We start from the raw sequence: 57671 nt of genomic DNA, 5'->3' as shown, positions 1-57671 counted from the left end.
AATTTTAACTTTATTTCCTCAAGCTTTCAATGACTTTAGTAACACTTCAATTATTAAACGAGCAATTCAAGATCAAAAGATTGCTGTTGAAGTAGTGAACATCAGAGATTTTTGTGAAGATAAGAACAAGCAAGTTGATGATTATCCATATGGTGGTGGAGCTGGGATGGTTTTAAAAGCCCTACCAGTGATTAAAGCAATTGAACATGCTAAGATAGATAATGCCAATGCTAAAGTTATTTTGCTAAGTCCTCAAGGAAAGTTATGAACGCAAGAACAAGCTTTTAGTTTTGCAAAAGCAGACACAAATTATATTTTGGTTTGTGGTCATTATGAAGGTATTGATGAAAGAATTATCAAATTTGTTGATCAAGAAATTTCAATTGGCGATTATGTTGTTACTGGAGGAGAAATTCCAGCAATGATTTTAGTTGATAGTATTACAAGATTAGTTGAAGGTGTGATCAATAGCGATTCTATTGCTAACGAATCGCACACTGATAACTTATTAGACTATCCAACTTATACAAGACCAGAAGTTATTTATGATATGAAAGTTCCTGAAGTATTGCTTAGTGGCAATCATAAAGAAATTGAATTATATCGTAAGACTCAATCACTAATAAACACTTATAAAAAAAGAATTGATCTTTTCAATAAGCATCAATTAACAAAAGAAGAAGAAAAAATTATCAAGAACTATCAAGATAGTCTTGAGAATAAAAATTTAACGCAAGAAAGGAGCAAAGAAGATGGAAAATCAAATTATGGCGAAAGTAAACAAAAGCCAAATAAATCCTAGTTTACCAACATTCACTACGGGTGATACTGTAAAAGTTACTTGAGTTATTAGTAACGAAAAAGAAAAAGAAAGACTACAAGTTTTTCAAGGAATTCTTATCAGTATTAAAGGTTCATCAATTAATAAAAATATTATTGTTCGTAAGGGTGTTAAAGGTAAGGGAGTAGAAAAAACATTTCCTTTGCATTCACCATTAATAAAGAAAATTGAAATAGTTGCTACTGGAGAAATTAGACAGGCAAAACCTTTTTATTTACGTAATTTAGGAACTAAGGCATTAAAGAAAAAAGTTAAAGCTAAAATTAATGCTAAAGTAAATTAAAAACAAAGAATGTTCTGCCATCATTAAAAATGATGGCTTTAGCATTTTAAAGGACAAAATAATGGAACAAGAAAAGCAGTTACAATGATTCCCTGGTCATATGGCTAAGGCTAAAAAGGCAATTGAATCAAAGTTACCAGTGATTGATGTTGTGGTTGAGATATTAGATGCTAGAGCACCAATTGCTAGTCATAGTGAAGACTTAGAAAATTTAATTAAGCATAAGAAGCGTATTGTTGTGTTGAACAAAGCTGACTTAGCAGATAGCAAAGTTACAAAACTATGAAGTGACTATTTTCATCATGCAGATATTAATGTTCTAGTAGCAAAATCTTTATCTCAAAAAATTAAACCTGAATTAATTAAGCAAATTAAATTAATTTATCATGAGAAGTTACAACAACAACTTGCTAAAGGGATTCGAAATCCACAAATTAGAGTTTTGATTCTTGGTTTGCCTAATGTTGGTAAGTCAACTTTCATCAATAATTTACTGCAAAAGAAGGTAACTAAAACTGCTGATCGTCCTGGTGTGACTCGTGGTCAACAATGACTTAAATTAGATCAAATGATTGATTTATTAGATACTCCAGGAATTTTATCGCCTAAACTTGATAGCGATGAAACAAAATTAATTTTAGTTTTACTTAAAGCATTACCAGCAAAACATTTATTTGTTGAAGAGATTGCTCAGTTTGCTCTAAAATTTTTAATAACAAATTATCCAGATAATTTATTGAATTACTATCAAATTCCATTTGATACTCAAGATATTTCTAATGAAAGTTTAGCAAATTATTTTGCTGAGTTAGCAAAAAAATATCATTTTAAATTGACAGATAATCACTATAATGTTGATCGAGCAATGAATTTATTAATTCATGATTTGCAAGCTGGTAAGTTAGGATTAGTTTCATTTGAAAAGCCAAATCAAAAAATAATCAACTTTTAAGTTGATTATTTTTTATTAAGCATTGAGTTCATTAAGTATTTATTTTATAATACACTTATAAAAGTAATTTATAGAATGGATGGAACTATATTAGTGAAAAAAATGTTAAGTGTACTAACAGCTCTAACATTAGGGTCAACAACAGCAGTATCTGTTGTTGGATGTGGAGTAGATCAAGAAAAACAATTAATTGATATTCAAGATTTTTTCAAAGATTTTAATACTGAATTTTTTGTGGATGATTTTAATGGTATTGAAAATCAAATTTTAGAATATATTAAAGAAAATATGGATAAAAAATTTGATTCAATGAAAGAATATGGATTAAGTTCTAGTGTTGAAGCTCTTGAAGAAGATACTTATTTAATTGAATTAAAGACAAATTTTAAAAATAGTGATGGAGAAATTAAATCAGAATATTTTAAAGGATCTCTTTCATTAACTGTAACAGCACATCTTGGACCACATTGAGATTTAAATTTATATAATGAAGATGGTAAGGAACATCGTATCTTTATTGAAAGAAATAAAGAGAAAATACTTAATGGTGAAATAAGTTTAGTTAAATTAATTTGAACTGGATTTATTGATAGTGAAGATGCAACTGCGATGGAAAGATTTGAAGATCAAGAAGTTGAAAAACATTTAACAGTTCTTAATGAAAATGAAGTTGCTAAGGATATTTTAGAAAATATTGATAATTCTGAAGTAAAAGAGTTTAAATTAGCAAGTCTTCAATTAAAACTTGATAAATTTTTAAAATCTAAAACTGGTACAGAAAATCCAAAAGATTGTTATTTACAAGTAAGTGAAGCAGATTTAAAAAATATTGTTGTTAAATTTATATAATAATCATAGTAAAATAAAATCATTCTAAACATAGAATGATTTTTTTATAGAAGAAGGAAGATATGGGTGAAGGAATAGTTTATAACTATGATTATGAACAGATTAATTATCCAAATATTGAATACATTGCTGGGTTTGATGAAGCAGGACGAGGAGCAATTGCTGGACCAATTGTTGTTGGAGCAGTAATTTTGCCAGTAGGATTTAAATCAGAGTTGATTAAGGATTCAAAAAAATTAAGTTTCAAGCAAAGAGAAGAAGCTTATAAATTAATTATTGATCAAGCTGTAGATTACGCCATCACTATTGTTGATTTACCAGTTATTGAAAATAGTAATCCTAAAGCAGCATCTGTTAGAGGGATGGAGATTGCTTTTAAAAGTCTTAGCTTTATGCCAAATGTTTGTTTAATTGATTTTGAAAAGCCAGATTTTACTGATTTTCAAGGAATTAGTGAGTCACTTGTTAGAGGTGATCAAAAATCAATTAACATTGCTGCAGCATCAATTCTTGCCAAGGTTTTAAGAGATAGAATCATGATTAGTTTCCATCAAGACTATCCTGACTATCAGTTTGCAACTCATAAAGGATACTATACTAAGTTGCATGCAGATAATTTAGAAAAACATGGAATTTCAGTTATTCATCGCAAAACTTATCTACCAGTGAAAAAATTAATCAATAAATAAAAAGCATAGCATAGCTATGCTTTTTTATTAGCGAACGCAAACAAAAAAGTTAAATTAATTTGCAATTGTAATTTTTAGTATTATACTTTATAAATGATTAAATATAAAAATTTATTAAATTAAAACGAGGTTGATTAAATGAGTTCAAAATTAGTAATTATGGAGTCACCAACAAAATCTAAAACAGTTGCTAGTTATCTTGGTAGCGATTATGTGGTTTTATCTTCTGATGGACATATCAGAGATTTAGCAGCAAAAGGACCCTTTGGGTTGGGGATTAATTTTGATGACTATACTCCAATATATCGAACACCAAGAGCTAAAATGCCAAAAATTAAAGAATTAAAAGCAGCAGCTAAAAAAGCAGATCACATCTATTTAGCAACTGACCATGACCGTGAAGGAGAAGCAATTGCTTTTCATTTAGATAGTGTGCTAGAAACAAAAGGTAAATCTTCAAGAGTGACTTTTAATGAAATCACTAAAGATGCTATCCTAACAGCAATGGAAAATGATCACAACTTGGATATGAATTTAGTGCATAGTCAACAAGCAAGACAAATGTTAGATCGTATGATTGGATTTCGTTTGAGTAATTTGTTACAAAAGAAAATTGGATCAAGAAGTGCAGGAAGAGTGCAATCTGTTGCTTTAAAATTAATTGCAATGCGAGAACGTGAGATTGCTAATTTTGTTCCTGAAGAATTTTGAACGATTACTAGTGCCTATCAAGATTTTATTCTAACACTAGAAAAGTATCAGAATGAAGCGATTAAGATTACCAATGAAAAAGAAGCACTAGCAATTAAGGCAGCATTAAGTACTAGTTATAAGGTAACTAGCATTACTAAGCAAAGTCGTAAAAGAAATTCTTTAAATCCACTAACAACTAGTACAATGCTTCAAGCAGCAACGCAATTAAATTTCACTACTTTAAAAACAACTTTTATTGCTCAGCAATTATATGAAGGAATTGAGATTAAGGGTAAGTTACAAGGATTTATTAGTTATCCAAGAACTGACTCAATTCGTTTGAATAGCAGTTTTATTGAAACGGCAAAAGAATTAATTGTTCAGACTTATGGTCAAGAATATCTTGGTGCAGAAAAAAGTCAAACTAATAAAAAGAATGTCCAAGATGCCCATGAAGCAATTCGTCCAACTGATTTAGCAATCACACCAAAAATTGCTAGTCAATTTTTAAATAAAGATCAAATGAAACTCTATCAATTGATTTACAATCGTACTTTATCTTCACTAATGGCGCCAGCTAAATTACTAACAACAACAATTTGATTTGACAACAATAACTATCAATTTAAATTATCTGGTCAAGAAATTGAATTTAAAGGATTTTTAATTATTGATGATAGTAGTATTGAAAAAGAAGAAGTTCTAAATTTACCTAACTTGAAGCAAGATGAAGTGATCAGCACTGACAAAGTTAACTTACAGCAAAACTTTACTAAACCAAAACCAAGATATAGTGAAGCAAGATTAATTAAGACTTTAGAAGATTTAGGGATTGGAAGACCTTCAACATATAGTCCAATTTTGAACACAATCAAAGTTCGTGGTTATGTGATTCTTGAAAATAAAGCTTTTAAAGCAACTGAAAAGGGTTTGTTAACTAATGACAAACTTCAAGAGTTTTTTTATGATATTATTAACGAGAACTATACATCGCAAGTTGAAGCAGAATTGGATAGTATTGCACAAGGGCAATTAGTGATGAATCAAGTGGTTGAGGATTTCTGACTGAAATTTGAGCCAAGAGTTGAAAATGCTTTTGAAAATATGAAAGAAGAAAAGATCAAACCAAAACTATTAGATGAAATTTGTCCTTTATGTCACGAACATCAATTAGTTGAAAGAGTTGGTCGTTATGGCAAGTTCATTGGTTGTTCAGGCTTTCCTAAATGTCGATACATTAAAAAAGAAGTTAAAATTATCAAACCTTGTCCAACTTGCAAAACTGGAAACTTAGTTGTTAAGTCAGGTAAGGGCAATCGAAAGTTTTTAGGATGTACTAATTATCCTGATTGTAAACATATTGAAAAATATGAGGATGATGAAAATAAAAAATAGGTGGGTAACAGAGTTTGTTGAAGGATTATATTTTATTAATTGATAAGCCAGCTTATATGACATCGCAAGATTGTCTAACAATTTTGAAGCAAAGACTAAGAGTTAAAAAAATTGGTCATACAGGAACATTAGATCCAATTGCTACGGGCTTAATGGTTGTTTTGGTGAATGAAGCAACTAAATTAAGTAATTTTATTTTGGCTTTAGATAAGACATATATCGCAACAATGCAACTATTTATTAGAACTGATACTGGAGATATTAGTGGTAATGTGGTAGAAAATAATTCTGCTTTTAAGATTTCAGAAGAAAGTTTAAGAAGAGTTTTTAATGCTTTTGATAATATTCAATATGAACAAGTTGTGCCACTTTATTCAGCAGTGAAAAAAGAAGGACAAAAATTGTATCAGTATGCTTATAAGAATCAACCAGTTGAATTACCAAAAAGAATGGTGAGTATCAAAAGAATTAAATTCCTAACCTATAATAACAACTTCATTCAGTTTCAAGTTACTTGTTCAAAAGGAACCTACATTCGTGCTTTAATTGGTGATATCGCTGCATCTTTAAAAACTGTGGCTACTATGACTAGTTTAAGAAGAATCCAACAATCTGAATTTAGTATTCAAGATGCGCTAACATTAGAAGAAATTACTGATGAAAAAAGTGTTAAATCGCATATGATTTCGATTGTTGAAGGATTGAAACATTCGTTAAAAGTTGTTACTATTACTAATAGAGATACTCTTAGTAAAATTAAACATGGTAAGCAAATTAGTTTACCAGATATTGAAGTTAAAAAAGAAGTTTTATTGGTTAACAACCAAAAGCAACCTTTAGCAATTTATGCTAATGAAAAGGGTACTACTTACATTAGTAAAAGAGGATTTAACTTAGATGAAAGTAACAAAGATTAATAATTTAAAGACAAACTTTAATCAAGAAAAGAAACCTTTAATTGCAATTTGAGGTTTTTTTGATGGTTGACACTTAGGTCATCAAATGCTACTTAAGCAAATGCAAGACTTAGCAAAGCAACAGCACTATCAAACATTAGTGGTTAGTTTTGATGTCAAACCACAAAATGTTTTGTTAAATAAAAATGAACCAATTTTATTGAGTAATCAAGACAAGCAGCAATTTTTAAGTAATCAACAAGTTGACTATTATTGTGAGTTAAAATTTAGTCATGAGTTGGCCAGTAGCAGTGCTGAAGAATTTATTAATTGATTAGTAGCAAATAATGTTCAAGCTGTTGTCAGCGCGAAAGATATTCATTTTGGTGCAAAAGGACAAGGTAACTTAGCAACTTTACAAAATTCACCATTAAAAGTCTTCATCAGTCAAGATGTATTTGATGAGAACAATAAAAAAGTTTCTTCAAGTTACATTAAAGAACTAATTGTTAGTAAAAATATCACTCATGCTAATAAGTTACTGAATAGGGATGGTTACACAGTTACTGGAACAGTAGTTCATGGTATCAAAGAAGGTAGAGCATTAGGTTTTCCAACCGCTAATTTAGCTTTGAGTGATAATTATGTTGTTCCTGGGGTTGCAGTTTATATTAGCCAAACAGAAGTTGATGGTAAGTGACATCAATCAATGACAGTGGTTGTTTTGCGTGATGGCAAATTGTTAGTTGAAAGTTATTTATTAAATTTTGATCAAGATATTTATGATAAGGTGATTAAAGTTAGATTTTTATCTTACTTACGTGATAGTGTTGCGTTTGATAGTAAAAAAGCTTTGATTGAACAAATTAATCAAGATTTAGTGCAGACAATTACTTACTTTAAAAATGCTACTTAAGCAAGTAGCATTTTTAGTTTCTCATCAGCAATTGTTTCATAAGTTTTATTTTTAGTTTTTTGATACAAAAACATTGCTCAATGATATCAAATTAGATTTTGATATTTAACTCATGTTTGAACATTTACTAGTTCTGTTTCACTTAGATTAAATAAACTGTATCAATACTCAACATCTGCTTTTGCTTTTAAAGTTTCAGAAGCAAAAGAAGCAACATCAAATAAAGGATCATTTAAAGTAGTGAAATCTCAATCAATTAAATATCATTTGTTTTCATGATAAACAAAATTGTTGGGTACTAAATCATTATGACAGAGAACAATTTTTTTTGGTTGATAGGATTTAACTCACGTTTCTAAATCAGTTCTGATGTCGTTGATAGCAGTATTGTTAGTTTCAATTAGATTGCAATATAAATTTAGTTGTTTGATTGGTTCTCATTTGATGATGTTGTCAGTAGCTTTAATTTCAACTTCATGCAGTTGTTGCACTAATTGTGATAGTTCTTGTAAGATTTCTTTAGTGATTTGCTGATCAGATAGGGTAGTGAGATTGTGATAGTAAGGCATTAAAACTCATAGTTTATCTTCTGTTATTTGTGCTTCTAAAATTGGTAAACTAAAAGGTTGATTCCTTAATATTTGAATGACATTTAATTGATTAGTTAAATTAAGGAAGGCTTTAGTGATTTCTTTTGAACGCTTAACAAAAAAAGTATCATTTAAAATAAATAAATCGTTTGTTAGTTCGTGGTCTTTAAGATTTTGAAAATTATAAGGTAGTTCTACTGCAGTAAATTTCATTCATTTATCTCCTGTTGCTTGTTTCTTAACTAATAAAATTATACAATTTATTTGTTTAGATTAAAGAGGAGAATATTTTAATGTTACAAAAAGGTTATATTCATATTTATAAAGGCGAAGGTAAAGGTAAGACCTCAATTTTAAATGGGATGGTAATTCGTGCTTTAGGGAATAATTTGCGTGTCTACTATTTACGTTTTTTAAAAAATCGTCCTTCAGGAGAAATTGATTTTTTAAATAAAGTTGGTGAGATTACAATTAAAAGTTTCTATAATTCTTCAACTAAGTTTTTTTGAGAAATGGATGAACAAGAAAAAGAACTTTTAAAAGATGAAACTAATCAAGGTTTACAATATTTAAAAGAACTTAGTCAAAGTGATAATGTTGATTTGATTGTTGTTGATGAAATTTTAGGTTGTATTCAAAATAATCTAATTAAAGAACAAGAATTAATTAGTATTTTAAAAAATAAAAAACCTAACATTGAAATTGCTCTTTCTGGAAGATATGCTTCTTTTGCATTGGAACAGATTGCTGATTTGATTAGTGAAGTTAGTGCCAAAAAACACTACTTTGAAGATGGCCAAAGTGCTAGAAAAGGAATTGACTATTAAAATGAATAAAATTATTTGATTTGCTTCTAGTAACTCAAACAAGGTGCTGGAATTAGAAAACTTTTTTCAACCTTATGGTTACAAAATTAAAAGTTTATTAGATTTAGATCAACCTTTAAATATTATTGAGAATGGTAGTTCTTATGAAGAAAATGCTTTGATTAAGGCTAAAGCTTTATCAAATTATCTTATTAATCAAAAAAATGATAGTGATACGATTGTCATTGGTGATGATACAGGATTAGAAATAGTAGCTTTAGAAAATTTTCCAGGGATTTTTTCTGAAAGATGAAAAGGTGACATGAGTTTCTATCAAGCAATGGAAGTAATTTTAAAGAAATTGGAAAATAAAAAAAATCGTAAGGCAAAAATGGTTACTGCGATTGTTTGTATAGATAATAAGAATAAGATTACTAAAACTTTTATTGGTCAATTAAATGGTAAGATTGCTGCTGCAATTAGTGCAACACAAGGGTTTGGTTATGATTCTTTTTTCTATTTACCTAATAAAAAAGTAACTTTAAGTGAAATCAGTAAAGCAGAAAAAAATGAGATTTCTCATCGTGGTCTGGCTTTAAAGCAATTGTTAGTTTATTTAAACGAAACTCAAATAAATTAAGAAAATGTAACGAGGGATTTAAATGATCGCAAATAAAACAGAAAAACAAAAGAAAAGTTTGCCACCAAAATATATTGCTTTCTTAGCAATAGGGGTAACACTTACTTTATTATTAGTTAGTTTATTAGTAAATTATTTATTTTATTTTGCTAAGGCAAATAATGGAGAACATTTTAATTTTCAAAATAGTAACCACCTAACAGCATTTATTTTTATGATTTTTGCAGTGTTGCTGATTTTGGTTTTTTTAGTTTTTATTGTTCTTAAAGTTAGCAAAAAAGCTGCTTTAGAAACAGAAGAAAATTTATTTAAAGCTTCAACTGTTGGGTATGTTAGTTCGTTTACTGATACAATCGGGATTGGTTCTTTTGCTGTTAGCGTTGCTGGGCTAAATCTTATTAAGTCAGTAAGAAATGTTAAGAAGTTACCTGGAACTTTAAATTTAGGTCTAGCAATACCTAATTTGGTTACTGGTGTATTGTTTGTTAGTGCAATTCAAGTTGAACTAGCAACTTTAATTAGTTTGGTTTTTGCAGCTGTGCTGGGAGCATTTTGTTCAGCAAGAATTGTTGGAAAAGTGAATAAAAAGTTTGTTGCTTTATTTGTTTCAATTTGTTTGCTTGTTGCTGGGATTTTTATGATTTTAGGACAAGTAGAATTGTTTGGTACTTCTGGAACAAAAGGTTTACATAATTGAAAGTTAGCAGTTGGGATTATTGCTTTCTTCATCATTGGTGGGTTACAAAGTTTTGGGATTGGGTTGTATGCGCCTGCGCTAGCAGTTGTATCATTGCTAGGAATGGAAACAATTATTGCCTTTCCCATCATGACATGTGCTTCTGGGTTTGCTATGCCAGCAACTGCGTTAAGTTTCTATAAAGATCAAAACTATAGTCCTAAAGTTGTTTGTGGCCTTTTAATTGGTGGAGTTTGTGGAACAGTGAGCGCCTTTTTTATTATCTTTGTTGGCATTCAAGGTGGTCTAGGAATTGAGATGAGCACCTTCACTTACTACATAAAATGAATTGCAATTGCTGTGATGTTTTATGCATCAATGATGCTGTTGAGAAACTATTTTGTCCTTAAAAAAGAGTCGCAAAATGTTGTTGGTCAGTCAGTTGAAAAAGAGCTAAAGAAAAAATCGCTTTAAAAAGCGATTTTTTTAATTAACTAACAGTAAGTTATCAAGAACAAATTGTGCAATGGCATCAAATTGTTCAGTGACAGAACTAGTAGCAGGAAGTCAATTTTCACCAGCAGTGATTAGTTTTCCCTTAGAAACAATGAAGACAATTGGTAGTTTTGTAAACATATCGTTGTCACTACCATCTTTTTTTGGATTAATTTCAGTAACTCCAGGAACACCTTTCGGAATTTTATATTGATCATTATTTGTAGTACGGTTGTAAACTCAATTGAAAATATTTTTTTGTCAACTAATGTTCTTATCATTTCAGAATGAATCAATTGGATCACTAGGTTTATCTTGATGATAAGGACCTTGATAGTAACGAAGATAAATATTATTTAAATTTAATTTTTCATTCGCTAGCATTTTTTCATGTTCATCAACTCAATTTTGTCATTGACTTTTTCCATCAGGTTGAGGTTGATTAAATAAATCCAAACTAGCTTGTAAAGCAGAAGCAATTTCATCATCAGCAGTACCTAAAAAACCAAAGAAGGCAGTGTTATTGTTGGCACTACTACTAACGTCATTCATAAATGATTCAAATTGTGAATCATCTTTACAAGCTGTTACTTGTAAAGCAGTAGTTGCTGCTAGTGTGGTAATTGTCATTAATTTTACTAATTTACGCATTCTGTTTTCATCTCCATTAGGATAGGATTTTAGTTTTTTCTACAATAAAATATTTACTAACACTATTAATTGTATAATATTTTTTCTACTTTTGACTATTTTTTTGTTGTTTTTCTTTTTAATAAATTTAGCAATTAATTATTGCTGTTGCAGAGTATGTTATAATTATTTAAATAAATATTTTAAAAAATAAAAGTGAGATTTATGCAATCTAATTGATACATATATACAATCGCAATAGTGCTTTTAATTATGCTGAGTGGTTTTTATTCTTCGGCAGAAACTGCGCTAACATCATTAAATGTTATTAGAATTAAATCAATTGCCAAATTAAGAAGTGGTAAAAAAAGAACAAGAGCAAGAATAGTTTTTAATTTAGTTAAGAACTATAATTTAACTTTGACAACAATTTTAGTTGGCAACACAATTGTTAACTTAGTGATTGGGACTTTAAGCACGATATTATTTGTTGATAGTTTGAAGTTAGGAAATATTGCTCCTGTAGTTTCAACAATTGTTTCAGCAGTTTTAGTTTTAATTTTAGGAGAAATTTTTCCTAAAAGTATTGCAAAAATGTATCCAGAAAAAATTGCTTTAGCTTATGCTTATCCGCTTTATGTTCTGAATTTTTTATTCTATCCACTAACAATGATTTTTAAATTGTTTCAATTGAAAAATGAAAGTCCAACTAGTTCAGAACAAGAATTAATTGAGTTAGTTTCTATTATTGAAAGAGAAGGAGTCCTAGAAAAAGGAGAACGTGACTTGATTGAGTCAGCGATTACTTTTGATGAAAAATCAATTCATCGAGCAATGCAACCTAAAGCACGAGTAAGATATATTTTTAGTGACACACCAGCTAAGGTAATTAGAGAAATTTATTTAAAAGAAACTTATAGTAGAATTCCTGTTGTCGACAGTAAGACACAAGAAGTACTTGGAATTTTAAATATTAAAGATTACATCACTGAAATGTTGCAAAATAAAAATCCACTTTTAAAAGACTTAATCACTGAACCATTATATATTTCAAAACGAACAAAATTAAATCAAGCTTTAGAATTATTGCAAAGTGAAAGAACTCATATTGCGATTGTTTGCAATAATAAAGAGAAGAAAGACTTTAGCGGAATTGTTACCTTAGAAGATATTTTAGAAGAATTAGTTGGTGAAATTTATGATGAGACTGACAAGATTGGTTTGGTTCAAGAAGTTGGAACTTATAAATTTTTAGTTGATGGTAGAACTAATTTAGATGTGCTATTTCGCTTTTATTTAAAATCTAAATCGCCAATTCTGAAACGTAGTATTAGTGTTGAAGAATGATATCGTTTTAAAACTAAGAATCATAACAAAGCAATTAAAAAAACTAGCCCTGGATTTAAATATCGTAACTATCGTTTTGAAGTAGCTCAGGTTAAGAAAAAAGGACAAGTTATTTTTAAGGTTGAAGTGCTAACAAAAGTATCATTAAAAAATGAATGAGACTAGTCTCATTCATTTTTTTAGTTTACTTTAAATTTAGTAATTCTGTTAGATGGTGACCAACGCCACCTTCGTCATTGGTTAATTTGGTGATGTCGTTGGCGATACTTTTAATTACTGTGTGACCATTTTTCATTGCCACGCCATATCCTACAGCCATCAGCATTTCTTTATCATTAATCTCATCACCATAAGCGATGACATCTCTAATGTCAACATTATAGTACTGAGCAAGAATTCGAGCAGTCATGCCTTTATCAATGAACTTACTTGAGATTTCAAAGATTAGTTTTTCTTTATTGTTAGCATAAGGTTTTCAAGTGTTGACTTTGATTGAGTTAGAATATTTTTCTAAATCACGTCAAACTTGATCTAAATTGGTTTCTTCTTTGAACTGGATTAATATCGCATTGGCGTTCCCTTTTCATTCACGAATTAGTTTGCTAATTGTAAAAGTGTCGTTGGCAATTGTGTTTAGATGAAAATAAGTTTCGAAGAATTCATCCTGTTTTCAACAAACAGCTTTGTTGTAATATTCAATAATAGCATTGTCGATGTTGTTGAAGATGTAGTCTTCATGAAGAATTGCTTTGATGATCGCTTCTGAAACTGGGAAGATTAGGCGTTTAAAATGCTTAATATCAGGATCATGAATGTGGCCACCATTAAAGTTGCATAGTAAAGTTTTCAATCCTAATTGATTGTAGAACTTAATTGAACCACGATGTGGTCGGCCAGTAACAATGCAAACAATATGTCCTTGTTCAGTTGCTTTCTTTAAGGCGTTAATTGTGTCAGGATGGATTTCTTTACCATTATTTTTTAAGGCTGTTCCATCTAAGTCAACTAAGATTAAACGCTTTTGATTAGTGTTTTGAAAATAAAGTTTAGTCATTTATTTTGTCCTTTCTGATAGGTTCAGAAACTATTGATAGTTGATGCCAATTGCTTTTTGTACTTCTTGGAGTTTGCTAGCAGCAATTTTTTTAGCATTTTCTGCACCTTGTTGCAATAATTTTATTAGGGATGCTTGATCAGATAAATATTTTTGTTGCTTTTCTTGAATTGGTGCTAGTAGATTGTGAATTGTTGTGATGATTTCAGTTTTTAAAAAACTGTAATCTTTGCTAGCAAAATAACTTTCTGCTTCAGCAATTGTCTTATTAGTGATGCTAGCATAAATTGCTAGTAAGTTACTAACTCCTGGTTTCTTTTCTATATCGTATTTAATAATATTTTCTGAATCAGTAACAGCTTTTTTAATTTTTTCTGTTATTGTGTTTAGATCATCAGATAGAAAAATAACATTTTTTGGATTATCATCAGACTTTGACATTTTTTTAGTTGGATCTTGTAAACTCATAATTCTGTGTGAATGTTGTGCTTGATATTGTTGAGGAATTTTAAATAGATTCGCTTGATACTTAGCATTGAGTCTTTCTGCTAGAGTTTTTGTTAGTTCTAAGTGTTGAGTTTGATCGCTACCAACAGGAACAAGATCAGGTTCGTATAATAAGATATCTGCTGCCATTAAGGTTGGATAAACTAATAATCCAGTTGGAATACTGATAGTTTTGTTTTGTTGTTTTGTTTTTTGCATTTTATCTTTAAATTGAGTCATGCGTTCTAATTCACCTAAATAGCTGTTGCATAATAAGATATAGCTTAATTGTGTATGTTCTAAAACATCTGATTGAACAAAAACATTAGCAACGTTAGGATCAATTCCGCAAGCAAAGTATCAAGCAGCAATTTCTAATGTGTTTGTTGCTAATTCTTTTTTAGCAATGGGAATTGTAATGGCATGAAGGTTGGCAATAAAAATGAATAATTCATTTTCTGTTTGCAACTTAACAAAATTGCTAATTGCACCTAAATAATTGCCTAGTGTTAGTTTTCCAGTACTGGTCACGCCAGAAAGGACACGTTTTTTCATTAATTTTCACTCCTATAATGATTTATATACTTTATTTTAACTTATTTATTAGTAAATATTCTAATATTATCTTTAAAACTTGAAGATTTGACAAGTTTAGTTGCACTAATCATAAATCAAGTATCAAATGGAAAATATTATATAATTTTATCTAAATAATAGAAATTAATTATTGTTTAGGAGGGGTAAGATAAAAATTAATTATTAAAATGAATCGGGTTTATTAAACAAATAATAATAAGTTAAAAATTTAAAAAAAGACTAAACTTTTAGGAAAATTTAGATAAAGGGTATGGGTAAAGAAAATGATAAAAGTTTATGTTTCTCCTAGTTGCTTATCTTCTAAGAAAGTGATTCAGTTTTTTGATAAACATAAAATTCCTTATATAAAACGTAATATTATTCAAAATCCGCTGACTGAGAGTGAAATTAAAGTATTGTTACAATTTGTTCCTAATGGTGTTCATGATATTGTTTCTAGTCGAGCTAAATTTATTAAAATGCATGCTGTGAACATTGAAAATTTAAGAATGAAAGAAGTTTATGAATTGATTAAAACTTCACCAACAGTGTTAAAGAGACCAATTATTTTACAAGAAGATAAAAAGAGAATTCAAATCGGATACAACGAAGATGAAATTGAATTATTTTTAAGAGACAATTTAGAAAAGGAATTTGATGACTATTACAAAATATTTTAATATAATTTAATATAGTTAGAATTAGAAAAAGAATGGATATTAAAAATGAGTGCTAGTTATCAATTTGCAGTTTTAACAAATGACTATCAAGATTCAAAAAAAGTTGCTTTATCTTTAAAGCAAAAATTAAAGAAAATCAAAGCAAAAGAAAATAATGTATCTCCTGATCTTGTTTTTATTATTGGTGGCGATGGTACTTTTTTAAAGGGCGTTAATAAGTACAATCAACACTTAGATAGAGTTAAATTTATTACTTTCAAGCAAGGAAAAATTGGTTTCTATCATAATTTTGCCATTACTGATGTTGATAGAGTTGTTGAAGCTTTAGCAAATGATGCTGATAAATTAGTTGTTAACGAACTTGATTTATTAGAAGTTGAAATGAATAGTAAAATTCTTTATGCAATTAATGAAGTTCGCTTAGTTAATTTTAGTCAAACATTAAGATGTGATGTTTTGCTTAATAATGAATTGTTACAAGTTTTTTCTGGTAGCGGTCTGATTTTTTCAACTAAAACAGGTTCAACAGGATTGATGAAAACTGCGGGTGGAGCAGTTATCTTATCATCAGCAAGATTGATGGAGTATCAAGAATTATTTCCAGTTAACAACAATATGCATCGTAGTCTTAGAGCACCATTAATTCTTGATTACAATCAAGTTGTGACTTTAAAACTACAAGCAACAGAAAAAGAAAAATTAAGTAATAATCATTTAGTAGTTGATACTTTTGATTTTTATGATAAACTAGTCAGTGAGATAAAAGTTAAAATTTCTAATCAAACATTGAAAATTTTTGCTTTTAAAACTAATAATATTTCTTTAATTAAGAAATTGAATAATTCTTTTATTCAATTTTAATTTTTAAAATCAGGTGATGAATGTGCCAGTATGACAGATTATTTTATTAGCATCAGCTTTGCTTTTTGCAGCATTTAGTGTTTTTCTTTGAGTGTGAAATGTTGTACGTGCCAAGAAGTTGCGTCAACAAGGATTTGTGACAACTAAAAAGACCAAGAAAGTAAGAATGCCAATTAAACTAGATAAGTTTGTTGATATTTTTGGTGGGATTGATAACGTTGTTAGTGCATCAGCTTCAAATACTAAGATTAAAGTTTATATTGCTGATCATAAAAAAGTTGACTTTAATGAATTAAAAAAAATAAGAAATCGTGGAATTTTTGATCAAAGTGATAGCGTTAGCGTTATCTTAGGTGGTTATGCAAGTGATCTTAGTGGCATGATTAACGATTTAGTTACTTTAAATACAGAAAATAAAAAAGCATCGCTATAGATGCTTTTTTATTTGTAGTAACCATAGATTCCGAGCATGAGAACATAGCTATTAGCATAGCCTTGTTCTCTTAGCGATTGTGCTGCTGCAGTTGATCGATGTCCAGCGTTACAAATTGTAACAACAATTGCTTCTTTATCAGGAATGAATTTAGTTGGGTCAGCGATTAGCTTGCGATAGGGAATATTAATTGAATTAGGTATTTTTTTGAGTATTTGAAATTCTTCAGGATCTCGAACATCAATTAGTAAAGCTTGGTCTTTAATTTCTTCAAATTCTTTTTTTGTGATCTCATAATTATCTTTTTTCTTTTTCTGGAACATTTTTTCCTCCATTTTGCTTTTTTATAATTTTACCAGTTTTTATTTATGTTATAATGCACTATAGAAGATTTCTACATTTTTAAGGAGCGTAAATAATTTAATGACAGAAAAAAATTTTAAATTCTCTTTTGCTGAGCAAGATTTAGTAATTGAGTTAGGACAGATGGCTAATTTATCTGCACAAGCAGTTACTTTGCGATATGGTGACACTGTTGTGTTGACAACTGTGAATTATAATGATAATAGTATCAATCAAGACTTTTTCCCATTAACAGTAGTTTTTCAAGAAAAACTATATTCAATTGGCAGAATTCCTGGGGGATTTTTAAAGCGTGAAGGGTTTCCAGGTGAGTATGCAACTTTATGTGCCAGATTAATTGATCGTTCAATTAGACCATTGTTTCCAGAAGGTTTTAATTATGAAGTACAAGTAGTGAACAATGTTTTAGCTTTAAGTGAAGATTGTGATGTTCGTTTTGTTTCAGCTTTTGCAACAAGTTTGGCATTAGCATTAAGTGGGTTACCATTTCAAGGACCAACAGCAACTGTTGTTGTTGGTAGAATTAATAATCAATGAATTATCAATCCTTCTAAACAACAATTAATTGATTCAGAATTAGAATTAATTGTTGGAGGAACAGTTGATGCAATTAATATGATTGAAGCATCAGCAGCAGAGATTGCTGAAGCAGACTTGCTAGAAGCAATTGAATTAGCACACACAAAGATTAAAAGTTTAATTGGTTTTCAAACAGAAGTTATCAAAGCAATTAATAATCCAAAAGTTGAATTACCATTACTTTTAATTCCTGATGAAATTGCTAGTTTTTTAAAGAACTATCAACCGCAAGTTGATGAACTTAGTAAAATTACTGATAAAAAAGGCCGAAGCAATAAATTTAAAACAATTTTTGAATTAGCAAAAACAGCATTTTTCAGTGCTAATCCAACTTGAATAACTGATGGAGCTAAAGAAGCAGAAACACTTAAGTTTATTCATAATGGTCTAGAAGACTTATTAAAAGTTACAATGAGAGAGATGATTCTTTCAACTAATCACCGTATTGATGGTCGTAAGATTAATCAAATTAGACCACTATCAAGTAAGATAGATATCTTGCCAATTGTCCATGGTAGTGCGATTTTTAATCGTGGTGAAACTCAAGTACTATCAATTGTTACTTTAGGTGCACTAGCAGAGCATCAGATCATTGATGACTTAGGAAAAGATGACTCTAAGCGTTTTATGCATCATTACAATTTTCCACCATTTTCAGTGGGTGAAACAGGAAGAATGGGTAAACCATCAAGAAGAGAAGTGGGACATGGAGCATTAGGAGAAAAAGCTTTATTACAAATGATTCCTAATGAACAAGATTTCCCATACACAATTCGTATTGTTTCAGAAGTTCTATCATCTAATGGTTCAACTTCTCAAGCAGCAATTTGTGCGTCAAGTTTAGCTTTAATGGCAGCAGGTGTACCAACTAAAGCACCAATAGCAGGAATTGCTATGGGCTTAATTAAAGCAAAAGATCAGTATGTTGTACTAACAGATATTCAAGGTTTAGAAGATCATTTAGGAGACATGGATTTTAAAGTTGCTGGAACAACTAAAGGAATTTGTGCCTTACAAATGGATATCAAAATTTCTGGACTTGATTTTAAGATTCTTTCAGAAGCATTGCAACAAGCACAAGTGGGACGTTTAGCAATTTTGGATAGTATGAATCAAGTAATCGATAAGCCAAGAACACAACTAGCAGCGAATGCGCCAAAGATTCTCCAAAAGCAAGTGCCTGTTGATAAGATTAGAGAAATTATTGGTACAGGTGGTAAAGTAATCAATAAAATTATTAGTCAAGCAAATAATGTTAAGATTGATATTGAAGAAGATGGACGAATTTTAATTTATCATCAAGATCAAGCAGCCGTTGAAGCAGCTTGAAAATTAATTGATGAAATTATTAATGTCAAACCAATTCAAGTTGGTGATGAATTTGCTGGTAGTGTGATTAAGATTTTAAACTTTGGTGCTTTTATAAATTTAAAAAATAACACAGATGGTTTAATTCATATTTCACAATTTTCAAAGTTTTTTGAAAAGAAGATTGAAAACTTAAATGATGTTGTTAAGGTTAGTGATAACTTTAATGTTAAGGTAGCAAAAATTAATGATAAAGGTAAAATTGATTTAGAAATTATTAAATAAATAAAAAAGTAATTTTATGATTGATTTAATGATAAAATTTAATTATTAGTAACTTTTACACATATAGGTGTGTATGTGTAGGGTGGATTTTCAAAATAATTAATAATGATACAATAATTTAATTATTAAATTTTTATTATGAATAGGTGAGAAAGAAATGGCAAAAATTAAATTTGTAGCTTTAGGCGGACTAGATGAACGTGGCAAAAATTTATATTTAATTGAGATTAATAATAATATTTTTGTTTTTGATGTTGGCTTAAAGTTTCCAGAACGAGAAATGTTAGGGATTGATGTGATTATTCCTGACTTCTCTTATTTAAAAGAAAATAGACATCGCATTAAGGGGATTTTTATTAGTAAACCTTCAGATGATAATTTTGGTGCTCTACCTTATCTTTTAAGAGATTTGACAAAAGATGGTAAGTATAAAATTGATATTTATAGTAGTGAACTAACAAAATTTATGATTGAACAAAAACTAAAGTATTTTCGTTTCATCAATAGTAGTAATATTAAACTTAATATTGTTAAGACAAATGACAGAATTTATTTTGATGATATTAATGTTTTCATTGATACATTCAACACAACAAGTTCAATTCCAGGTAGTTTAGGTTTTGCAATTCATAGCAGAAATAAACCTTTAAGAGAAAATGAAAAAAATTATGCTGATGAAACAATTTTCTATCTGGCAGATTATATTTTTGATGGTAAGGAAAATAATGACTTTACTATGAATCTTAATCGTATTGCTAAAATTCGTAGTGTCAACAAAACTAATCAAATTTTATTGTTGATTTCAGAAGCAATTACTGCTGCAAGAAAAGACTTTACTGCCCCACATCATAAAATTCAAAGTTTAATTGAGCCAATTATCAAAGAAGCTCCAGGAAGAATTATCTTAGCTTGTTACGATCAAGACTTGTTTAGAATTAATGAAATTTTTCAAGCAATGTATGAAACAGGTTCAGAAAGAAAAGTGGCAATTCATGGTCGTACTTTGAGTGAAATTTTACATGCGATTGCTAACAATAGCGATAGTAAGAGTCAAGAAAAACTAAATATCAAAGGATTTAATTTTACTTTTAATCCTGGTGAGAAATCAAAAAGTAAGATTAAGATTATTTCCTTACAAGAAGCAGCTAAAAGTAAAGATAATGTGATCATTGTTACTGGTAGTGGTGAAAGATTGTTTGCTAAGATGACTAAAATTGCGACAAACAATGATGATGAACTAACTTTAACAGCTGATGATACAGTTATCTTGGCAACTCCACCAATTCCAGGAAATGAGTTAGCACATGCAGCAACATTAGATGAATTAGCCAGAACAGATGTTAAGGTGATTAGTATTTCTGAAAAGCAAGCATTAGATTTGCATGCTTCATATGAAGATATTAAATTGCTAACTAATATGTTGGAACCGAAATATTTTGTGCCAATTAAAGGATTGTACAAACATTTTAATGCTGCTAGAAATGCTGCCATTGAAGCAGGAGTTCTACACAATAATGCTTTAATTCAAGACAACGGCGAAATTCTTAATTTTAATAATGGTGCTTTAAGTGATGCTTCTTACAATACTAATTTACGTCAAAAGACTAATCCTAATTTAATTACAACAGGAGATGTTTATGTTGATGGGATTGGTGTTGGTGACATTGGTGCTATTGTGATTGAAGAGAGAAGAAAATTGATGAGTGATGGTGTTTTGATTACAGGACTAACCATTGATCGTAAAACAAAAGAAATAGTTTCTTTAGTTGATGCACAAATGCGAGGGGTTGTTTATTTAACAAATAATGATACAATGTTAAAAAACATCCAAAATATCATCATTAAAATTGTTGAGAAAGCGCAACAAAGTAATAGCTTTAATACTTTAGAAATAAAAAACCGTATCAAATTAGAATTACAAGATTTTTTAAAAAAAGAAACTGGAAAAGTTCCGATGATTCTACCAGTGATTAATGAAATTTAAAATTGTAAAGGGGTAAATGATGGCAGAAAAGCAGTTAGAAAAAAGAACTAGAATTAAGGTTAAGAGAATTGGAATTCGTGGCGATGAAGTAGCAATATTATTTTTTAGTTTAGTTTTTTTAGCTTTTCTATTTATTAGTTTTTTTCGCTTATCAGCAGTTGGAAAATTATTTGATGATTTTCTTTTTACTTTTCTTTTTGGTTGAAGTAAGTATTTAGTTTACGGATTCTTATTTGTGGTCTTACTACCAATCTTTTTTAATTTTTATTTTCGGATTAAAGCATCATTTATTATTGGAATGCTTTTTACATTCTTTATTATTTCTTGATTTGTTCAAAATATCAGTATCATAATCAATAATAAGAATATGCTTCTCTGAAAAGATTTATATTTTTATCAGTTTGAAGATTTATCGGCTTATTTTTTTAAATGATGAAATACAACAATAATTAATAATTACTATGGCTTTTTTGCTCAACCAATCTCTTTTACTGATTGAAATAGTGTTGAAAGTTTCTTTCCTAGTTTTGCAACTGGAGGGATTGTTGCTAACTTTTTAATTTATATTACTGCTTTTGGTGGTTTTATCAATGTGTTGGCTATTAGTTCAATTTTACTTTTTATTGGTCTTTCATGAATCTTAGTCGGCAAACCTCATTTACTATTAATGATTATTTTCTTCTTCTTAATGCCACTAATTAACTATATTAAAAAGCGAAGAATTAATCGTATTAGTGAAAAATCATTGCAACATAAAACTCAAATAGATACAGAAGACACAATAATTAAGCAAACAGTTCGAACACCTAGAGCACCAAGAAAAGAAACTTTGCAGCAACAGCAACCTAAACCTAAACCAGTAAAAACAACAGTGCCAAAGGAACGTAATAAAGAAAAAATTCTACAAGATGTCATACAAGAAAGTGGAACTCTTTCTCCTTTTGGTCAAATTACTAGAAGTAAGACAAAAGTTCAAGATAAAGAAAATTCAGAAGATATTTAAAAAAGCAAGTTCGCTTGCTTTTTTAAGTTTTTGCATCAGTAAGCGATAAAGTTATATAATATCAATATATTGATAAGTATTGGTGAATAAATGAAAAAAAATCAAGTGTTGATGCAAGAGATTAAGAATCTACCAAACGTTCCAGGTTGTTACATTTTTAAAAATAGCAACGATGAGATTATTTATGTTGGTAAAGCGAAGGCATTAAAAAAACGTGTCAACAGTTATGTAAATAAAGTTAATAATTACAAAACAATGCAGTTAGTAAACGATATCAGAAGTCTAGACTTCATCACTACTACAAATGAAAAAGAAGCATTGATTTTAGAGCAGACTTTAATCAAACAATATCATCCAAAATACAACATCTTACTAGCAGATGATAAGCGCTATCCTTATATCCAAGTTACCAATGAAAAAGACCCACAATATCGCTATGTTCGTAAAGCTTCAAGAGATCAAGGTAGATACTATGGTCCTTTTCCTGATGGTACTGGAGCAAGAGAAATTTTGAAACTATTAGAACGAATTATTCCATTAAGAAAGTGTGCTGGAAATTTAGGTAAGGCATGTTTGTACTATCATTTAGGACAGTGTTCAGGAGCATGTTTTAAAGAAGTTCCTTGATCGTACTATCAAGAGCAAATTAGTAAAATTGATCAATTTTTTAAAGGGAATGTTAGCGAGATTAAAAAGCAATTGCAAAATAGTATGATGGTTAGTTCAGACAACTTACAGTTTGAAGCAGCTAATCGTATCAAGACACTCTTAGAAAAAATTGATATCTTTTTATCGCAACAATTAGTTGAATTCCAAGATTTTTCTAATCGTGACTTCATCAACTTTATCCAAGAAGATAATTTAATTAGTGTGGTGACTTTATTTTATCGTAATGGTAAGTTGCAAGCTAAAGATGAGCAAGTAGCTAAGAACAACTATTTAGATATGCAAGATTTTATCCGTAACTATTGTAGCCAACTTTATAGCAAAAATACGCTACCGCAAGAAATTTATTTACCGCATGAGATTGAGTTAGAAGAATTAAAATTACTTTTTGAAAATGTTAAATTTATTCATCCTGTTAAGGGGAAGAAAGAACAAATTCTTGCTATTGCTAAGACAAATGCTGTGTACGCTTGAAAGAACTATTTAGAAAAAGCAAAAAGAGAAGAAGTAAACATGATGAAAGTTTTAGCTCAATGACTGAAAATGAAAACATTGAATCATTTAGAAGTTTTTGATGTTTCAAATTTGTATCAAAATGCCAGTGTTGGAGCAATGATTGTCTATAAAGAAGGTAAGCCAAGTTTCAATGACTATCGTAGATTCTTATTGAATCCAGAGTCTAAAGGAGACTATCAGCGTTTTGGTGAGATGATTTATCGTCGCTATCATAGCTTATTAGTCAACAAACAACCGCTACCAGATTTAATTATTGTTGATGGTGGTAAGCCACAGATTAGTGCAACTTTAGAACAATTAAAGCTATTGAACTTAGAAATTCCAATTATTGGCTTGGTGAAGAATCGTAAGCATCAAACAGATCGCGTGCTAACAGATAAGTTTCAAGTTGTCCACATTCCTAAGAATGATATCTGTTTCTTGTTCTTAGCTAACTTACAAGATCAAGTGCACAACTATGCGATTAAGTATCATAAGATGAAACGTAGTCAATCGATGATCAATAGTTTCCTAGCAACAGTGCCAGGGATTGGTCCAAAGTTACAGAAAGATATTTTAGCTAAGTTTCCTGACTTTAAAAGTCTACAAGCAGCAAGCTATGATGAATTGAAACAAGTAGTGAAGAGTACAGTAGTACTAAAGAAACTGTGAACAGAGTTACATAGTTTTGTTAAATAAAAAAGATGAACTAATTAGTTCATCTTTTTTTATCTTTTTAAACCTAATGCTTTGATTAAGTCTTCGTAAGAATATTTATCTAAGCTTTGTGTTTTTAAATATTTTAGATAAGTTTTTCTTGTTGCAACAAGTTTTAGTAAAGTTCTTTTTGCTGGAACATCTTTCTTTTGAACCTTAACATGTTCTGTTAGTTCTAAGATTCTTCTTGTTAGATTGATAATTTGCACAGCAGTTGAACCTGTGTCTTTATCATTTAGGCGAAATTCTTTAATTAAAGATTCGTAAGTTTTTTCATCCATGGTTTTTTTCTCTCCTTATATATAATTCGGCTTATTAAAGACTATTACTCGAGAGTCAAATAATAACAATAATAAGTCACAACTAGTTAATAATACTAAAAAATAAAGAAAAAAGCAATGAAAATTTATTAAAAGTATTTTTTATATGGATATTTTTGTTAAAATAAAAATATTAAATTAAATAAGGTGAAAAGTATGGATGAAAGATTTATAAAATCTAGATTATTGCCTATTAATCCTAGATATACAACATTTGAAGATATTAATTTTAAAGAATTAGATTTTCCTAATTATTCTTTAATAAATGTTAGTAAAGAATTATTAAAGTATGAAGGAGACTTAAAAGATTTATTAGAGTTAATTAATGCAATTGTTAAAAATAGTTTTTTACATTTAAATGATAAAATTTTAATTCATTTAGATATTAAGCAAAGAAATTATTATATTTTGGAAGGAAATAGAAGAATTTTAGCTGTAAAATTGATTAATAAAGAAATTAATTTTGAAGATATTTGTCCTAAAAGTCCTTATTATAATAATATTGATGAAAAAGAATGATTAAAAAATAAAAGAATGATTATTACTGCTTTAAAAACTGCTAAAGAAATTCCAGTTAAAAAAGATTGATTTACAGATGTTAGTACGTATGATAATGAACTTATATGACAAACTATTTATTCTAAACATGTAGGAGAACAAATTGGTAAACGTGATTGATCACGTGCAAAGTATTTTGATGATTTGTTAAAAGCTTATAAAAATTCTTTAAATTTAATTGGTAAGATAAAAACAATAGAAAAGTTATCAAGACTTTTCGGAAAAAAAACCGATATTATTAAAAGAGATGTACAAAGTGCAATATGAATAATTAATACTATTGATATGTATAACAAATCTCATCCAGATTCTTTAGTTGATTTAAGAGCAATGGAAATCTCAGGGTATGAATTAGTACTTAGTCAAAAATTATTTGTTAATGGACAAGAAAAAACTTTAAGAAAAATTCTAGACTTAAAAATAGATGATGAAAAGTTAGAAATAAATTGAACTGATTCTATTTCATATCAACAATTAAATAAAATTATTTCATTTTTGATAGAAAATGCTTTAGTAAAAAAAATTACAACTAGAGGTATTGATGAAGAAATTTATGATGATATGGAAGAAGCTATAGGTTATGCTTTATCAAAAAAACGAAGTTTAAATTTTGTATATAAAACCTTACTTGAAAAACAAAAAAAACATACAATAAAAGAAAATATTGAAGAAAAACAACTGGAAGCTTTGATTAATTTAAAAGCAGAGGATATTAATAGTATTAATGAGTTTTCATATAAAAAGTATGATAGTAAATTCATTAAATCTATAAAATATACTATTAAAAATGATTTAAAAACATTATCTAATTTAAAAAATTTTGATGAAGATGAGTATCCGTTTACTAATGTAGCTCTTACTATTAGAAATATTATTGATTTATTTATATTAGAATTTTTTTATCGTATTAAAAAAAATTTAGTTCTTTTTAAAAAAAAATTTGATGTAGATTTAAATAGTATGAACGAATTAAAAAGTTTTATACAGAATTATGAGAATTCTAAAACTCATGATGTAAATAAAATAACTCATATATTAAAAAATATTGTTTGTGCACATAGTGCTACTGTTGTTAGTAGTTTTATTGTTTTTCTTTTAAAGGAAAAATATACGAATCGTTTAAAAGAATTACATATAGATATAAATCAATGTGAAAGATTAATTTTAAATATATTAAATTTTAAAAAAGATGATATAAATAATATGAATAACTTTGCTTTATTAAACAATTTAGTTCATAAACCATATTATGGTTATGAAAATTTTAAAAATATAAATTTAATTGATAATTTAAATATAATGTTCAATACAATAAAAGAATTTTTAGAATTATCAAAAATTTGAGAAAAAGGAAATTTGAAAAAAATAAAAATAAATGAAGATAAGATAAATAAAAAGTCAAATTTGACTATGTAGAAAATAGTCTAAGTTAAAAGATAATTGTTAAAAAATGTTAAAGTGTAAAAAATGATTTATAATTACACTAGTTTAATTAAGAATAAATTTTAAAAATATTGAAAATTATTTTTTTGGAGTGAAAGATGGAAACAAATATGGATATAGTTATTCATCAAGATTTTCGTACTAATATAATTGAAAGTTTACCTAAAGAAACGACATGAAAAAATTATAGTCGTCTTTGGGGAGATCATATGCATCGTATTTGTTCTTATGTAGCTATGTTTCCTCCAAGTTTGGCAAATTTTTTTATAAAAGAATATAGTGAAGAAAATGATATTGTATTAGATACTTTTTCTGGACGAGGAACTACTCTTTTGCAATCAAGATTATTAAATCGTAAAACTTATGCAATAGACTTAAATCCATTTGCTTATGTTCTTTCTCGTGCTAAATCTCAAAGTTTTAAAATAGAAGAAGTATTGAAAAGAATAAGATATTGAGAAAAGAAATATTTTTTAAGTAATTTTGAAATTAATATTTTTGATACTATATATGATGATTTAAGAGTTTATTATAGTGATAAAAATTTACATCAATTAATATTTATTAAGGAAAATTTAGGAAAAAGATACAACAAAATTTCAGCAATTGATAATTTTATTTTAGCTATAACTTTAGGAATAATGCATGGTCCAATGAGAAAAAATGGGGATTCTATATATTTTTCTTTAAGTATGAGTAATCATACTTCAATGTCTGTTAATTATGTTAAAAAGTATTCGTTAAATCATAATTTAATAAAACCCGAAGATAATATTTTTGAAAAAATAAATAATCGTGTAATTTATATATTGAAAAAATCAAAATATTGTGAAAATATTGCTCAAATTAAATTGGGTAATGCATTAGAAATAAAAAAATATTTTGATATTAAACCAAAATTAATTTTTACATCTCCCCCTTATTTAAATTTAATTAATTATACAAAACAAAACTGAATAAAAATGTGAATGTTAGGATTTAATAATAATGAAGATAATAATAATATAAAATTAGATGATAGACATGGATTTGATGATTATAAAAAGTTTATGACAAATTATTTATTAGAAATTGCCAAAATGTGTGATCAAAATACTAGGGTTATTTTAGTAATTGGAGATGCACGTAATAGAAAAATGTATAATTATTTTGATATTATGTGAGATCAAATAAATAAAGATGTACCATTTCTTTTACAAGAATATTATTCTGATGATATTACACAAGCAAAAAAAGCTACTAATTCTTTAGGTAAGAAAGCAGGCAAAGCTACTCGAGTAGATAAAATGTATGTTTTTAAATTAAAAAAATAATAAATTTTTTAGTAAAAGCACGAGATTAAATCGTGTTTTTTATTTTCCAACTCATAGCATGTTCACTTTTGAAGTGTTAACTGTTAAGATAAGCGAAAAGGAGGAGTAAATATGAAGTTTAATTTTAGACAAAGTTTATTATTACTTACAAGTACATTTGGAGTGCTAACAGTAGCAAATAGTGTTAGTATAATTAATATTAATCGTGATATTACTAGTACTAGTGGTACTACTCTAATTAAAGATATAGGAAAAATTAGTAAAACTGTAGTAGCAGAAGCACAAGGTGATGTTAATTTTAATAAGGTAACTAGTAATTTAGGATACAAACATTCAGAATTTAGTCCAACAGGAATCTTTGTTACAAAAGATTCTGTGATTGATATTTATTGTCCTGAAGTGAATAATGTTTATGCTGTGGTTGGTCAATGAGGAAAGTATAAAGATTTAAATGAAGGTAGAGAATTGAGACCAGAAAAAATTGCTTTAGCTCCAGGTAACTTGACAGTTTTTCAGCCAAAACAAGATGGGATGCTTTATATTAGCAATCAAAGTACTGACATTGATATTAAAGTAATGATTAATGTAATCAATGGAATTACAGTTCCAACATTTACACTTGATGAAACAACAAGTGAAGAATTTAATCAACTAATAAATACAACTACTTCACCTTTTGTTGAGTTAGTTGGAAAAAACTTTTTTGGAACTTTTCAAATTGCTTTAGCTAATGAATTATGAAAAAATAATTTAGCAGCTATTAATAAACTTAATGACATAATTAAAAATTGAGATGAGGTTTATGAACTATCAAATTATGTTAGTGGGTTGAGTTTAGATTTTGATGGAGTAGCAAAGAAGCATCATAATTTAATTCATATCACTAATCCTGATACTGGTGGTGGAAGTGCTTCAGCTGGTGATTATTTTCTTAGATTTCATCAAGGTGGAGACATAAAGGGTTTATTTAAAAATAAAAATTCTCAATGAGGATTGTGACATGAAACTGGTCACACTTATCAAAATCCAAACTATACTTTTGATGGATTTGGTGAAGTTTCAGTAAACATCAACTCTTTTTGAATTCAAGAAGAGCAAGGTTTTAGAAATCGTATGTTTACTGATAAAAATGCAATTGCAGCCATCAAAAATCATATTAACTCAACTAATCCTAATAAAGGGATTAAGGATTTAAATGTTTGAGGACGTTTAGGAGTTTTCTTACAGTTACATATGGCTTATGGTAAGGAATTCTTTCCAAGATTGAATCAAGAGTATCGTTTGCTAACACAATCTGAAAAACCAAAAAGTGATGCTGAAAAATATCAAAGTTTTATTAAAGTAACTTCAAAAACAGTAAATCGTAATTTAATTCCTTTCTTTGAAAAATGGGGAATTCATGCTAATGCAGAAACAATTAAAGCTGTTCAAAGTTATCCATTGCTGAAAACAGAGATTTGAAATAACATCTTTGATGGTAATATTGAAGATAAAGCAATTATTGATTACAAGTTAGAAAAATATAATCCACTTACTGGTGTAAAAATTAAGCAAGATAAGATACTTAACTTGAATGTTGGTGATAAAGTTGATCAAACTGCAGTCAAAAATGCTTTAGAAAATGTTTCATCTGATATGGAATTTAGTGAAATAGCAGAACCTGATTGAAATGCAGTTAATTGAAATAATAAAGAAAATATCAATTATTCTTCTGTTAGCCTTAGTCAACCAAATAAAAGTGGCAATAAATATTTAGTTCCAACAAAAGTTACTGCAAATAATTCAATAAGAGTTTTTGGATTAGGAGATATCTATCAAGGGATTTTTGGTTTGAATACTACAGAAAAGAAATTCTTTATTAGTCCTAAAACTTCTAGGATGCATTCATACTTTAAAGGCAAACCATATGTATCAGTTTCAATTAGTGATGAAAATGGCAATGTAATTTATGATGTTACTGCAAATGGTGATGATTCAACAATGAAATTTAATGGACTAAATAATATTAGTTTTAAAAATAATTATAAAATTAAATTCTGATTTGCTGAAGCAAATCGTGGGATGTATTATGAACAAGGTCGATGAAATAAAGTTCGAAATAATGGAAATAGTGAGATTACCTTCGAAATTATAGACAATAGTTGAGTAAGAGAAAACTGAGTATAAATTTGTAAATTAAAAAAGCAGCATTATGCTGCTTTTTTGCTATGAAATAAAATTTTAAATTAGATGATAGTTTTTGGTAGTTCTTTTTTGAACATAAGGTAGTACATACCAGGTAGTAAAATACCACCACCAAGAAAGTTTCCAAAAAGAGTTGGGAGTTGAATTTGGTAGCCAAATTTTAAAAAGTTACCAAAACTAGTTGGATGGTCAAATAAATTAAATATTGGAATGATTCCTCAAACATAAGAATTTGCAACAACATGAGAAAATCCTGATAGTGCAAAGACAAAAATCACTAAGAAAATTAATAAAAATTTAGCAGTTGAAGAACGAGTTGCAAATGAAATATAAACTGATCCAGCAACTAAGAAGTTACATAAAATTCCACTGAAAAATGCTTGTCATCAAGGCATTTCTAACTTATGTTCAACAAGACTATATGCATTTTCTAAGAAAGCTTGATTATTAAAGAATCCTGCTCATCATGTGAATAAAGATAAAATGAAACAACCAAGGAAGTTACCTAATAAAACAATTAATAAGTTAAGTAGGAATTTTGTAACTTTGATTTGTTTTTTTGCTACACCTAGGAACATCAATGAGTTAGAAGTGAACATTTCTCCACCCATGAAAACAATCATTGTGATGGCAATTGTGAAAACTCCTCCAAAGATTAAATTTTTAATCCCATTATCTGGTAGACCTCGATTAGCATATAAAGCTCCAATATAGGCAATACCAATAAAAAGTCCTGAAGCAAGTCCCATTAAAAATGTTTTTAAAAGAGGACTTTCTGCTTTTTTTAAAGCATACTGATAGACAGCAACAAACGTTTCTTTGTTAGAACGTGTTTCTTCTGGAATTGTTATATTGTTCATTAAAGAGTGTTACCTTTCATTATAGTTTCATTATTTGGAAGATTCATATTAATTGCTTGATAGGCAGTATCAAGTGTTTCTTTGATAATTTGACAAGATTTAGCAAATTTTTCTTGTTCTTCTTCTGTTAGAGGTAGTTGGATTACTTTTTTTCATCCTTTTAGATTTAAAATCATTGGAACTCCAACATAAAATCCTGAATTTTCATATTGTCCTTCAAGATATCCACCAGCAATTGAAATTGTATTTTGATCTTCATAAATTATTTTTACTAGAGAAGCTAATGCTGCTGCAATGCCATAAAAAGTTGCTTTTTTTAGATTGATGATTTCATAAGCACGATTTCTTACTTGTTGTTCAATCTCATTTAAATCTTCTTTAGTAATTAATTTTTCTGCAATCAATTGATTAATAGTTTTATTTGCAACAGTAGTGCAACTTCAAGGAATGAAAGAAGAATCACCATGTTCTGCAATAACATAAGCAGAAATTGATTTTGGACTAACATTTAATTTTTGACTAAGTAAGAATCTTAATCTTGCAGTATCAAGAATTGTTCCTGATCCTATAACTTTATGAATATCAAACCCAGTAACTTTTTGATAAACAGTAGTCATAATATCAACAGGATTTGAAGCAATTAGTGTAATTCCATTAAATCCTGAAGATTTTATTTTTAAAGCAATATCTTGCATTATTTTAGCGTTGTCTGCAACCATATTTAAACGAGTTTCACCAGGTTTTTGTGGTCTTCCTGCTGTAATAACAACGATATCTGCATCTTTACAATCTGGATAGTCTCCTGCTTTAATAGAAGCAAATGAATTTGGGAGTGATGCTTGAGTGTCGCTGAAATCGATAGCATTTCCTTCGGCAAATTCTTTAAACATATCAATTAGAACATATTCTTCTGCAAGTCCTTGATTAATGCAACTGTAAATAAAACTATTACCAACCGATCCACATCCAATTAGGACAATTTTCTTTCTTTTCATAATTTCTCCTTATTTGTTTAAATTTTTAAATACGCTATTATAATAGCATATTTTTATCTGCTAACATTGATAAATAGAGAATTTTAATACAATATTGTGCTTAAAAATTTCATAATGCTTTAGTTAATTTTTTAAGCAGAATCGAGAAAATTACTTTTTCTTTGTTTAATGATAATAAATAGTATAATAAACCTATGAAAATTACGGAGGTAAAATATGAAAAAACTATTATCTTTAATTAGTGTAACAAGTTTAGTATTAAATTCTGGGGTAACTGGGGTAGTCTTATTAGAAAATAATGTACTGAATGATAGCAATAAACCAAATCTTCCTATTTTTGATGAATTAGATTCAGATAAAATTCCAGATGAGATTTTTACAAATGATGATGATATTGTCGAAGATGAAGATATGAAGTTACTGAAAGAGTTAATTGCACTTGCTTCTAAATCTTATAGTTCACCAATTGATATAATTGAACAGATTTTACCTTATATTAATAATAAAATGCTATCAAATGATTTTATTGTTAGCCTAATTGAATCGGTATTAAAAGGTTTAGATACATCCGAAATTGAGAAATATTTAACTTATCTTGATTTTGGTCCAGGTGTTTCAATGGTAGCAACAGAGTTAGCTAATGATTGAGATAAACAATCAGATTATGCATCAACTCCACTAGGAGCAATGAGAAGTTTTATTAACACAACTAGAGGTGATATTGCTCAAGCAAAGAGAGCAGGTAGTAAAGGTCAGTGACATTATGTTGATGTGCGAGCGGGAAGTTGAAATTGAAATGACTTCTATCAATATATGGCTGGAGCTAATATGAACTATATGATTAAGATTTTATCTAATGGAAGTTACATTGGTAACTTAGTTGATGATCACTTACATTTAGGGCCATTTAGCTGAGGATTTGATAAAGATGACTTTTTAAATGACATTTCTTCAGCAATGCAAAAGTTGCCAACAACAAAAGCAGCTTGACCTTATTTAATTAAAACAATTGTCCCATTATTGAAAACTAACATTTTAAATTCAGATAATCCTACGCTTGGATTTAAAAATTTAACTTGAGAACAAAATGGGAAGCAAGATTTATCATTAAAAACTTTATTATCACAAGTAAAGCATTTACTATCTCCAGCAGGACATAATGATTTAGTTAGAATCTTTACTTCACTATTATCTGGACCTTTTGGTGAAGATATTATCATTGATTGTGGAACATTAGGTTACTACACTTTTACAGAAGTACTTGAAGTAGTAAATAAATGACCAATTAGTTGAATTGTTGGTGATGGATTGAAACCTGAAGTGCTAGCAGAGGGTATTGTTACTGAATTAACTAAAGTTACTAATGATTTAGGATTAGATTCAATCTTTGATGAGATTTTTGCTACAGTTGAAGCAGGACTAGATAGTGATCCAGTAATTGATTTAAAAGATTTATCTACTGATTTAAATAAATTATATGAAACAAATGATTTTCAAATGGGATTAGATCAATTGATTGATTTAATTAGTAATGAAAACTCAACATATTCATTACAAGAAATTTTTGCAATTTGAGGAACTCAAAAGGATCAAGAAAACTTTAAGGTTGATTCACCTTTAGCTATTATTGAAAAATGAATTGATGATCCAAATAGTATTTTGAATCAAATTTTAATTATTCTCCGTAATATGGAAAAAATAACAATTTAATTTAGTTTATTAGGGAGGTTTTCATATAGTAAGTGTTTAGGTAATTTAATCCGCTGTAATTAATAAAAAGGAAAAATATTTCGTTTTGAATCATAAAATGAGCAAATTCTTTGCATTTTATAATCAAAAATTATATAATAGGGGTGATAGTGGGAAAGTCTGGGTGAAACTATGATACTAGGTCAAGCTGTTACAACTTTAGATGATAAGAAACGAATGAATATTCCATCAAAATTTCGTGGATATTTTCAAGTTAACGAGAATATTGTTATTTCTCGTGGTTTTGAAGGTTGTTTGGTAATCCGTAGTATTGATGAGTTTACTAAATGACAAAATAAGATTTTACAACAATCTGAAGGATTGAAAGAAAGTCGGATTTTATCAAGACAGATTTTTGCTAATTCTGAGGTAGTGTTGATTGATGCTAAAGGTCGGATTATGATTCCCTCATCGCTGTTAGAAATAAGTCAAATTAAAGGTAAAGTTATTGTTATTGGAATGTCAAACAAGTTAGAAGTTTGAGCAGAAGAAAAGTGAAAAGCTTTTGATGATGAAACAAAAGATAAGTTAGAAGAAGTTGCTTCGGTGATGTCAAATAAAGTCGTAGTTTTATCACAGAAGCCAGAAAAATCTTTTGATAGTGAAACAAAAGATAAATTAGAAGAAGTTGCTTCGTTGTTAACAGAGTTCTAGAAAATATGAAAGAAAGTTTAGTTCACGTTCCAGTAATGTTAAAAGAGACAATTGATTTCTTACAGGTTAAACCTGATGGAATCTATGTTGATTGTACTCTTGGCAGAGCTGGTCATAGTAAAGCAATTTTAGAAAATTTAACAACTGGAAAATTATATGCTTTTGATTTAGATCAAACAGCACTTAATGAAAGTAAGACATTATTAAAACAGTATCATGATAAATATCAGTTGATTCAAGGTAACTTTATTAATTTGCAACAAGAATTGTTGAAACGAAATATCACTAAGGTTGATGGCATTATATATGATTTAGGAATCTCATCACCACAGGTGGATGAAGAAAGTAGAGGGTTTAGTTATAAAAAAAATGCAAAATTAGATATGAGGATGGATCAAAGTCAGGAGTTGACTGCTTGAGATATTGTTAATACTTATAGCTATCAAGACTTAAAATATATTATTAAGACTTATGGTGAAGAGCAGTTTGCTAGTAGCATTGCAAAACGAATTGTTAGTTCTCGTAGTAAACAAGAGATTGAAACTACTGAACAACTAACAGATATTATCAAGAAAGCATTGCCAGCAAAGCAATTAAATAAACAGCATCATCCAGCAAAGAAAACTTTTCAAGCGATTAGAATTGCCGTTAATAATGAGTTAAATAGCTTAAAGCTTTCATTATTGCAAGCATTAAATCTCTTGAATCCTCAAGGAAGAATTGCAGTTATTAGTTTTCATTCTTTAGAAGATCGAATTGTTAAGAGCATCTTTGTTCAAGCAATTCAAGATCCACAGGGTGAAGTGTATGCTAAATTACCTTATACTAGTAATTGAAAAAGTAATTACCAAATCATTACTAAAAAACCAATTGTTCCATCAACAGAAGAAATTAATAAAAATCCACGTGCTAGAAGCGCAAAATTACGAGTTATAGAAAAAATTAATTAGAAGGTTTAGAAGGGAGGAAACCAATGAATTATCAAGAATTATATGTTGTTTGTCAAATTGATGATTTTAATTTAAAGGTTATGGTTAACCGATATGTTAATAATCAGGTTCAAGTACTTTATAAAGAAGTAGTTGATAGCGAACAATTTGCTGACAATGGCGTTATTATCAATCCAGAGTTTGTAGCAAAAAGTTTAAGAGCAGTTATTGATAAGATTAATCAACTCTTTAAAATTAAAGTTGAAAGAGTCGCTTTGAATTTACCTTCAAATAATTTAAAAATTTATCAATCGCAAGCAATGCTTGATTTTAAGGAAATAAATCATCAGGTTACTAATAGTGACATCAATCAAGTGATTGAGATGACCAAGAATATTGTTATTGAAACTGATGAAGTTATTTGTTTGACTAAACCATATAATTTTAAAGTTGATAGTCAGAGTTTTCCTAATTCATTACCTTTAAACTCACAAGGACAAATTATCTCAGTTGAAAGTTTGATTTATTCATTGCCACAAGCAATTTATGACTCACAGTTAGCAGTTCTAAAAGCAGCTGAGTGTCAATTATTGTCAGTGACATTGGATCAATTTGCTTTAGTGTTTAATTTAAATAACTTTGAAAATTTAGTGTTGATTGATTGAGGATGAAATAGTACTAAAGTTAGTCTATTTTCTAATTCAGCTTTATATGCGATTAATAACATTAAAATTGGATTTAATCAAATTGCTCAAACTTTGATGAACAAAATGCGTTGTAGTTACAGCAAAGCAGAGCGATATCTAACAAAAGTAATTAATGTCAACAGTAATTATTTAAGTGATTTAATTGTCGATAAGTATTTTGATACTAAGACAAAACGATTTGTTACTTTAAGTAAATTAGACTTACAAAATACAGTTAGAGATATGCTTGATGAAATTGTTGAATATGTCAGTGCCTTTTTAAATGAAGTTACTGCAGATTCTAAGATTGAAATTGTCTTTACAGGCCAAACAATTAACTTACCAGGGTTCAACACTTATATGAAAAATTTTGAAAGATTGCAAAATGTTTCATATCTAACAAATAGCACTCCAGGTGTTGATAATTATGAATGAGCAGCCTTAATTGGAACTACTCGTTATCAGCATAATTTAAATTTATTTAACAATATTTTATTAACATCAATTAGTAGTAGCAATAAAGAATTATTCAATAATGCTACTGAAACAGTGACAAACGAAGAAAATATTAATGAATATCATTCACATTTAAACTTAAATTATCAGTATAATGATAATAAGTAATTTTACAAGGAGGAAAAAATGGAACTTGATAATACCTCACAATTTGAACAAGTGGCAATAATTAAAGTTATTGGTGTTGGTGGAGCTGGAAATAATGCTGTCAATCGAATGATTGAAGCAGGTGTTCAAGGTGTTGAATTTTATGTTGCTAATACTGATGCACAAGTATTGGCAGCGTCAAAAGCAAAGAATCGCATTATTTTAGGTAAGGAATTATCTAAAGGTTTAGGAGCAGGGGCTAATCCAGAAATTGGTCAACAAGCTGCAATTGAAAGTGAAGCAGAAATTAAGAAAGCAATTGAAGGAGCAGATATGGTGTTTATTGCTGCTGGTATGGGTGGTGGCACTGGTACTGGAGCTGCACATATTATTGCAAGAATTGCCAAAGAATCAGGAGCACTAACAATTGCTATCATCACTAAACCATTTAAATTTGAAGGTCGTCAAAGAAATGCTTATGCAGCAATGGGAATTGAAAAATTACGTAAACAAGTAGATGCAATTATCATTATTTCTAATGATAAATTACTGCATGTCATTGGAAGTATTCCTTTAAAAGATTCATTTAGAGAAGCTGATAATATTTTAAGACAAGGTGTGCAAACTATTACTGACTTGATTGCTGTTCCAGCATTGATTAACTTAGATTTTGCTGATGTTCGAACAATTTTACAAAATAAAGGGAGTGCTTTATTTGGAATTGGGATGGGTAAAGGCGAAAACAAAGCTAAGGAATCAGCTTTAAAAGCAATTTCATCTCCTTTATTAGATGATGTAACAATTAAAGGCGCGAAGAATTTAATTTTAAATGTTACTGGTGGAACAACTATGACATTAATTGATGCAAACATTGCCGTTGATGTTGTTAGAGAAGCTGCAGGGAATGAAGTTAACATTATCTTTGGTGTGGCAATTAATGAACATTTAAATGATTCAATGATTGTAACAGTAATTGCAACAGGATTTGAAGAACACAAGCGAGTAGGAACAAATAATTTTGCAACTAACAATAAAGTTAACATCTTAGATTTTATGCATTCAAATAATACTCATCAATTTAGTAACACTACTACTTCAGCTGCTTCTTCAATTAAAAATTTTCAAGAAAAAAAATATGAAAATACCCTTGAGAAAGATATTTCTGAATCATTATTAGATAATGATGATTTACCAGCTTTTTTGAGAAAAAGAAAAGAGGTGGAATAGGTGGCTGCTTGATGAAAGATTCCTAAGGTTAGTGAAAAAACTGAAACAGAAGCTCTAACTACTTCAAATAATCCTTTTATTAGCAATAAAATATCAAGTACATTTGAAGAGTTTAGTCCAAAAAATTATGAAGATGTTGAAGCAATTGCTAACGCATTAGTGTTGCAAAAATTAGTTAAGCTTAATTTACAAAATACTGTCATTAGTGATCGTAGAAGAATAATTGATTTCCTTTGTGGTATTGCTTATGTTCTTAATTTTGATGTTAAAAAAAATGACATTGATGTTTATGAATTCAAACCAAATAAATAATTATTAAAGTTCATAAGCATGTTATGAACTTTTTTATTTTCCTTGACGGGGGAAAGAATGTATATAATAAAATTATGATACTTAAAATTAGCTATTTTTTGTTGATTTAGTTAATATTTGAATAAAAATTAGAAATAATATAAAATGAGGTTATTATTATTTTCTTGTAAATATTAATTAGGTTAGATTAATTTAATATGAAAGGTTTAAGGTAGACAAAATACATGAAGTCAAAAATGAATTTTAAAAAAATTTTATCTTCAATTAGTTTGCTAGCAGTTGCAGTTCCAAGTGCATTAAGCGTTGTAGCATGTGGTGCTAAAGAAGATAAAGCTATTCCAAAAATTGAATTGGATACTGTGATCAAAGATAAAGAAGTTGATGGCAACATTGTTAATGATGCAGATAAAGTTCTTCAAGAAATAGAAGCAAAGAATGCAGAAGTGAAGGGTGCTGTTACAATTAAGGATTTTAAAGCAGCCACACAATTGCAAGTAGGTTCAGCAGTAATTGTAGCTAAACCAGACACTAAATTTACTGGTGAAGTAAGTATCACTATTAAAACTCTTGCAAAAACACAATTGAGTGATGTGCTTAAGAATAAAGAAGTTGATGGTGATACTACTGAAGCAACAGTTGTTGATCAGGTTTTGAAAAACAATTCAGATTCTAATGTGCAGAAGACAGACTTACAAGTTGTAGAATTTAAGCCAGCTGGACTTGGAGTACAGGGCTCAGCAGTTCTTGGTGCAACAAAAAATAGTAAGTTTACAGGACAAGTTGTGATTGAGATTACAGCTCAAGAAAAAATTAGTTTAGAGTCTGTTCTTACAAATAGAAAAGTTACTATTGAAATTACAAATCCAGATGATTTGCTTGTAGAAGTTGCAAAATTAAATAATCGTTTTGATTTAACAAAAGATGTTGTTGATGTGAAGAATTTTGTTGTGTCTTCAGAGCAAGAAGAGGGCTCAGCAGTTATTGTAGCCAAACCAGAAAATAAGTTTGTAGGTCAAGTTGAAATTACAATTGAGAAAAAAGATCAATATGGGATTGGTATCACAGTAAAACGAATTAAAGAATCTCCTACTATGCCTTCAGGATGAATGAATTTTTTTAAGTATTATCAAGATCAATTTATTGAAAGTAAGACTGTTATTTTAAGTAAAGAACAAGAAAATAATATTGATAAATATGCAGAAGAGATTACAAACCAAGTATTGGGTCAAGCAATGAAGTTTGTTCAAGAAAAAGAAAAATATTGAGGTCTAGAAGAATTTCGTGATCAATATGTTGATAGGATTGAGTTAGAATTTAATAAAGAAGATCCAATTCTTTTAAAAAAAGAAGAATATAAAATAAGTTTTCAAAGTAAAATAGTGATATATTCTAAAGTTCCTACTGGCACAATTTGATTACACAATTTCTACAATTTATCTTATATAGTCCAAAATTAATAGTTATAAAAAAGTAAAGAATTATAATTCTTTACTTTTTTTATTTAAGAGCATATATAATTAAATAGTATAAAAATTTAGGAGTAACTAAATGAAAAAACGAAAAATTAAAGATGATAGTTTCAAATATAGTGAAGCAAATAAAGTTAAAAAACTTGCTAATTCTAGTTTACAATCTTTATCAAAAAATCTTAATTCAAAAATTGGAATTAAAAATGAAAGAAGAGAGCAACAAGTTAAAAAATTTGGAACCAATCAAATGTCAGTTAAAAAGTTTAACTACTTTAAGAAATTTTTTGAAGTTTTGGTTGAACCTTTTAATTTATTATTATGAGTAGTAGCATTAACTGAATTTTTTATTTATTTATTTAATGGTCAAAGAGCAATTGATTTAGTTTCATCACTTGTGGTACTTTTTATGATTATTTTAGCAGGTTGTGTGGACTATATTCAAGAACTTAAAGCCTATCAATTGAATGACAAATTAAGAGTTTTGGTTTCAGACAATTTTTTTATTTTAAATCAAGAAATTGAAGATATTAGTACTTTTAACTTTATTGAAGCAAGTAAGAGTTTAATTCAAATTAATCAGAATAACTTAGTAGTTGGCGATGTTATTTCTTTAAAGCATGGAGATTTAGTTCCTGCTGATGCAAGAATTATTTGACAAAATAATTTGCTTGTTGATCAATCAACCTTAACAGGCGAAAGTGATCCAGTTGAGAAAATTGTTAGTAATAAGAAAAAGAAAATTGTTGAATATCAAAATATTTTATTTGCACAAACAATTATTACTTCAGGTAAGTGTTACGCTGTAATAATTAATACTGGTGATAAAAATTATTCACAATCAATTTTAACTATGGCTGAACAAATTGAAACTCAGTCTGATTTTACTGAAGGAATTAATAAAATAACTAAGTTATTAGTAATTTCAATTTTAGTGATAATTCCTTTTATTTTTGTTGCTAGTGGTTTAAGAACTACTAATTGATTAGAAGCATTAATTTTTACTTTATCAATTGTTGTTTCTTTAACTCCAGAAACTTTGCCTGCTGTTATTTCTTCTAATTTAAAAATTGGTAGTAAAAAATTAGTTAAAGAGCATGTTATTGTTAAGAATATTGATGTAATTCAAAATATGGGAAGTGTTAATATTTTATGTACTGATAAGACAGGAACATTAACTGTTGATGAAATTGAAGTTACTGATGTGGTTGATATTAATGGTAAAACTTCAGAATGTGTTGCAAAATGTGCATATATTAATGCTTTTTTTGAAAGAAATTTAACTAATAAAATTGATGAAGCTATTTATAAAAAATTTAGTCATCAATTTGATGCTCATTCAATTAAATTAATTAATGAAGTGCAATTTGATCATGAAACAAAAATTAGTAGTGTTTTGATTAAAGAAGGTAATGTTAGCAAACAAATTACTAAAGGTTCAGTTACTGAAATGTTAAATATTATCTCAAAAGTTGTGATTGATGATCAGATATTTGCTTTAGATGAGAATTTTAAAAGCAAAATAAATAAATTAATTAGTAATTTAAATACAAAAGGTTTTCGAGTAATTATTGTTGCTTCAAAGCAGACAAGTGAGATTGTTCATAATGATTTAATTTTTGAAGGGATTATTTCATTTGAAGATAAATTGAAACCAGATATTAAAGATGTTCTTAAAGTAATTTATGAGTCTGGGATTGATTTAAAAATTTTGACAGGTGATTCTTTGGAGGTTTCTCAAATTATTGCTAAAAAATTAGTCATGCGTCAAGAAGAAAGTTTAATTGGTCAAAATTTAGCGCTTAATAATCAAACAAAACTCTATCAACAACTTATTGCTGCTAATATTTTTGCTAAATTGTCACCGTTTGAAAAAGTAAAAATTATTGAAACTTTAAAAACTAATAACGTTGTAGCATTTTTAGGTGACGGTGTGAATGATGCTGGTGCTTTAAAATTAGCAGATGTTGGGATTTCAGTTAACACTGGTACACCAATTGCGAAGTATGCTGCTGATGTAATTTTGTTAAAAAAAGATTTAGATGTTTTAGAGCAGGCTTTTATTAAAGGTAGAAAAATATTTTATAATGCGCTTAAATATATTAAACTAACTGTTGCATCAAATTTTGGGTTGATTTTGACTTTATTAATTGGTTCAATTTGATTTGATTTTGCAGCAATGGCACCAATTCATTTGTTGATGCAGAATTTAACTTTTGACTTAGCTAACTTATTATTTGTGATTGATCGCGTTGATGATCAAGCAATTAAGAAGCCACTAAAATGAAATATTAAGTCGATATTTCCTTTTGTGCTTGTTAATAGTATTTTAATGTCAATTATCAGTATCACTAACTTTTTAGTTATTGGTTATGGGTTTGATTTCTTTAACCTTATTAATCAAGGAACAAAACGCGATTTATATGTTACACAATTTCAGACAATGTTCTTTATTGAGTCAATGATTAGTCATATTTTCTTTATCTTCTTTGCAAGAACAGCTAGAGTTTCAATTATTGAATCACGACCATCATTTGTTTTCTTTTTTGGTATGTTAAGTTTTCTATTAGTTCCATTTTTATTTACTTTTATTAGCCCAATAGCAAATGTCTTTGATTTAGCTAAACCACCATTACTATGGTTAGCAGTGCTGCCAGGGTTGATTGCTCTTAATTGGATTTTAGTTGAATCAGCCAAAGCGATTATGGTGAAGAAATTAAATATTTGAATTTAAAAAAAATGGTCAAATTAATTTGACCATTTTTTTAATTAGTAGTTAATTAGTTTCATTCATAACTTGTAGGATTCTAATTCGTTTCATTGCGTATCATTCAATCAGATAAGTAATAACATAAATTCCAAGAACAATGAGACCAACAACGAATGGAATTCATCAAGCAAATAAGAATGGCAGTACCCAGGTTGTATGATAGGCTAAGTAGTTGACAATGTATTGGACAATGAATAAACCAACGGGGAATCCAATTAAGAACATTGTTGCAATTAGTGGTAGATACATCCCAATAACAATATTAGTAATTTTGGCATCACTATATCCTAAGGTTTTCATTGTTACAATAATCTTCCTATTTTCATAAATAACTAAATTGCTTGTTATCAGAATGATAAAGAAAGAGATGACTAGTGAAAAGATGATGAAGAATAAGAGAATGGTGTTGACTAGTTGAGTGATTTGCGATAGTAGTTGCTGATGAACATATAATGGTAGTAGATTAGTTACAGTTCCTTGACCATAGCCTTTGTAAGTTACATTGCCATCTTTACCACCATTCATTCCTAAAGCGCTATAATCACCATAATCTTGCGAGATTGAGAATGTTTGAGTTGTATCTACTAAATCACTTGCATTAGACAATTTAAAGTTAAATAATGGGAATTCGTTATTAAAGAGAATTTTTAAAGGATTGTTTTCAGCAATATTATTTTTAAATTCTTCATAAGAAAGATTACGTAATTGATTAAAATCGATATTGCTAATTGTGCCTTTTTCTTGTCATTCATGTTTAAAAATTTCATATAACGATCTTTGAGCACCTGGTTTTTCTGTACCATCTTCATCTTTATAATCAACAAAACGTAATAATTGATCAGCATGAGATTTAGAAATATATGCATTAGGTTGTCCATAACCATTGTATACACCTGCGACTTTAAATTTATGTCAAGGTTTATTATCGTGATCAATAACAACATTTCCTTGTGCAACTTCTTTTAACATGCTTGTTGCATTATTTCCACTATTACCATAGGCACCATCACTGGTAGTAGGAATTTGATTATAGGAAACATTTTGATTTAAAAGTGTTGCATTATTTTCAGTTTCGGGAATGGGGTTATTATTAATTTTTTCAAAATTAATTTCTTCAGGATTAATCTCTGTATAATCTGAACCGTTTTTTACTTTCATAATATTGCCATTTGTTGCCATATAGAAGTTTTCATTATTTTTCAAATTTAATTGTTTAGCAATTGTTTGATTAATAACAATATTTATAGCTCCATCGGTATTAGTTCTTTCTAAACTAGAATTTAAAGTATTACCATTTGTATCATATAGTTGCATAAGTGAAGCATGACCTAACTGTCTTTCATTTTGTAGACCATAAACTTTCATTGGATACTGTTTATCATTAAATTTAATGTCAGGAAGACCAACAAAATAAGTACCTAATTCATCAGTTTGTTTGTCAAATGGAATAACATTAAAACTAACATTAAATTGACTATTAGGATCTTCAAATGCTTTGGCAATATTTTGTTTGATAAAGTAAGGAGATTTAGTATAAGTTCCTTGTGCAATTGCTTGGCCAAGACGATTATAAAACATTGAATAGAATCAAATCATTGTTTTTCTGATTCATTGGTCTTTCATATCATCATTTTTTGGAGTTGGATTATTTAATAATTCAGCTTCATTTTCTAAATGGAAGGGATATTTGCGATCACGTTTATCAAAGTTAAAGTTATTTAATTCTGTTGTAAAATTAGGTTGATCTGCTTTTCAAGCACTTGTATTTTTTACAAAATCAGTAAATTTTGATGTATCAATTTCTATTGGATCAACATCACTGACAACTTTTGGATTTAAATTCATATTTATTGTTGAACGATAATTATTATAGAAAGTTCTTAGTGTTTGATAGTTTTCTAAACTATATAAGTCACTTGCTGTTGTATTATTAGCAATGTTATAGCTAGCATTTGCTTCTGGTCAAGCTAACATAACAATAATAGGAATAAACATTGGATCACCATTACTTTGATCTAAAGCAGATAGCAAACTTTTTGTCATCATTTTTCCATGAAAATAAGTTAAACCATTTAATGATAAGGTTAGTAGTGAAGATGGATCTTTTGGATCAGGAGCAATTGGTGCATAAGCTTCAGCATTAATATTATTATCTAAAACTTCGGCAATATATTCATCGCTCGTTCATCTTTCTGGATGTTTGTAATAATCTGTATCTTCATTGTAAATATCTGTTACATAATTTCAAGGTTTAATTTCAGTGTTTCCTTCATTTTGATAAGGAATATTATTAGGGTTATAAGTTTTATAGAATGTATAAGGAGAATTATAAGTTGGGTTAACATATTCTGTTAGTGATTTATAATTCATTCCTGTATAACTAACTCTTTGGTTGTCACTCATGATTTTGGGTCCAATAATGGCAGTTGTCATTAAAGTTGTTCCTAAAAACATTGTTAGTGAAACTGCTGCCATTTTGCCAATTGAAGATGTAAATAATGCTAATCTAAATCTAGTAAGAAATGATCGATGAACACTAGTTTTTTTAACAAATTTAGTAAATTTTGAGTCTCTCGTTCTAGAAATATTATTAATTAAATCAATTGGTTTTTTAATTACTATTAAAGCACTAATAATTCAAGCAATTAGTGATAGCAAACCAAAAGTTAAAATTAAACAATAAAGATAACCTAAACCATCAAAGATAAAACTGCCAAAGTTTAAATTAAAATAATTAGCAAAAGCGTTGACTACTAAAATTTGTAATCCTGACGCAGGAAAGAAAACTAAGAAAGTTCCAATTAATGCAGCCATCATTGGGTAAGCTAAGGAAGTAATTAAAATCTTTCAATTTGAGTAACCTAATGATTTTAAAATTCCAATTTGTGGTTTGGTGTTGTCAATATTTTTAAAAGTAATCAAAATAACAGTGATACCAGTAATTACTAAAACAATTAGTAATAAAGCGATTAGTAAAGTGATAAACCCACTTGTAGTATTTGGTAGAGTAGCAGTTCTATTATTAAAACGATAATTACTATCACCAAGTGCATAAACTAGTTTTGCTGAAGAATCACTAATACTAACATAACGTGCTCTAAAAAAGTCAACAACATCATCAAGATCTTTTTCTTTTGTTATTCACTTACCAACGTAATAAATCTCAACATCGTTATTAGAAGAACGTGTAATCGTTTCGTCTCCTGTATTGTAATATCATAAAATATTGTTATCAATATTAGTTAGTGGAGTTAAACCAAATTGTTCAGGACTAACATATAATATTCCTTCTCTAGTTTTATTTGGTAGTGGAGTTGTTTGATCAATAATTGGGGTAATAAAATCAGCTGAATTACCATAACCAACAATTTCTAGTCAGTTGAAGGGACTATATTCAGGATCATTAATATTATAGTTTACTTTTAAAGATGCACCTAATCGATCTTCTTGAACTCGAATGACATCTCCAATTGCTAAATTATTTTTTTCAGCAAATTCTTTATTAATTACTGTTTGTTTATTAATTGGTGTAATAATATTAGGATTTTCTCCAATATTGTAGCCATGACTAATAACTAATTTATCAATTCTTGCATATTGATTGTAAGCAATCAACTTTAAAATTCTGGGATCATTATTATTGTTGATTTGTTGTGTTCTTGCTTCAATTCGATCTCAAATGAATTTATTACTATCAGCATTGGCAATTTCATTTAAATATAATTGTTCGTCTTCTAGTGAACCACTATTATCAGGAGGATTGCTTGGTGGAGAAGGAGGAGCTGGAGCATTTGTTGATTTCACAGTATTATAAGGGTCAAAAACAAAATCATGAATATTAGATTGTTCTTGAGAAATCAAAGCATGATATTCATTATTTACACGAGCAACACTGGTTTGCATTAATGAAAAAATGGTTGAAGAAAGCAAAACTAGAATTGCTAGACCAATTAATTGGATTTTATTTCGTAATGCTTGTTTGAAAGCATTTTTGAATAATAAGGGCATTTTTTTCTTTTTCATATTTTATCCTTTCTTATCTTTTTCTTTTTAAGTAAGGATTTTTTATTCTGTTATACTGATTTTTCAGCCATTGATGAAAATTTTTTGAGTTTTAATAATATTTTTGCAAAGCAAATTATTGCAGCCAATTAGAAAAAGAATTCAATTATTTTTAACAATTTTTTGACTTTTTTCATTAGGATTAGTTAAGTTCATTTCTTTAGTGTTTTTTAAATTTTCAAAATTTCATAAAGTAGTAATTGCTTCTGTTTTACTATAAAGATTAAAAATCTTTTTTTGGTTGAAATAAAAATTATCATTTTGCTTACAAATTAAAATTCTATAGCTATTCAAAATTAAATATTTAGTGATCAATAAGGCTTGATTACCAACTTTAAAACTCATAAAACAGAAGGTGCTATAAAACATGATAATTCAAATAAAGTGATTATTACTTGAAAATACGATATTTTGAAATTGTCAAGAAACAAATAATAGTTGTGAAGCAATAATAGTAATTAAAATAATAAATTTGATATTAAATAAGTTATTTCAAATTTTAATTTTTTCATTGCTTTTAATTAAAAAACTGAAACAAATGATTATATGTAAAGGTAAAATTAACCCAAAAGCAACATTTGTAATCAAATTAGTTTTTTGATTTAAAAATAAAATTATGAACTGGAAAATAATAATTGTAAGTTTTTCTAAAGTTAAATTATTTGCTTCACTATTGTTAATTTTTTTGTTTCGTTTTGCAACAGAATCATTAAAATAAAATTTAATTTTAGTACTTAATATTAAAATAGTTAAAGGCAAAATTAGCAAAGCAATAAATTGTGTTAAATTGTTTAATGAAGTTATCATTTCAGTCACCAGTTAATTTTACTTTTTTAATTGTGGAATATAATTTTCTTAATTTTAACATATTCTTTTCTTTTAGAATACTTTTAGGTAGACTAAACAGTTAAAAAAATAATTACGATAGCAGTTTTAATTAATGATTCATGTTAGAATATAAACAAATTAATTAAATAGGTGATAAAAAATATGGCTTTTTTAAAAAGAATTGAAGCACATGGTTTTAAATCATTTGCCGATGATTTAAAAATAGAATTTAACACTAATATTGTTGGTATTGTTGGTCCCAATGGTAGTGGGAAATCAAATATTAATGATGCAATTCGTTGAGTTTTAGGTGAACAATCAGTTAAATCACTGCGTGGTGAAAAAGTTGATGATATTATTTTTAATGGTGCCCAAGGTAAAGCACCATTAAATATGGCGCAAGTTACTTTAGTTTTTGATAATTCAACTAAAATTTTTAATTCGCCTTTTAATGAAATTCAAATTACAAGAAAAGTTTATCGTAATAGTTCAGAAAATGAATATTATATCAATAAGTCACGTGTACGATTAAAGGATGTACAAAATTTAGTTATGGATACAGGATTAAGTAAGGGTTCTTTAGCTATTATTAGTCAAGGGAATGTTTCTAAATTTGCTGATTCTAAACCAGAAGAAAGAAGACAATTATTTGAAGAAGCAGCTGGAGTTGCTAAGTATAAGAAAAGAAAAGAAGAAAGTTTGCGTAAGTTAGAAAGAACAAATGAAAATCTAACAAGAGTTAGTGATATTGTTAGTGAAATTTCAAGAAAAATTGAACCACTTGCAAAACAGGCAGAAAAAGCAAAAAATTACATTCAAATTCGTGATACTTTGAAAAAATATGAGATTACATTGTTAGTAAAAGATGGTGCAATTGCCCAAGAAGAATTAGCAATTCTTTCAAACAATATTACAAAAAATGATGAAATTAAAACATCATTAAAATTAAAAATTTCTAATCACGAACAAAAATTAAAATTTTTAAAAAATAAAAGCTATGATTTAGATAAGAACATTAATAGTTTAGAAATGAATCTTTCTAATGTGAATACTTTATTAAATATTCTTGATCAACAAAAGAAAGCACTGGAACTAAAAGCAAAAGAAACAAACACAAAAGATCAGAGCTTATCAGAAATTGCTAAGTTAGAACAAGATATTCAAGAACTATTAAATGAAATTAGTCATAAAAAAACAATTCAAACACAAGAAACTGACACTTTAAAGCAATTAGATTCAAAGTTAGAAGAATTGAATTTGCAGAAAAGTGATTTAATATTGTCACAAAATAATTTGCATCATACTTTAGGAAAAAAGAAAGCTAGTCTAGACTTTTTTGCTTTGAATCAAGAAAAGCAAATGCAAAAAAATTTAGGTGTCCAAACAGTATTAAATAATCGTCAGAGTTTATATGGTGTTGTTGATGTTATTGCTAACTTAATTGAAGTACCAGAACTCTATCATCAATCTATTAGTGTTGTGTTAGGAAGAAACTTAAATAATATTGTTACAAAAACTGATAAGGATGCTGCTAAAGCAGTTAAGTTCTTAAAAGAAAATCGTGCTGGGATTGCAACTTTTCTACCATTAAATACTATTCAAGTCAGAAGAGCAAGCCAAGAAGATGCAATTGTTGTTAATAGTCAAACAGGATTTATTGCTTTTGCGAATAATCTAGTTAAGGTTAAGGATGCTAATAATCAAACAGCCGTTGATTTTCTTTTAGGAAGAACAATTGTTTGTGAAAATTTAGCTAATGCCCAAGTTATTTCTAAATTAATTGCTGCTAAGTATCAATGTATCACTTTAGATGGTCAATTAATTAAAGCTGGGGGCGCAATTGTTGGTGGTTTTCAAAATCAAAATAACAATAGCAATTTATTAAAAAAAGACTACAACTTAGAAGAAATTAATGCTGAAATTAAATTATTGGATGAAGAATTAATTAATCTTAATGTCCAAATTGATGGTTTTCAAAATGAAATTAATAGTATTCAGTCTCAAATTGCTAAAGCAGAACTGACAGCTAATAAATTAAATTATGAAATTGTTGATTTAGAAAATGAATCGCAATTACTTTCAACACAGTATCAAAATCTAACAGGTAAAAAAATTATTTTAGAAAATAATGAAGAATTAAATGATATTTTTGCGCAATATAAAGCTAATAAGCATCATCAAGAAACATTTAACTTACAATTGCAACAACTTCGTAAAGAAAAGCATGAAAGTTTAAATGAAATGCAAACTTTAGAAAATGAAGTTTATGTATTTCATCAAGAAGACTACACAGTAACAAATACTTTAAATAATGATCGTCTCCAACAAGTTCAACTAGAAAATAAAGTTGAACAAATTTTTAAACGTTTAGTTGAAACTTATCATTTAACTTTTGATCGTGCCAAAGAATTGTATAGCAAGCCATTAGAAAATGAAGAAGAAGCAAGAAGTTTAGTTTTAAAATTACGTAATGATTTAGAAGATTTAGGCTTTGTCAACATCAATGCGATTGAAGAGTTTGAAAATGAAAATGAACGTTATTTAAGATTAAAAAATAAGCATGATGAACTAGCAGCAGCTTTAAAAGAATTGTTACAAGGGATTGATGAAATGGATAAGATTATGGTTGAGCAGTTTGATGAAACAATCAAACAAATTAATCAAGTATTACCAGAGACTTTCCGTATTTTGTTTGGTGGCGGAAATTGTCAATTAAGATACAATCAACCTGATAATATTTTAGAAACAGGAATCGAAGTTTTAGCTAACCCACCAGGTAAAAAAATTAGTAATCTAAACTTACTATCAGGAGGGGAAAAATCTTTAGTTGCACTAGCAGTTTTGTTTGCAATTTTAAAAGTGAAGCCGCTACCGCTAACAATTTTAGATGAAGTAGAAGCGCCATTGGATCCTGCTAACTTAGAGCGTTTTGCAAGATATGTCCGTACTTTTTCGCAAACAACGCAATTTATTATTGTTACTCATCGTCCTGGAACAATGGAAAATTGTGATGTTTTATATGGAACAACAATGGAAAATCAAGGGGTAACAAAAATGGTGACAATTAAGTTGTCAGATGCGAAAAATAAATTTGTTGCTGACAACAGCACGCAATCTCTAACAGCTAGTTTAAATTAGAAATAAGAAAGTATTAGGTGCAAAGATGACAAGAATTGATAAGTATCAGCCGGTAAGAAATCAAATTACTAAAGACATTCAAGAGAATGCTTTGATTTGAGAACAAGAAAAAAAGATTGAACAATATGAAAATCAACTTCTAAAATTAAATAAGGAATATTTTGCGCCGATTATCAAAAATGTGAATGATCATTTAAAATTACTTAATTTAGACAATATAGCTGCAAAAAATAATTTTGAATATTTAGAAACAAAAGATAAGTATTTGTTGATTAAAATTTTATCTGACATCAATAATGTTTTTGAATCTTATCAACCAAACAGTGAAAGTTATGAAAGAGATAAAGAAAAGTTAGTTGACTATCCTTTAGAGTATGCAACTTTAATTGAGAGCATGAATCAAAAGATAGTTGAATTTGAAAAGAATTTAGAAAGTAAAATGAGTAGCATCAATGCATTTGTAAAATCTTTAGAAAAGAAGTATCAAAAAGATAATAATTCACAAGAATTTGAAAAAAGTATCAAAGAAATTAAAATTAATAACAATAAATTGCAAGATGATTTTCAACAATTAAAAGTTAAGGGTAAAAATAGTTACAAAATTAGTTTTGTCTTTTTTGCAACAATTATTGTGAGCTTGGTTCTTATTGTTGTATTATTAGTTTTATTGGTAATGTTGAAGTAAGCATTTAAATTACTAATATCAGAACGGAGAAAAATAATGAGTTCAAAAATAAATATTGCCATTGATGGTCCTGCAGCTTCAGGAAAAAGTGCAGCAGCACAATTACTAGCAAAGGAAATTGATTATATTTTTGTTGATACAGGAATTATCTACCGTAGTTTTACTTTATTTTGTTTAGCAAATAATTTTAACTTACAAGATCAAACGCTTTTATTATCTGCTTTAAATACTTTTGAGATTAAATGAACAAATAATCATTTTTTATTTAACAATCAACCAATTACTGATGAAATTTATAGTTCAACAGTAACAAAAAGTGTGCCAATTATTGCTGCCATCCCAGAAATTAGAGCAGAGTTTGTCAAGAAAATTCAAGAGATAGTTAGTCCAAAAGGTTATATTGTTGTTGGTCGAGACATCACTAGTGTTGTTTTGCCAGATGCAGAATTAAAGGTTTTTTTAACTTCTTCTTTGCAAGCAAGAAGTATCCGTCGTTGAAAACAGTATCTTTCTGAAGGGATTGATATAACTCAAGATCGTGTCTATCAAGATATGCTTAATCGTGATCAAGGTGATGAAAATCGTAATGTTGGACAACTAACAATTGTTTCAGATGCGATTGTTTTAGATAATAGTGATTATGATTTGCAAACTACAGTAAAAAAACTTTTAGAGATTTTTTTAAAGTATAGAGAAGAGCACTAATTATGAAAGATTTAGCAAAAGTTGTTATTGTTGGAAAACCTAATGTTGGTAAGTCATCACTATTTAATCGAATTACCCAAAAAAGAACAGCAATTACAACCGATACACCCCAAACAACAAGAGATCGAATTTATGGTACTGCACAGTGGCTAACAAAAGAATTTGTTGTTATTGATACAGGAGGAATTAGTTTTGCTAAGGTTGATTTTCAAACTGAGATAAATAGCCAAGCAAATATTGCTCTTAATGAAGCTGATGTGGTTATTTTTCTATGTTCGTATCAAGAAGGTCTAACAGTTGAAGATGAAGAAATAGCAAAATTGTTGTATAAAATTAAAAAGCCAATTATTATTGCTGCTAACAAATATGATCAAGTTGATAATAGTGATTTAGTGGCTGATTTTTTAGCTTTAGGATTTGGTTGACCAATTTTAATTTCTGCTAGTCATGGGATTGGAATTGGTGAGTTGTTAGATCAAGTTATTTTAAAGTTGGGCGATAAAACAGCTACTGAGCTTGCTCAAATAACTAATTTAGCAGTGATTGGCCGACCAAATGTTGGTAAGTCAAGTTTAGTTAATGCGATATTAGCTCAAAATCGTGTAATTGTGTCACCAATTGCAGGGACAACAACTGATGCAGTTGATACTTATTTTCAACATAATAAGCAAAAATATTGTTTAATTGATACAGCAGGAATTAGAAGAAAAGGTAAAGTTACTGAGAATATTGAAAAATATAGTGCGATGAGAACAGTAGATGCAGTTAAACGAAGTGATGTTATTTTGTTTTTAATAGATGCAAGTGAAGGCATTATTGAACAAGACCTAACAGTGGCAGGAATTGCTAAGAATTTGGATAAGCCAGTAATTATTGTTGTCAATAAATGAGATTTAGTTAAAAATGATGAACAGGCAATGATTGAATTCACTAAAAAGATTAAGGCAAAATTTAAGTACTTAGATTATGCTTTAGTTACTTTTTTATCAGCTTTAAAGAAGACAAGAATTAGCAACTTATTTAAGACAATCCAAATTGTCTTGACAAATATGGAAATTAGAATCAAAACTAGTGCTTTAAATGAAGTACTTAACAAAGCACAATTAGTTAATCAAGCACCAAATTTTAATGGTGGAAGATTAAAAATTTATTATGCAACGCAAGTTGAAACCAGTCCACCAACTTTTATTTTGATGGTTAATAATAAAAAGTATTGTCATTTTTCTTATCAAAGATTTTTAATTAATCAGATTCGTGATAATTTTGCTTTTCAAGGTGTACCGCTTAAAATTCTTTTTCGTAACCGTAAATCTTTGTATAAAGAAGAAAAATAAAATAGAATTATTTTTTCAACAATATTTTTAGTAATAAATAGTTTCTTTTCGTTTATATGATAGAATAACATTACAAACTAAAGAATTTTAGATTGTAAAAAATGTTAAGATAGGAGAGTTTCTGATGACAAAGAAAGAATTAGTTAGTTTAGTGTCAAAAGATACTAATATTTCGGCTAAACAAACTGCTGAAGTTCTTGATAGCTTCTTTGATGTATTTATGAAGAATGTTTCTAAAGAAAGAATTCACTTGCCAATTGGTACTTTTACAGTTTCTAACCGTAAGGCAAGAACTGGACGTAATCCACAAAATGGAAAACCAATTAACATTCCTGCTTCAAAAGCCTTAAAATTTAAGGTTAGCAAAAATGTTAAAGAAGAGTTAAATAAATAATTAAAGAATTTTTATAAAATCTAATAAAAATGGGCTGATGAGTTGAATTTCATACCCATTTTTCTTTATTCATTCAAAAGTGATTGTTAGTTTTCCTTGTTTTAATGGCAGTAGTTCTTTGATGAAAACTAAATAATATTTTTCATAGATAGTAAAATAAATGATGATGAAACTAATAGCTTGTTGTTTGTAGGCTAACAGTAGAAAATTTCATTGGTGGAGTTTGATGTTTTTTCAAGGTAGAATTGTTTGTTCAGTTGTTTTTGCTTCAAAACAAAGATATTTTCCTTGATAGACACCATGATAGTCAACAGTACTTTGGTTTAAAAAGTAATATTTTCCCTGATTGATAATAATTTTAGGACAGCTTTTGAAGATTAGTGCTTTTCTTTCATTATTATAAAATTCAATAGTATAATTAATAATAGATTCTAAATACATACCACGATTTTGAAAAAACATTTTTTCACCTCAAGGTATATTTAGCTTAAAAAAAGAAAAATCCTTTATTTTCGGAGTTGATGATTATGAATGTTAAGAATATTAATATTAAGCAAGAAATCCTTGATAAGGAATTTACTGTTGAATACAAAGGTTATAATGCTTCAGAAGTTGATCAATTTTTGGATTGACTAACAGTTTACTTTGAATTATTAGAAAAAGAACTTAAAAAAATAAAAGAACAATTATCATTGGAACAAACAAATAATAAAAAGCTTGTGCGTGAATTTTCAAAATTAAAAGAAAGTTACTCTTTACTAAAAGAACAAAAGATGGCTTTAGAAGCTAAAGGTGTTGAAAACGTTGATATCATCACAAGATTAAGTAAATTAGAAACTATTGTCAATGAAGATTAATAGTGGTATAATTTAACCCTAAAAAGAATAAAGAATGAGCTAATTGCTGCAAATGCCAATTTGTAGAGGAAAGTCCACGCTCACACTTTCTGAAATGAAAGTAAGGTTTGTGTTAAAGGAAAAAATAACTTTAAGTAGTTTTTTCAAACTAACGGCTGACAAAAACCTAAGTCTTAAATAAGTGAAATTACTTAAGATAAGGTTCTAGTCTGTAAAAGTGCCATAGAGACGAGTGTTAAGGAAACTTAACAAGTGGAACGCGGTAAACCCCACAAGTGAGAAACCCAAATTTTGGTAGGGGAATTTATTTTCTGAAAAAGAACAGAAAATAAAATTGGTTGGTTAGTTTAGTTATTAACTAGCTGATAGATAAATAATTAGCACTTGCTTTGCAAGTACAGAACGTGGCTTATGATTTTTTTATTCTTTTTTTTATTTTGTCTTTTTTAATGTTTTATAATTTAAATATTAGTTAGTAAAGGGTTAAACATGGAAGCAGTAGTTAGTTTATTAAAAGAATTAAATTATACAATTAGTAGCTGTGAGAGTTTGACAGGTGGTTTATTTAGTAAGACAATTACTGATGTTCCAGGAGCTTCGCAAGTATTTAAAGGATCAATAGTTGCTTATAGTAATCAAGCAAAAATTGATGTTGTTAGCATAAACGCAGAAGTTTTTAATAAATATGGTGCAGTTAGTAAAGAGTGTGCTTTAGCAATGGCACAAAATGTCAGAGCAATATTTAAAACTGATGTTGCTGTTAGTTTTACTGGTAACGCAGGACCAAATGCAAGTGAAAATAAACCGGTAGGGTTGATTTATATCGCATTGGTTTTTGAAAAATTTTTTATCATTGAAGAATTAAGTTTATCAGGAACTAGAGAAGAAATTCGTAATGAAGTAGTCAAACAAGCACAAGCAATATTAGCAGCAAATTTAATAAGAATAAAAAAGGAATCATCAAAGTAAATTGTTTAATTAATTTATGAGGTGATTTTTTTCATGAAAAATATTAGTAGTACACGCGAAGAAAATTTAAAAAATACTGTCAGAGAAATTGAAACTGCGTTTGGTAAGGGTTCAATTATGATTTTTAATGATGCAACATTTAATGAAGTTCAAGTAACTAGTTCTGGTAGTATTTTATTAGATCAAGCATTAGGAATTAGGGGTTTTCCTCATGGTAGAATTATTGAAATTTATGGTCCTGAATCAACTGGTAAAACAACTTTAGCATTAATGGCTTTAGCACAAGCACAAAAAACTAATCAGAAAGTTGCATTTATTGATGCAGAGCATGCTTTAGATGCACAGTATTGTCAAAAATTAGGAATTAATTTAGATGAATTTTTATTATCGCAACCAGATTCAGGAGAGCAAGCATTAGAGATTTTAGAAATGTTGATTAAGTCTCAAGCAGTAGCAATGGTCGTTGTTGATTCTGTTGCAGCTTTAGTTCCTGAGATAGAATTAAATGGTGAGATTACTGATCAAGTTATGGGCGCACAAGCACGATTGATGTCTAAAGCTTTGAGAAGACTGTCACCAGTTATTGCTAAAAATAATTGTTCAGTTATTTTTATTAATCAAGTTAGACAAAAAATTGGTGTTGTTTACGGGAGTGCAGAAGTAACTCCAGGTGGTAAGGCATTAAAGTTTTATAGTTCAATTCGTTTAGATGTTAGAAAAGGTGAACAAATAATTGTTAATCAAGAAGTTGTTGGTCATAAAATTAAAGTGAAGGTTGTCAAGAATAAACTAGCACCACCATATAAAATTGCAATTGTTGATTTTTATTTTCATTCTGGCATTTCGGTTGTTAGTGAAATGATTGATTTGGCTGTTGAAAAGAAAATTATCAGTAAATCTGGGACATGATATAGTTATGAAGATATTAAATTAGGCCAAGGTAAAGAAAATGTTAGACAGTATTTAGAAAACAATTCCAGTGTCTTAGAGAAAATTAAATTGGCAATTTAATTTCAAGAAAAATATTGCTTTTATGTTAAAATAAAATCATGGTATATCCATAAAATAATTTTATTAAACAAATATTTTAAAATTTTAATTTAATTTAAGAGAAATTTAATAACGTGCTGTTTTTCTATTTTTAGAAAAGGAGTTTTATGAAGTTTATGAACATTAATTTTGCTGAATTATCAAGTGGAAGCTGATTATTAATTTCATTAATGATCATAATTGCAATTTTATCTGGTATTGGTATTGGTTTTTTAATTCGTAAATTAATTTTCTTAAAGAAAGAAAACAATAGTTTAGAAAAAGTCAAAAAGAATGAGACAAGAGCACAAAAAATCATTCAAGTAGCCAAGGCAGATGCAAAAATTGAAGTTAGTCGCTTAAAAAATGAAGCATTACAGGAAATAGAAGCAAGAAAAAAACAAGGCTTAGAATATGAAAATCTTTTAAGCAAAAGAGAAAAGAAATTATTAGAACGAGAAGATCATTTAGAATCAAAAATACAAGATTTATACCAAAGAAAAGAAGCACTTAATAATCTTAAATTAGAATATCAACAAAAAATTGATCAAGAAATTATTGAATTAGAGAAAATATCAGGTATAAGTCAAGCAGAAGCAAAGAAACAATTAATTATTAAAGTAGAAGCTAATTTAAAATTAGAACTAAATAAAATTGTTAAGAACAGCGAATATAATGCCAAAATTAAGGCAAAAGAAATTGCTAATACTATCGTTGCTGATGCAATTGAAAGATATGCATCTAATTTTATTGTTGATAAATCGGTTTCTTATATCAAATTACCTAATGAAGAGATGAAAGGTCGAATCATTGGTAAGGAAGGTAGAAACATCAAATCTTTTGAATTAGTTGCTGGTGTGGATGTTATTATTGATGATACTCCAGAAACAATTCAAGTTTCTTCTTTCAATCCAATTAGACGTGAAATTGCAACAAGAGCATTAGAAGATTTAATTAAGGATGGTAGAATTCATCCAGTTAGAATTGAAGAAAGTTTAAAATTCCATGAGCAAGAAATTAATGAGAATTTTAAAATTGATGGTCAAAACATTATCGATGAGTTAAAACTTGTTGATATCAATCCTGAATTAGTATCTTATCTTGGCAGATTAAAATATCGTACTAGTTACGGACAAAATGTTTTAATTCATTCTTTTGAAGTAGCAAAAATATCAGGTTTAATTGCAGCAGAGTTAGGACTAGATGTCCAGTTAGCTAAACGTGCTGGGCTCTTCCATGATATTGGAAAAGCAGCAGATTATGAATTAGAAGGTTCACATGTTACTAATGGTGTGCTTCTAGCAAAAAAATATGGTGAAGGTGATATTGTGATTAATGCAATTCATTCGCACCATGGTGATGTGCCAAAAGATAATATTTATTCTGGTATTGTTTCAGCAGCAGATACTTTAT

50 protein-coding genes and 1 other RNA gene (2 of these 51 running past the window's edge) are annotated in these 57671 nt (G+C 28.3%); 40 read left to right on the top strand and 11 right to left on the bottom strand.

Annotated features, from left to right (window positions below):
- The 8 genes from trmD to ribF form a co-directional block, all read left to right on the top strand.
- A protein-coding gene (gene trmD, locus SPLAT_RS02480) for a tRNA (guanosine(37)-N1)-methyltransferase TrmD (protein WP_168104828.1) crosses the window boundary here: on the top strand, positions 1-802 show its 3' portion. 20 nt of this gene lie to the left of the window's left edge; only the last 802 of its 822 coding nucleotides appear in the window; its start codon lies beyond the left edge, outside the window; it ends in the stop codon at positions 800-802.
- The gene (gene rplS, locus SPLAT_RS02475; protein ID WP_168104826.1) at positions 753-1124 is read left to right on the top strand and encodes a 50S ribosomal protein L19; all 372 of its coding nucleotides are present in this window, start codon (positions 753-755) and stop codon (positions 1122-1124) included. Before trmD ends, rplS begins: the two co-directional genes overlap by 50 nt.
- A 61-nt stretch (positions 1125-1185) precedes the next feature.
- Entirely contained in the window at positions 1186-2076 is an 891-nt protein-coding gene (gene ylqF / locus SPLAT_RS02470) for a ribosome biogenesis GTPase YlqF (protein WP_168104825.1), read from the top strand.
- 93 nt (positions 2077-2169) lie between these two features.
- Complete coding sequence (locus SPLAT_RS02465; RefSeq protein ID WP_168104824.1) at positions 2170-2925, top strand: hypothetical protein; 756 nt, start codon at positions 2170-2172, stop codon at positions 2923-2925.
- 62 nt (positions 2926-2987) lie between these two features.
- On the top strand, positions 2988-3614 hold the full coding sequence (locus SPLAT_RS02460) for a ribonuclease HII (RefSeq protein WP_168104823.1): 627 nt from the start codon (positions 2988-2990) through the stop codon (positions 3612-3614).
- Positions 3615-3752: 138 nt separating this feature from the next.
- Positions 3753-5702, top strand: a complete 1950-nt coding sequence (gene topA, locus SPLAT_RS02455; RefSeq protein ID WP_168104822.1) for a type I DNA topoisomerase — start codon at positions 3753-3755, stop codon at positions 5700-5702.
- Positions 5703-5716: 14 nt separating this feature from the next.
- On the top strand, positions 5717-6619 hold the full coding sequence (gene truB / locus SPLAT_RS02450) for a tRNA pseudouridine(55) synthase TruB (RefSeq protein ID WP_235083218.1): 903 nt from the start codon (positions 5717-5719) through the stop codon (positions 6617-6619).
- The gene (gene ribF, locus SPLAT_RS02445; RefSeq protein WP_168104820.1) at positions 6600-7514 is read left to right on the top strand and encodes a riboflavin biosynthesis protein RibF; all 915 of its coding nucleotides are present in this window, start codon (positions 6600-6602) and stop codon (positions 7512-7514) included. The genes truB and ribF overlap by 20 nt, the downstream gene beginning before the upstream one ends.
- Here the strand turns inward: ribF and SPLAT_RS02440 are convergent.
- Positions 7511-8317 carry a phosphotransferase gene (locus SPLAT_RS02440; RefSeq protein ID WP_168104819.1) on the bottom strand — a complete coding sequence of 269 codons (807 nt, stop codon included), beginning with the start codon at positions 8315-8317 and terminating at the stop codon, positions 7511-7513. The two genes, ribF and SPLAT_RS02440, sit on opposite strands and share 4 nt — an antisense overlap.
- Before the next feature lie 80 nt (positions 8318-8397).
- On the opposite strand from SPLAT_RS02440, the gene SPLAT_RS02435 reads away from it, so the two are divergent.
- Genes SPLAT_RS02435 through SPLAT_RS02425 form a run of 3 tightly spaced genes read left to right on the top strand, consistent with a single transcriptional unit; the run spans position 8398 to position 10700 of the window.
- Positions 8398-8931 (top strand): cob(I)yrinic acid a,c-diamide adenosyltransferase, encoded by a 534-nt coding sequence (locus SPLAT_RS02435; RefSeq protein ID WP_168104818.1) that lies wholly within the window; start codon positions 8398-8400, stop codon positions 8929-8931.
- 1 nt (position 8932) lies between these two features.
- A complete protein-coding gene (gene rdgB, locus SPLAT_RS02430) occupies positions 8933-9550 on the top strand; it encodes an RdgB/HAM1 family non-canonical purine NTP pyrophosphatase (RefSeq protein ID WP_168104817.1) in 618 nt (205 codons plus the stop codon).
- A gap of 22 nt (positions 9551-9572) precedes the next feature.
- Positions 9573-10700, top strand: a complete 1128-nt coding sequence (locus SPLAT_RS02425) for a sulfite exporter TauE/SafE family protein (RefSeq protein ID WP_168104816.1) — start codon at positions 9573-9575, stop codon at positions 10698-10700.
- Positions 10701-10712: 12 nt separating this feature from the next.
- Here the strand turns inward: SPLAT_RS02425 and SPLAT_RS02420 are convergent, their stop codons facing one another.
- Positions 10713-11372: a hypothetical protein gene (locus tag SPLAT_RS02420; protein WP_168104815.1), complete on the bottom strand. Its 660-nt coding sequence runs from the start codon at positions 11370-11372 to the stop codon at positions 10713-10715.
- Between the two features lie 204 nt (positions 11373-11576).
- On the opposite strand from SPLAT_RS02420, the gene SPLAT_RS02415 reads away from it, so the two are divergent.
- Positions 11577-12863, top strand: coding sequence for a hemolysin family protein (locus SPLAT_RS02415; protein WP_268833889.1), 1287 nt, complete (start codon positions 11577-11579; stop codon positions 12861-12863).
- A gap of 19 nt (positions 12864-12882) precedes the next feature.
- Here SPLAT_RS02415 and SPLAT_RS02410 read toward each other — a convergent pair whose 3' ends face one another.
- Positions 12883-13752 (bottom strand): HAD-IIB family hydrolase, encoded by an 870-nt coding sequence (locus tag SPLAT_RS02410; RefSeq protein WP_168104813.1) that lies wholly within the window; start codon positions 13750-13752, stop codon positions 12883-12885.
- Between the two features lie 30 nt (positions 13753-13782).
- Positions 13783-14793 carry a tryptophan--tRNA ligase gene (gene trpS, locus SPLAT_RS02405; protein WP_168104812.1) on the bottom strand — a complete coding sequence of 337 codons (1011 nt, stop codon included), beginning with the start codon at positions 14791-14793 and terminating at the stop codon, positions 13783-13785.
- Between the two features lie 305 nt (positions 14794-15098).
- Between trpS and SPLAT_RS02400 the strand changes: the two genes are divergently transcribed.
- From SPLAT_RS02400 to SPLAT_RS02390, 3 genes are read left to right on the top strand one after another with little or no spacing between them, the layout of a single operon-like run.
- Positions 15099-15494, top strand: a complete 396-nt coding sequence (locus tag SPLAT_RS02400; RefSeq protein ID WP_168104811.1) for a Spx/MgsR family RNA polymerase-binding regulatory protein — start codon at positions 15099-15101, stop codon at positions 15492-15494.
- Positions 15495-15539: 45 nt separating this feature from the next.
- Positions 15540-16355, top strand: a complete 816-nt coding sequence (locus tag SPLAT_RS02395; RefSeq protein WP_168104810.1) for a diacylglycerol kinase catalytic domain-containing protein — start codon at positions 15540-15542, stop codon at positions 16353-16355.
- 22 nt (positions 16356-16377) lie between these two features.
- Positions 16378-16788, top strand: coding sequence for a PTS transporter subunit EIIB (locus tag SPLAT_RS02390; protein ID WP_168104809.1), 411 nt, complete (start codon positions 16378-16380; stop codon positions 16786-16788).
- A gap of 8 nt (positions 16789-16796) precedes the next feature.
- Here SPLAT_RS02390 and SPLAT_RS02385 read toward each other — a convergent pair whose 3' ends face one another.
- Positions 16797-17111, bottom strand: a complete 315-nt coding sequence (locus SPLAT_RS02385) for a rhodanese-like domain-containing protein (RefSeq protein WP_168104808.1) — start codon at positions 17109-17111, stop codon at positions 16797-16799.
- Between the two features lie 100 nt (positions 17112-17211).
- Between SPLAT_RS02385 and SPLAT_RS02380 the strand changes: the two genes are divergently transcribed.
- The 4 genes from SPLAT_RS02380 (at position 17212) to uvrC (ending at position 24170) form a co-directional block, all read left to right on the top strand.
- Positions 17212-19323 carry a polyribonucleotide nucleotidyltransferase gene (locus SPLAT_RS02380; protein ID WP_168104807.1) on the top strand — a complete coding sequence of 704 codons (2112 nt, stop codon included), beginning with the start codon at positions 17212-17214 and terminating at the stop codon, positions 19321-19323.
- 157 nt (positions 19324-19480) lie between these two features.
- Positions 19481-21307: a ribonuclease J gene (locus SPLAT_RS02375; RefSeq protein ID WP_168104806.1), complete on the top strand. Its 1827-nt coding sequence runs from the start codon at positions 19481-19483 to the stop codon at positions 21305-21307.
- Positions 21308-21326: 19 nt separating this feature from the next.
- On the top strand, positions 21327-22310 hold the full coding sequence (locus SPLAT_RS02370) for an MFS transporter (RefSeq protein WP_168104805.1): 984 nt from the start codon (positions 21327-21329) through the stop codon (positions 22308-22310).
- Between the two features lie 90 nt (positions 22311-22400).
- On the top strand, positions 22401-24170 hold the full coding sequence (uvrC, locus tag SPLAT_RS02365; protein ID WP_168104804.1) for an excinuclease ABC subunit UvrC: 1770 nt from the start codon (positions 22401-22403) through the stop codon (positions 24168-24170).
- A 29-nt stretch (positions 24171-24199) separates the two neighbouring features.
- On the opposite strand, the gene rpsO is transcribed toward uvrC, so the two are convergent.
- On the bottom strand, positions 24200-24469 hold the full coding sequence (gene rpsO, locus SPLAT_RS02360) for a 30S ribosomal protein S15 (RefSeq protein ID WP_168104803.1): 270 nt from the start codon (positions 24467-24469) through the stop codon (positions 24200-24202).
- Between the two features lie 480 nt (positions 24470-24949).
- Between rpsO and SPLAT_RS02355 the strand changes: the two genes are divergently transcribed.
- From SPLAT_RS02355 to SPLAT_RS02345, 3 genes are all read left to right on the top strand, one after another.
- On the top strand, positions 24950-26482 hold the full coding sequence (locus tag SPLAT_RS02355; RefSeq protein WP_168104802.1) for a hypothetical protein: 1533 nt from the start codon (positions 24950-24952) through the stop codon (positions 26480-26482).
- 125 nt (positions 26483-26607) lie between these two features.
- On the top strand, positions 26608-27822 hold the full coding sequence (locus SPLAT_RS02350) for a DNA methyltransferase (protein WP_168104801.1): 1215 nt from the start codon (positions 26608-26610) through the stop codon (positions 27820-27822).
- Between the two features lie 111 nt (positions 27823-27933).
- Positions 27934-29988 (top strand): M60 family metallopeptidase, encoded by a 2055-nt coding sequence (locus tag SPLAT_RS02345; protein WP_168104800.1) that lies wholly within the window; start codon positions 27934-27936, stop codon positions 29986-29988.
- 59 nt (positions 29989-30047) lie between these two features.
- On the opposite strand, the gene SPLAT_RS02340 is transcribed toward SPLAT_RS02345, so the two are convergent.
- Positions 30048-30866: a formate/nitrite transporter family protein gene (locus tag SPLAT_RS02340; protein ID WP_168104799.1), complete on the bottom strand. Its 819-nt coding sequence runs from the start codon at positions 30864-30866 to the stop codon at positions 30048-30050.
- Positions 30866-31861 carry an L-lactate dehydrogenase gene (locus tag SPLAT_RS02335; RefSeq protein ID WP_168104798.1) on the bottom strand — a complete coding sequence of 332 codons (996 nt, stop codon included), beginning with the start codon at positions 31859-31861 and terminating at the stop codon, positions 30866-30868. Before SPLAT_RS02335 ends, SPLAT_RS02340 begins: the two co-directional genes overlap by 1 nt.
- Before the next feature lie 216 nt (positions 31862-32077).
- Here SPLAT_RS02335 and SPLAT_RS02330 point away from each other — a divergent pair, with 216 nt between their 5' ends.
- From SPLAT_RS02330 to SPLAT_RS02295, 8 genes are all read left to right on the top strand, one after another.
- The gene (locus tag SPLAT_RS02330) at positions 32078-33571 is read left to right on the top strand and encodes a hypothetical protein (RefSeq protein WP_168104797.1); all 1494 of its coding nucleotides are present in this window, start codon (positions 32078-32080) and stop codon (positions 33569-33571) included.
- Positions 33572-33742: 171 nt separating this feature from the next.
- Positions 33743-34264 carry a division/cell wall cluster transcriptional repressor MraZ gene (gene mraZ / locus SPLAT_RS02325; RefSeq protein WP_168104796.1) on the top strand — a complete coding sequence of 174 codons (522 nt, stop codon included), beginning with the start codon at positions 33743-33745 and terminating at the stop codon, positions 34262-34264.
- Positions 34265-34269: 5 nt separating this feature from the next.
- Positions 34270-35214: a 16S rRNA (cytosine(1402)-N(4))-methyltransferase RsmH gene (gene rsmH, locus SPLAT_RS02320; RefSeq protein ID WP_168104795.1), complete on the top strand. Its 945-nt coding sequence runs from the start codon at positions 34270-34272 to the stop codon at positions 35212-35214.
- Between the two features lie 23 nt (positions 35215-35237).
- Positions 35238-36503: a cell division protein FtsA gene (locus SPLAT_RS02315; RefSeq protein WP_168104794.1), complete on the top strand. Its 1266-nt coding sequence runs from the start codon at positions 35238-35240 to the stop codon at positions 36501-36503.
- An 18-nt stretch (positions 36504-36521) separates the two neighbouring features.
- Positions 36522-37709: a cell division protein FtsZ gene (gene ftsZ / locus SPLAT_RS02310; RefSeq protein ID WP_168104793.1), complete on the top strand. Its 1188-nt coding sequence runs from the start codon at positions 36522-36524 to the stop codon at positions 37707-37709.
- Complete coding sequence (sepF, locus tag SPLAT_RS02305) at positions 37710-38021, top strand: cell division protein SepF (protein ID WP_168104792.1); 312 nt, start codon at positions 37710-37712, stop codon at positions 38019-38021. It begins immediately after the preceding gene.
- Positions 38022-38257: 236 nt separating this feature from the next.
- Positions 38258-39478, top strand: coding sequence for a hypothetical protein (locus tag SPLAT_RS02300; protein WP_168104791.1), 1221 nt, complete (start codon positions 38258-38260; stop codon positions 39476-39478).
- Positions 39479-39569: 91 nt separating this feature from the next.
- A complete protein-coding gene (locus tag SPLAT_RS02295) occupies positions 39570-42221 on the top strand; it encodes an HAD-IC family P-type ATPase (RefSeq protein ID WP_168104790.1) in 2652 nt (883 codons plus the stop codon).
- A 42-nt stretch (positions 42222-42263) separates the two neighbouring features.
- On the opposite strand, the gene SPLAT_RS02290 is transcribed toward SPLAT_RS02295, so the two are convergent.
- Complete coding sequence (locus SPLAT_RS02290) at positions 42264-46280, bottom strand: ABC transporter permease (RefSeq protein ID WP_168104789.1); 4017 nt, start codon at positions 46278-46280, stop codon at positions 42264-42266.
- Positions 46281-46322: 42 nt separating this feature from the next.
- The gene (locus tag SPLAT_RS02285; RefSeq protein ID WP_168104788.1) at positions 46323-47126 is read right to left on the bottom strand and encodes a hypothetical protein; all 804 of its coding nucleotides are present in this window, start codon (positions 47124-47126) and stop codon (positions 46323-46325) included.
- Between the two features lie 183 nt (positions 47127-47309).
- On the opposite strand from SPLAT_RS02285, the gene SPLAT_RS02280 reads away from it, so the two are divergent.
- The 5 genes from SPLAT_RS02280 (at position 47310) to SPLAT_RS02260 (ending at position 53403) form a co-directional block, all read left to right on the top strand.
- Complete coding sequence (locus SPLAT_RS02280) at positions 47310-50285, top strand: AAA family ATPase (RefSeq protein WP_168104787.1); 2976 nt, start codon at positions 47310-47312, stop codon at positions 50283-50285.
- Positions 50286-50310: 25 nt separating this feature from the next.
- On the top strand, positions 50311-50970 hold the full coding sequence (locus SPLAT_RS02275) for a hypothetical protein (RefSeq protein WP_168104786.1): 660 nt from the start codon (positions 50311-50313) through the stop codon (positions 50968-50970).
- A 36-nt stretch (positions 50971-51006) separates the two neighbouring features.
- Positions 51007-51675: a (d)CMP kinase gene (gene cmk, locus SPLAT_RS02270; protein ID WP_168104785.1), complete on the top strand. Its 669-nt coding sequence runs from the start codon at positions 51007-51009 to the stop codon at positions 51673-51675.
- 2 nt (positions 51676-51677) lie between these two features.
- On the top strand, positions 51678-53009 hold the full coding sequence (gene der, locus SPLAT_RS02265) for a ribosome biogenesis GTPase Der (protein WP_168104784.1): 1332 nt from the start codon (positions 51678-51680) through the stop codon (positions 53007-53009).
- A 124-nt stretch (positions 53010-53133) separates the two neighbouring features.
- A complete protein-coding gene (locus SPLAT_RS02260) occupies positions 53134-53403 on the top strand; it encodes an HU family DNA-binding protein (RefSeq protein WP_168104783.1) in 270 nt (89 codons plus the stop codon).
- On the opposite strand, the gene SPLAT_RS02255 is transcribed toward SPLAT_RS02260, so the two are convergent.
- Positions 53404-53865 carry a Holliday junction resolvase RecU gene (locus SPLAT_RS02255; protein ID WP_168104782.1) on the bottom strand — a complete coding sequence of 154 codons (462 nt, stop codon included), beginning with the start codon at positions 53863-53865 and terminating at the stop codon, positions 53404-53406.
- 65 nt (positions 53866-53930) lie between these two features.
- Here SPLAT_RS02255 and SPLAT_RS02250 point away from each other — a divergent pair, with 65 nt between their 5' ends.
- From SPLAT_RS02250 to rny, 5 genes are all read left to right on the top strand, one after another.
- The gene (locus SPLAT_RS02250; protein ID WP_168104781.1) at positions 53931-54260 is read left to right on the top strand and encodes a DivIVA domain-containing protein; all 330 of its coding nucleotides are present in this window, start codon (positions 53931-53933) and stop codon (positions 54258-54260) included.
- 30 nt (positions 54261-54290) lie between these two features.
- Positions 54291-54677: RNase P RNA component class B (rnpB, locus tag SPLAT_RS02245), an RNA gene on the top strand.
- A 72-nt stretch (positions 54678-54749) separates the two neighbouring features.
- Positions 54750-55229, top strand: coding sequence for a CinA family protein (locus tag SPLAT_RS02240; protein WP_168104780.1), 480 nt, complete (start codon positions 54750-54752; stop codon positions 55227-55229).
- A 33-nt stretch (positions 55230-55262) separates the two neighbouring features.
- Complete coding sequence (recA, locus tag SPLAT_RS02235; RefSeq protein ID WP_168104779.1) at positions 55263-56240, top strand: recombinase RecA; 978 nt, start codon at positions 55263-55265, stop codon at positions 56238-56240.
- Positions 56241-56395: 155 nt separating this feature from the next.
- On the top strand, positions 56396-57671 hold the 5' portion of the coding sequence (gene rny / locus SPLAT_RS02230) for a ribonuclease Y (RefSeq protein WP_168104778.1). The gene runs 284 nt beyond the window's last position; 1276 of the gene's 1560 nt are visible here — the first part of the coding sequence; the start codon lies at positions 56396-56398; the stop codon falls past the right edge of the window.

The sequence above is a fragment of the Spiroplasma platyhelix PALS-1 genome, assembly GCF_021496725.1.
GTDB classification, from domain to species: Bacteria; Bacillota_I; Bacilli_A; order Mycoplasmatales; family VBWQ01; genus Spiroplasma_D; species Spiroplasma_D platyhelix.
The sequence above is the reverse complement of the archived record's forward strand: the minus strand, read 5'-3'. Positions and strand labels throughout refer to the sequence as shown.